Annotated in this window: 47 protein-coding genes and 2 pseudogenes; 28 read left to right on the top strand and 21 right to left on the bottom strand. The window is 36.6% G+C overall.

What is annotated here, in order from left to right; genetic code table 11:
- Positions 1–10: 10 nt before the first annotated feature.
- The 3 genes and pseudogenes from F6K40_RS10535 to F6K40_RS41345 all read right to left on the bottom strand — a co-directional run.
- The gene (locus F6K40_RS10535) at positions 11–1,045 is read right to left on the bottom strand and encodes a chlorophyll a/b binding light-harvesting protein (RefSeq protein WP_293135169.1); all 1,035 of its coding nucleotides are present in this window, start codon (positions 1,043–1,045) and stop codon (positions 11–13) included.
- Between the two features lie 1,684 nt (positions 1,046–2,729).
- Positions 2,730–2,927, bottom strand: coding sequence for a hypothetical protein (locus F6K40_RS10525; protein ID WP_293135184.1), 198 nt, complete (start codon positions 2,925–2,927; stop codon positions 2,730–2,732).
- Positions 2,913–3,037 (bottom strand): annotated as a pseudogene (locus tag F6K40_RS41345) (transposase); the annotation flags it as partial. The gene F6K40_RS10525 and the pseudogene F6K40_RS41345, both read right to left, overlap by 15 nt.
- Between F6K40_RS41345 and F6K40_RS10520 the strand changes: the two are divergent.
- The 5 genes and pseudogenes from F6K40_RS10520 to F6K40_RS10500 all read left to right on the top strand — a co-directional run bounded on the left by F6K40_RS10520 (position 3,038) and on the right by F6K40_RS10500 (position 4,951).
- Complete coding sequence (locus F6K40_RS10520; protein WP_293135181.1) at positions 3,038–3,277, top strand: hypothetical protein; 240 nt, start codon at positions 3,038–3,040, stop codon at positions 3,275–3,277.
- Complete coding sequence (locus F6K40_RS10515; RefSeq protein WP_293135165.1) at positions 3,277–3,699, top strand: YkgJ family cysteine cluster protein; 423 nt, start codon at positions 3,277–3,279, stop codon at positions 3,697–3,699. Before F6K40_RS10520 ends, F6K40_RS10515 begins: the two co-directional genes overlap by 1 nt.
- Before the next feature lie 410 nt (positions 3,700–4,109).
- Positions 4,110–4,322 (top strand): annotated as a pseudogene (locus F6K40_RS10510) (MAPEG family protein); the annotation flags it as partial.
- Between the two features lie 192 nt (positions 4,323–4,514).
- Positions 4,515–4,682, top strand: coding sequence for a hypothetical protein (locus F6K40_RS10505; protein WP_293135163.1), 168 nt, complete (start codon positions 4,515–4,517; stop codon positions 4,680–4,682).
- Positions 4,683–4,768: 86 nt separating this feature from the next.
- On the top strand, positions 4,769–4,951 hold the full coding sequence (locus tag F6K40_RS10500; protein WP_293135160.1) for a hypothetical protein: 183 nt from the start codon (positions 4,769–4,771) through the stop codon (positions 4,949–4,951).
- An 848-nt stretch (positions 4,952–5,799) separates the two neighbouring features.
- Here the strand turns inward: F6K40_RS10500 and tsaB are convergent.
- Positions 5,800–6,426, bottom strand: a complete 627-nt coding sequence (gene tsaB / locus F6K40_RS10495; RefSeq protein ID WP_293135157.1) for a tRNA (adenosine(37)-N6)-threonylcarbamoyltransferase complex dimerization subunit type 1 TsaB — start codon at positions 6,424–6,426, stop codon at positions 5,800–5,802.
- 355 nt (positions 6,427–6,781) lie between these two features.
- On the opposite strand from tsaB, the gene F6K40_RS10490 reads away from it, so the two are divergent.
- A complete protein-coding gene (locus F6K40_RS10490) occupies positions 6,782–6,994 on the top strand; it encodes a hypothetical protein (RefSeq protein ID WP_293135154.1) in 213 nt (70 codons plus the stop codon).
- 221 nt (positions 6,995–7,215) lie between these two features.
- Here F6K40_RS10490 and smpB read toward each other — a convergent pair whose 3' ends face one another.
- On the bottom strand, positions 7,216–7,686 hold the full coding sequence (gene smpB, locus F6K40_RS10485; RefSeq protein WP_293135151.1) for an SsrA-binding protein SmpB: 471 nt from the start codon (positions 7,684–7,686) through the stop codon (positions 7,216–7,218).
- Between the two features lie 285 nt (positions 7,687–7,971).
- A complete protein-coding gene (locus tag F6K40_RS10480; protein WP_293135148.1) occupies positions 7,972–8,766 on the bottom strand; it encodes a hypothetical protein in 795 nt (264 codons plus the stop codon).
- A 215-nt stretch (positions 8,767–8,981) separates the two neighbouring features.
- Between F6K40_RS10480 and F6K40_RS10475 the strand changes: the two genes are divergently transcribed.
- Positions 8,982–9,125 carry a hypothetical protein gene (locus F6K40_RS10475; RefSeq protein WP_293135146.1) on the top strand — a complete coding sequence of 48 codons (144 nt, stop codon included), beginning with the start codon at positions 8,982–8,984 and terminating at the stop codon, positions 9,123–9,125.
- A gap of 250 nt (positions 9,126–9,375) precedes the next feature.
- On the opposite strand, the gene F6K40_RS10470 is transcribed toward F6K40_RS10475, so the two are convergent.
- The 6 genes from F6K40_RS10470 to F6K40_RS10445 form a co-directional block, all read right to left on the bottom strand.
- Positions 9,376–9,705, bottom strand: a complete 330-nt coding sequence (locus F6K40_RS10470) for a DUF3082 domain-containing protein (protein ID WP_293135143.1) — start codon at positions 9,703–9,705, stop codon at positions 9,376–9,378.
- 297 nt (positions 9,706–10,002) lie between these two features.
- Positions 10,003–10,695: a Uma2 family endonuclease gene (locus F6K40_RS10465; RefSeq protein WP_293135141.1), complete on the bottom strand. Its 693-nt coding sequence runs from the start codon at positions 10,693–10,695 to the stop codon at positions 10,003–10,005.
- Positions 10,696–11,431: 736 nt separating this feature from the next.
- A complete protein-coding gene (ispE, locus tag F6K40_RS10460) occupies positions 11,432–12,376 on the bottom strand; it encodes a 4-(cytidine 5'-diphospho)-2-C-methyl-D-erythritol kinase (RefSeq protein WP_293135138.1) in 945 nt (314 codons plus the stop codon).
- 455 nt (positions 12,377–12,831) lie between these two features.
- Complete coding sequence (locus F6K40_RS10455; RefSeq protein WP_293135135.1) at positions 12,832–13,626, bottom strand: DUF4058 family protein; 795 nt, start codon at positions 13,624–13,626, stop codon at positions 12,832–12,834.
- 65 nt (positions 13,627–13,691) lie between these two features.
- Entirely contained in the window at positions 13,692–18,083 is a 4,392-nt protein-coding gene (locus F6K40_RS10450; protein WP_293135132.1) for an nSTAND1 domain-containing NTPase, read from the bottom strand.
- The gene (locus F6K40_RS10445) at positions 18,083–18,403 is read right to left on the bottom strand and encodes a CU044_2847 family protein (protein ID WP_293135129.1); all 321 of its coding nucleotides are present in this window, start codon (positions 18,401–18,403) and stop codon (positions 18,083–18,085) included. The genes F6K40_RS10450 and F6K40_RS10445 overlap by 1 nt, the downstream gene beginning before the upstream one ends.
- 759 nt (positions 18,404–19,162) lie before the next feature.
- On the opposite strand from F6K40_RS10445, the gene F6K40_RS10440 reads away from it, so the two are divergent.
- Positions 19,163–20,005 (top strand): ADP-ribosylglycohydrolase family protein, encoded by an 843-nt coding sequence (locus F6K40_RS10440; protein WP_293135126.1) that lies wholly within the window; start codon positions 19,163–19,165, stop codon positions 20,003–20,005.
- 486 nt (positions 20,006–20,491) lie between these two features.
- On the opposite strand, the gene F6K40_RS10435 is transcribed toward F6K40_RS10440, so the two are convergent.
- The 5 genes from F6K40_RS10435 to F6K40_RS10415 form a co-directional block, all read right to left on the bottom strand.
- A complete protein-coding gene (locus tag F6K40_RS10435; RefSeq protein ID WP_293135123.1) occupies positions 20,492–20,794 on the bottom strand; it encodes an RNA recognition motif domain-containing protein in 303 nt (100 codons plus the stop codon).
- Positions 20,779–21,006, bottom strand: coding sequence for a hypothetical protein (locus tag F6K40_RS10430; RefSeq protein ID WP_293135120.1), 228 nt, complete (start codon positions 21,004–21,006; stop codon positions 20,779–20,781). The genes F6K40_RS10435 and F6K40_RS10430 overlap by 16 nt, the downstream gene beginning before the upstream one ends.
- A 924-nt stretch (positions 21,007–21,930) precedes the next feature.
- Positions 21,931–23,337: an NAD(P)(+) transhydrogenase (Re/Si-specific) subunit beta gene (locus F6K40_RS10425; RefSeq protein WP_293135117.1), complete on the bottom strand. Its 1,407-nt coding sequence runs from the start codon at positions 23,335–23,337 to the stop codon at positions 21,931–21,933.
- A 150-nt stretch (positions 23,338–23,487) separates the two neighbouring features.
- Positions 23,488–23,778 carry an NAD(P) transhydrogenase subunit alpha part 2 gene (locus tag F6K40_RS10420; protein ID WP_094678584.1) on the bottom strand — a complete coding sequence of 97 codons (291 nt, stop codon included), beginning with the start codon at positions 23,776–23,778 and terminating at the stop codon, positions 23,488–23,490.
- 240 nt (positions 23,779–24,018) lie between these two features.
- Positions 24,019–25,161 (bottom strand): Re/Si-specific NAD(P)(+) transhydrogenase subunit alpha, encoded by a 1,143-nt coding sequence (locus tag F6K40_RS10415; RefSeq protein ID WP_293135114.1) that lies wholly within the window; start codon positions 25,159–25,161, stop codon positions 24,019–24,021.
- Between the two features lie 760 nt (positions 25,162–25,921).
- Between F6K40_RS10415 and F6K40_RS10410 the strand changes: the two genes are divergently transcribed.
- The 10 genes from F6K40_RS10410 to F6K40_RS10365 all read left to right on the top strand — a co-directional run bounded on the left by F6K40_RS10410 (position 25,922) and on the right by F6K40_RS10365 (position 33,740).
- Positions 25,922–26,449, top strand: coding sequence for a DUF2808 domain-containing protein (locus F6K40_RS10410; protein WP_293135111.1), 528 nt, complete (start codon positions 25,922–25,924; stop codon positions 26,447–26,449).
- Positions 26,450–26,568: 119 nt separating this feature from the next.
- The gene (gene rpmH / locus F6K40_RS10405; protein WP_293135108.1) at positions 26,569–26,709 is read left to right on the top strand and encodes a 50S ribosomal protein L34; all 141 of its coding nucleotides are present in this window, start codon (positions 26,569–26,571) and stop codon (positions 26,707–26,709) included.
- Between the two features lie 577 nt (positions 26,710–27,286).
- Entirely contained in the window at positions 27,287–27,694 is a 408-nt protein-coding gene (rnpA, locus tag F6K40_RS10400; RefSeq protein WP_293135105.1) for a ribonuclease P protein component, read from the top strand.
- On the top strand, positions 27,666–28,052 hold the full coding sequence (locus F6K40_RS10395) for a PH domain-containing protein (RefSeq protein ID WP_293135102.1): 387 nt from the start codon (positions 27,666–27,668) through the stop codon (positions 28,050–28,052). The genes rnpA and F6K40_RS10395 overlap by 29 nt, the downstream gene beginning before the upstream one ends.
- 313 nt (positions 28,053–28,365) lie before the next feature.
- Positions 28,366–29,514 carry a membrane protein insertase YidC gene (yidC, locus tag F6K40_RS10390; protein WP_293135099.1) on the top strand — a complete coding sequence of 383 codons (1,149 nt, stop codon included), beginning with the start codon at positions 28,366–28,368 and terminating at the stop codon, positions 29,512–29,514.
- The gene (locus tag F6K40_RS10385; RefSeq protein ID WP_293135096.1) at positions 29,514–30,017 is read left to right on the top strand and encodes a Jag family protein; all 504 of its coding nucleotides are present in this window, start codon (positions 29,514–29,516) and stop codon (positions 30,015–30,017) included. Before yidC ends, F6K40_RS10385 begins: the two co-directional genes overlap by 1 nt.
- Positions 30,018–30,301: 284 nt before the next feature.
- A complete protein-coding gene (locus tag F6K40_RS10380) occupies positions 30,302–30,805 on the top strand; it encodes a YceD family protein (RefSeq protein ID WP_293135094.1) in 504 nt (167 codons plus the stop codon).
- A 237-nt stretch (positions 30,806–31,042) separates the two neighbouring features.
- On the top strand, positions 31,043–31,210 hold the full coding sequence (locus tag F6K40_RS10375; protein ID WP_293135093.1) for a hypothetical protein: 168 nt from the start codon (positions 31,043–31,045) through the stop codon (positions 31,208–31,210).
- Between the two features lie 145 nt (positions 31,211–31,355).
- Complete coding sequence (locus F6K40_RS10370) at positions 31,356–32,855, top strand: AAA family ATPase (protein ID WP_293135092.1); 1,500 nt, start codon at positions 31,356–31,358, stop codon at positions 32,853–32,855.
- Between the two features lie 465 nt (positions 32,856–33,320).
- The gene (locus F6K40_RS10365) at positions 33,321–33,740 is read left to right on the top strand and encodes an SH3 domain-containing protein (RefSeq protein WP_293135091.1); all 420 of its coding nucleotides are present in this window, start codon (positions 33,321–33,323) and stop codon (positions 33,738–33,740) included.
- Between the two features lie 1,539 nt (positions 33,741–35,279).
- Here F6K40_RS10365 and F6K40_RS10360 read toward each other — a convergent pair.
- Positions 35,280–35,615, bottom strand: coding sequence for a PqqD family protein (locus F6K40_RS10360; protein ID WP_293135090.1), 336 nt, complete (start codon positions 35,613–35,615; stop codon positions 35,280–35,282).
- Between the two features lie 111 nt (positions 35,616–35,726).
- Here F6K40_RS10360 and ispF point away from each other — a divergent pair, with 111 nt between their 5' ends.
- Positions 35,727–36,215, top strand: a complete 489-nt coding sequence (gene ispF / locus F6K40_RS10355; RefSeq protein ID WP_293135088.1) for a 2-C-methyl-D-erythritol 2,4-cyclodiphosphate synthase — start codon at positions 35,727–35,729, stop codon at positions 36,213–36,215.
- 151 nt (positions 36,216–36,366) lie between these two features.
- On the opposite strand, the gene F6K40_RS10350 is transcribed toward ispF, so the two are convergent.
- Positions 36,367–38,943 (bottom strand): S1 domain-containing protein, encoded by a 2,577-nt coding sequence (locus F6K40_RS10350; RefSeq protein ID WP_293135086.1) that lies wholly within the window; start codon positions 38,941–38,943, stop codon positions 36,367–36,369.
- A 374-nt stretch (positions 38,944–39,317) separates the two neighbouring features.
- Positions 39,318–39,878, bottom strand: coding sequence for a hypothetical protein (locus F6K40_RS10345; protein WP_293135084.1), 561 nt, complete (start codon positions 39,876–39,878; stop codon positions 39,318–39,320).
- 462 nt (positions 39,879–40,340) lie between these two features.
- On the opposite strand from F6K40_RS10345, the gene F6K40_RS10340 reads away from it, so the two are divergent.
- From F6K40_RS10340 to F6K40_RS10305, 8 genes are all read left to right on the top strand, one after another.
- Positions 40,341–42,086 carry an ABC transporter ATP-binding protein/permease gene (locus F6K40_RS10340; protein ID WP_293135081.1) on the top strand — a complete coding sequence of 582 codons (1,746 nt, stop codon included), beginning with the start codon at positions 40,341–40,343 and terminating at the stop codon, positions 42,084–42,086.
- A gap of 875 nt (positions 42,087–42,961) precedes the next feature.
- Entirely contained in the window at positions 42,962–43,129 is a 168-nt protein-coding gene (locus F6K40_RS10335; protein ID WP_293135078.1) for a hypothetical protein, read from the top strand.
- Positions 43,130–43,735: 606 nt separating this feature from the next.
- Entirely contained in the window at positions 43,736–45,838 is a 2,103-nt protein-coding gene (locus F6K40_RS10330) for a CHASE domain-containing protein (RefSeq protein ID WP_293135075.1), read from the top strand.
- Positions 45,839–46,518: 680 nt separating this feature from the next.
- Entirely contained in the window at positions 46,519–47,148 is a 630-nt protein-coding gene (locus tag F6K40_RS10325; protein WP_293135072.1) for a precorrin-8X methylmutase, read from the top strand.
- Between the two features lie 1,080 nt (positions 47,149–48,228).
- Positions 48,229–48,921, top strand: a complete 693-nt coding sequence (locus F6K40_RS10320) for a precorrin-2 C(20)-methyltransferase (protein ID WP_293135070.1) — start codon at positions 48,229–48,231, stop codon at positions 48,919–48,921.
- A 320-nt stretch (positions 48,922–49,241) separates the two neighbouring features.
- Positions 49,242–50,486 carry a molybdopterin molybdotransferase MoeA gene (locus F6K40_RS10315; protein ID WP_293135068.1) on the top strand — a complete coding sequence of 415 codons (1,245 nt, stop codon included), beginning with the start codon at positions 49,242–49,244 and terminating at the stop codon, positions 50,484–50,486.
- A gap of 1,079 nt (positions 50,487–51,565) precedes the next feature.
- Positions 51,566–52,042: a hypothetical protein gene (locus tag F6K40_RS10310; protein ID WP_293135065.1), complete on the top strand. Its 477-nt coding sequence runs from the start codon at positions 51,566–51,568 to the stop codon at positions 52,040–52,042.
- Positions 52,043–52,147: 105 nt separating this feature from the next.
- Positions 52,148–54,457 (top strand): tetratricopeptide repeat protein, encoded by a 2,310-nt coding sequence (locus F6K40_RS10305; protein WP_293135063.1) that lies wholly within the window; start codon positions 52,148–52,150, stop codon positions 54,455–54,457.
- A 468-nt stretch (positions 54,458–54,925) separates the two neighbouring features.
- Here the strand turns inward: F6K40_RS10305 and F6K40_RS10300 are convergent, their stop codons facing one another.
- On the bottom strand, positions 54,926–55,144 hold the full coding sequence (locus tag F6K40_RS10300) for a hypothetical protein (RefSeq protein ID WP_293135060.1): 219 nt from the start codon (positions 55,142–55,144) through the stop codon (positions 54,926–54,928).
- A 375-nt stretch (positions 55,145–55,519) separates the two neighbouring features.
- On the opposite strand from F6K40_RS10300, the gene F6K40_RS10295 reads away from it, so the two are divergent.
- A complete protein-coding gene (locus F6K40_RS10295; RefSeq protein ID WP_293135057.1) occupies positions 55,520–56,794 on the top strand; it encodes a DNA/RNA non-specific endonuclease in 1,275 nt (424 codons plus the stop codon).
- Positions 56,795–57,671 lie beyond the last annotated feature (877 nt).

The following is a 57,671-nucleotide window of genomic DNA, read 5'->3' as shown; positions in this document are numbered from 1 at the left end:
TATCATCTGATTAAGATTCCTCTGCTATACCATTCAAAGCATTTTCCACACGCTTGAAGTCAAAACCCATAGATCGCAGAGCGTGCCAGAGATGACCTTGCAAGAAGAAGAAAGCTAAGAAAAAATGAGCATTTGCCAACCAACAACGAGCAGTATGAGCACCTAAAGGCAACTCTACACTGTCCGCAAAATAAGGAGTAATCCCCAACTTAACTTCCAAAACTGGACCGTAAAACTCTACAGGATAAGCTAAAGTATTAACGGCACAGAAGTAAGCTGCCACAAATCCTGCTAGAGCGATTCCACCTAGAGAATAAGAAAGAATTGCCTCACCAGAAAATATGAGAACTCGTTTTGCCCATCGAAGGGGTTCCTTAACAATGTGCCAAAGACCACCAAAAACTAGGATAAATCCTACATAAACGTGACCGCCAACTAAATCTTCTAAACTATTAACAGTCGCAAAATGAGTTTGATACCCATATATTACTAATGGATCGAGAGTGGGATTTGTTACTAAACGAACTGTTTGAGTTGTCGCATCATAAAGCCCACCAAAATACATAGCTTTGGCTACTAATAATAAAGCACCAAATCCTAAGAAAAGTAAGTGATGACCTAAAATAATACCAAGCTTTTTAGGGTCATCCCATTCAAAGTGAAAGTTCTTTGCTCCACCTGTTGCATCTTTTAAATTTTCTGGAGCTTTAAAGGTGTGAAAAAGCGCTCCTGCACCTAATACTGCTGATGAAATTAGATGTATAACACCAACTACAAAATATGGATAAGTATCTACAACTACTCCACCTGTTCCAATACCAAAACCTAAAGTTGCTAGGTGAGGGAGTAAGATTAAACCCTGTTCTCCCATGGGTAAATCGGGGGAATATTGAGATATTTCAAACAGAGTAAATGCTCCAGCCCAAAAAGTAATTAGAGCTGCTTGACCTACATGAGCAGATATGAATAAACCAGATAGTTTCGCGAAGCGGGCATTTCCAGCCCACCAATCGTATTTAACTTCTGGAGTACCATAAGTTTGCATGAAGTTTTGTCTCCTTGAATTATGGTCAATAGTTTTTCCAAACAGTTACTACTTAATTTTTAGCTGATAATTCGTAACTGTTTATATTCAATATATTTATTCAAGTAAATCAGAAAAACCGTATGCTTAACTACTTTTTTTTTAAAAAAAATATAGAAAAAAATTAATAAATTATCAACCAGATTCTAGTCAATAAAATTTACAATAATATCTCACTAATAATAATTATTATTAAGGTCTTATTTGCGGCTAAGTTACAGCTTTTGATTTGCCAAAATATCGGCTATCCAGTAGTAATAATTTACGGAAAATTATCTATTTTAAATCACACGAAATTAGATGGCGTTTCTATTAAAAAATACTGCCATATACAGGCAAAATTTTTTAAACAAAGCCAACGTTTATGGCAGTTTTCTCGCTGATACTGCCTGAATATAGATTCTAATTTTTTGTGATATAGCACTACGCATTTAGAGTGCAGACATTGGTAAGTCCTCTTTGTGTTAGCGCAGCTCCTCTGCAAGAGGCAGCATTCCGTTTGCGAAGCAAAGCAAAGCAAAGCAAAGCAAAACTCAGTCAGAGATTACTTTTAACTTTCAACTTTATGACTTTTGACTTGCACGTAGTGTTATATTTGCAATCCGATGCCATTGTCAAGTCAGCATCGACTTGATACTCAGTCCTATTCTGTATTGTTGAAATGAGTGGAAGATTTTTCTTTGGTCGCTAATTGTTGTATCATATCTTTAATCAAAATACATAGCTCTGGCCACTAATTTCTAGTGGTCATTTTTTTCTTCAGATTTAGATGTCCATTGCTATAGCAGCGAACAGAGAACACTTAACTGGGAATAGTTGGAAAAACATTTCCTAGTCTGAGGTTCATCATCAGTTTATGTCCCAACCAATTCTTTCTTAGCTATAGTCCACAAATCAAAAACTATTGATTTTGGAGCAAAAGATTGAAGATTAATGACAATTGTCATAATTTTAGGACTTTTAACCCGAAAGTATATTACATACTTATTGCAACTAATATTCAATAATTTTCTAATTTTGTCAAGTTTTTTTGAGATGTTTTTTCATTAATTTTTGCTATTTCTATAAAAGTGAAATCTTAAAAAATCCCTAAATTTACCTTAAACAAGATTTTTGTAGTTATTAGGTATTCTTAATACAAATATTTTTAAATTATATAGCTAAAAAGTATTGACAAAAGTTATCATTAGTTCCATAATAGGAAGTACATTGCTTATGGTGTTCTTCTCTCTGGTAGGACAACGTATACTAAATTAGTCGAGTCCCTCAGTCACAATGATCATATTTCGTTGATAGACTGGAAAGCAATTAGGGACTCTTTATTATTTTGATCCTCAACATTAAGTAAATCTAAATTTATACATACACTGGTTTTTGAATAGCGCTCTCTTGCCTACTCCAGTGAGATGAAGCACAAAGGGTAGATTTTTACAGAGGAAGCACAGAGGGTATATCTCTAGAAATTTCATCTTTTGAGTGATAACTGATAACTAAAATGACAGCTTTGGCATCAGCCATTGCAGTTTCACGCTTGTGCGATCGCTTCAATCTGCCGATCAAAATATGATCAAAATATTTAGTACAGGACTTACGCAAATTCTTAAACAATACGCTATCTGTAGAGGGCGAATGCCATTCGCCCCTACTAGATATGGTGGTTCTGCATAAGTCCTGTAGTAATAGCCTGAACTGTCCCGAAACTTCCATCACTAGAATATTTAGTCAGCAACTCATCGTACCTAGCACCCAACTCTCTTCCAACGGGAGTAGCAGGACGAAACTTTTGGTTAACTATCCGTTGCCGACACCACAGTAAAAGTTGACTCCTACCGCTAACATCCAAATCTTCACTTGAGCAACAATGCTGTGGTTTTTAGCTAGGTAAGTTGTCAATTTATGAAGCACGTCATGACGGATATTAGCTACCTTTGTGTGTAGCTTGGCAATTTTAAGTTGCATATAGTAGGGGGAAATCCTGATACTAAGGTGCAAGAATCTCGTCGTCTGTTGCTCAATAAAATTAACTTAGAAATATTTCCTAAGTTAACAAATAATTATCAATTAATTATTGATGTTCCTTATTGGTTCAGTAATTATAATGTGACAATTTGGAAATACATAGGGATTGAGGAAGATTCATCAGAACAACTAATAGAAAATAACGAATTAAACGAAATAGAATCGAGAATTTAATGCGGACAAATTTACAACAAGAAAAATTTCCTGTTATTGGAAGAAAAACAATAATCAAGGAAGTGCCGTCAGGAGAAATTAGGATGGAGGATGGAGCTGATGGTGCTTGGATATTGTTTGACTGCGACTGCTTGGATGCGTTGTTTTATTGCAGGGCACAATGTTGTGCGTTGCGTGGAACTTTGGTAATGCCTGAAGAAGAAGCTCATGTAAATTATGATGCTTATTTTGATCAGAATTTGGGTTTAAAAGTTTTAAGACGTGATGCTGATGGATTTTGTTATGCCTTGAATAGACAGACAAAAACCTGTAGTATCTACGACATCCGCTCACAAACTTGTAGAGACTTTCATTGTACAAGGGGGGTGAATATGAGAGGGTTTAAGTTATCTAATAAAGTTCACAGACAATCAAATTATTAAGTATTAACAAGATGTTTACTAAACTACCTTTAATTATTGAGATATTAACAATTGTAGGAACTATAATTGGTTATTTTTGGGAGATTTTTTAATATATTAAAAAGATCGAAAATTGCACTACTACAAATAAAAAAAATCTTGACAAATTAAGAGTAAAACTACTAAAAGTAGATGCAATAATTATCAAACACGTTGATGATAATTCCATTTACATAAATGATGTTGAAAAATTTCTGCAATAAAATTTTGATTATAAACCACACACTAAAATTTCTCTTTTAAAAGAAAATAGTTGAACGTATTCTTTTGCTATTTTGCCCTAAGTGTAAAATTTGAAATATGGACTAAGATTAGATTAATTACTACTGCAATAATTTTGGTCAATAGTGGTTAAAATAATTTGTGGGGATTCTTTATGGCTTTTTTCTCTGTTTGTTAATCCACTTTGGGGTGCTGGTATTGGTGTGATTTGGGTATTAGGACGTATCTTATTTGCTTGGGGTTATTATCAAGCGGCAGAGAAACGAACTCTAGGGTTTGGTATTAGTTATTTAAGCACTATAGTTTTACTTATAGGTGCTTTGGTAGGAATAATACTACCTCTGTGGAAAACTATTTCATAGCTATAATAAATTTAGATAGAGGTTATTTCAGTTATCAGTTATCAGTTATCAGTAACTTCGGTTCATCCAGTGGCAATAAAATCCAAAATTTCCTTTTTTATTCTCATAGAAATGGGAAGATTGAGAGCTGATTTATTGGTGAGTTAAAATAGCTTATATCTAATTTTGATTTTTGTTCAAGAGGAAAAAATAATGTCTGAAAAACCTGTATTTAAGATTAATCAAAAACTTTTTAAACAACTGAATGATTGGCAAGAAAAAATGGATGCGAAAGAAAGAAATGAAGCAGCAGCAGAAGTAGAAGTAGATGCAAATAATCAAGATAAAAAATTGAGTGATTCTCAAAAGGAAAAAGATTAGGAGAGCTTAGAGAATTTGGAAAAAAGATTGTTATGGTAGGGGTTTATTTACTAAATCCTTAAATAGGGTTTGCTGAAAAAAGCAAAGTGTGGGGAGGGTGGGAAGTGTGGGAAGACTGGGATTGTAGGAGAAATAATTTTTCCTTGATTTTTCTGCCTCGCTCTGCCCCAAAGTCCTCACTTTATGCAGCTCTTTTAAGCAAAAAACTGATACTTTTTGACGACTTAAAATGGCTAAAACCTTATATATGTAAATGCTTTGATATTTAATCAGCAAACCCTAAATATCCTAGGTAGTAGTTCAATAATTAATAATTAATAATTAACAATTAACAATTAACAATTAACAATTAGAGACTGTTTGTAAAATAAATATTAATAGAGCATCACTTGTGGCTAAAATCTAAAAGCGGTAATACTTCAAGGGATTGAAGTTTGGTAGATAGAGAAGTATTCAATACTTATTTTCTTATATTTTTCAGACAAATATTTGTCTTGATTGTTTTCTCCTTATTCCCTATTCCCTATTCCCTGTTAAGTGTTCCCTGTTCCCTATCTCCTTTTTATATTTCCTGATACATTCAATCTCTTACCTCTTTTGTAATAGAAGGATTGAGTTAAAAGAAATTTTTTTCTTCTCAAGGGAAGATTTAGATATGACGTACTTCGGAGGAGCTAATCGGAAGTATGGCAATTAATCTACTCAAGTTTTTACCGAAAAATTTTGTTTTAAAGTCTCCCCTTGGATAGGGGATAATAAATAAAAAATTTCATGATTAGTCAATCCTATCAGTTTCAAGGAAAGGTAATTATTAATTATTCATTATTAATTAGGTAATTAGGGTTTGCTGAAAAAATCTTATGGGTGAGAGTAGGAGTCAGGAGACTCAAGACAACCCACCCCTAACCCCTCCCAGGAGGGGGAGACAGGAAGAGTAAGGAATGAGCGAGAAGGCAGGAGGAAGAATTATCCCTTGGTTTTTCTGCCTCGCGTCAACCCTTTCATTCTAACTTTTTGCAGCTCTTTAGAGCAAAAATCTTGTACTTTTTGACGACTTAAAATGCCTAAAACATTATATATGTAAATGCTTTTATATTTAATCACCAAACCCTAATTATTAATTGTTGAAAGGATTTTTTCCATAAAAAGGTAATGCTTCTGACCAATGAGTTCTATTTCCTTTTTGCCATTCTAAATGAGCTAATTCTAAGAGACTTACAACAGATTTTCCTAAACCATTTTCAACCTCAATTAACTGATAAGAATTTTCCCGATTTTCTAATATTTTTTTCCATGTTGTGGGATTCATTAGTGTATCTTCTAAAAGAGGATTAATACCCATTTCTTCTACCTGATAAATAGCTGTAAATAACTGGTTTCTTTGAGCAGGCATTTGTAGGGATAAATTATGACTTTTCTGTTTATATGACCAAGCTACAGTTGCTAAAGTTGAAATTGCAAATAGTGGAATATTTAACTGTTGAGCTAAAGTTCTAGCGGTGACTACACCAATACGAGTACCTGTGAAACTTCCGGGACCTTTAGCAACAGCAATAAAGTTTAAATCTTGCCAAGTTTGAGGTGGCAGAAACTCTTGTAATTTTTGATGTAGATGAGTCGATAGATCTCGCCCTAAGTTCCAAGTTTTAAAGCGAGTATTTTCAGCAAAATTACTAATAGCTAAACCTAATTCCGGACTGGTGGTATGAATTGCTAAACCAGATTTTTTTTCTGTATTTTTCATTTGGTTGAAGGAAGAAGAAAAAAGGAAAGTAGATGAGTCTATAACTCTAGTCTGAAATTCCAAGTTTTAGAGCGAATATTTTCAGGAAAATTACTAATAGCTAAACCTAACTCCGGACTATTGCTAAATCAGATTTTTTTGGTGTATTTGTCATTTGTTTGAGGTAAGAAGGAAAAAGGAAAGTAGATGAGTCTATAACTCTGATCTGAAATTCCAACTTTGCCAGGGAATATTTTCGGGAAAATTACTCATAGCTCAATCTAACTACGGACTGGTAGTATGAATTGCTATTGGGGTTTGTTTGTCATTTGTTTAAAGTAACAAATTAAGAGGAAATAAGGAAGGAACAAGGAAAATGGGGTTTGCAGACCAAAACCCTACAGTTTTTTGCACAACAAGAAATGGCATCGAAGCTATTCCCTATGGCATAGTTTATAAGCTTTCAGAAACTGGGATTTTGGTAGTAGCAGTTATGCACCTTCAAAGAAAACCTAACTATTGGATAAATAGAAGTTTATATAGCATTTCCCAAGCTAATAAGTACAGAGAATTATTCTTCTTTAAATAGAGCAATTAAGCGTAAATATTTTACCGAAAATTTTGGCTTTAAAGCCTCCCCTTTTAAAGGGATAATAAATAAAAATTTTCCTTCGAGTCAATCCTATCCTTGAAAAGAAGAGGTAATTATTCATTATTCATTATTAATTGTTGAAATATTTTCTGGTAAATAAAGTAAGTAATTAGAGAAATATTATGATTTGGCTTTTTTTAAACGAAATTGCCATTAATCTAATATTGTTTAATTACTCTTTGCATAGCTCGTTTATCATCTCGACGCTTAATAGTTTCACGCTTATCATAAAGTTTTTTACCTTGCGCCAAAGCAATATCAACTTTTACCCAACCGCGTTTAAAATACATTCTCAAAGGTACTAAAGTTAATCCCTGTTGTTCTACTTTTCCTATTAATTTCCGAATCTCTTGTTTATGTAATAATAATCTTCTACTACGCCGAGGTTCGTGATTAAAAAAATCTCCTGCTTTTTGATATGGGGAAATATGAACGTTAAGTAACCATGCTTCATTATTACGAATTAAAGCATAACCATCCCGTAAGTTGACTTTACCTTCTCGGATTGATTTTACTTCTGTTCCTTGTAATGCTACCCCAGCTTCATAAGTCTCTATAATATGATAATTAAATCTTGCCTGGCGATTATCAGCAATTATTTTTTGTCCTTCACCGCTTTTTTTACTCATTATCTATTTTTACTCACTTTTTTATCCTAAGTTTTTTATTGTACTATAAAATTATTGAAGATGACAACAGATTAATATAAGCATTCAGCTGTCAGCTTTTGCTAATGAATTAATAACTCATAGCTAATAGCTGACAGCTAATATCTAAATGCTTAAAATCTCCAAATAAATCAGGTCTCAAACCTCCTGCTTTTTAAGGGGATAAAAAAATAAAATTCCACATTTTAAACCTCTTGTTTAAGCAAGAGATACTGATAACTGATAACTGATAACTGATAACTGAAATTACCCTGGTAATTTGAAGAGCGATCGCTCTAAAACAACCATCTTAAAATCAGTCACTGAAGTCCGAGCTACTATTTTGCTTTGAGAGTTGATTAATGTCAATTTCTTAAAGTCTAAATCTTGGATTTCCCCAAACATTTTATCTACTAATTCGTCTTGTTCTTCTTGAGTCAAATCATACCAATCATTACTCAGTTCAGCAATTAATAAATTACTGGGAAAATCAAATTTTAAAGACTCAACAATTCCACCACCATATTGATTAGCTAAATCATCAATCTGATTTTGAATTGACACTAGAAAAATTTGCTCTGGTGTTAACTTTGGAGGTGGAGGTGTAACGGGTTCTATAGATTCAGGAGCTTCGGGTAATGCTGAATCAGAAATTTCTATATTTTCTGAATCTATTGTAGAAGCTAGAGACTCTTCCGGAGCGATCGCCTCTGTTAATTCAGACTCTTCCACCACAGAAATATCTGCCACTTCAGTAGTAGGTTGACTAGAAGGAAAAGAAACAAAAATAATTACCAAAATTAAGGCAAAAATACCAGCGATCGCCCCAGTCAACAACTCATCAGAAAGGTTCTGACTTAGGGACTCTGGTAGTAAAGAACGAACCAACCGCAAAACTTGCTGCTTAAGTCCAGGTTTGGCCATAACTGATTCATTCTCAGTCATGGGTTCTTCTTGAGGTTGGGTTGCGGATGCCACATCAGGAGTTTCTGTTGTTTCCTGGGAAAGTGCTGTTGTTTCAGGTTGTTCTGAATTTGGTTGTTGTAATTGGTCTTCTGACATTTTTTCTATACCTTTTGGACTCAACAAATCGACTAATAAAGCGATCAAATAAAAGACAAATTTGTACTATGGACTATAGTCTTTTTTCTACTTAATTAAGACTGACACAGAAACCGGGTTTATCAACGGAATTTCCTGAGAAATAATAATCAGGGCAATACACCCGGTTTCTTATTTGGGTGCGTAAGTCCTGTTAATTTATTTTCTCATTAATTATGAGTATAAAACGCCGTCAATTTTTATTTTTAACTGGTCTAATTAGCGTCACTCTTGCTGGTATTTTAACAAAAATGTTTAACAGTCATGCTAATGCTCTAGAATTAAGTAATACCAATTTAAAAAGAGAATGTTATAAATAGTTTCAAACTTTAGATGTGAAATAATTTCCATAAATTACTGTAACGTCAAAATTTTGATCCTATTTCAAGGGGAGGTTTAAAACCTTATTTTATGGTCAATTATCCTAATGCTGCTATATAGAAATCCTAAATAGGATGTAATATTTTATAGTAGGGGTTTGGTTTCCAAACCCCTAAGAAAATGGGATTTGGAGACCAAACCCCTACAGTTTTTTTCACCAATCATTTAGGATTGCTATAATTTCACTATTCAACCTTCATTCGGAGGCATTTCTTTCTTGTTAAATCCCTGAATTATAGTTTGTATAGCTAAGGCAATTAAACCGATAGTAACCATGGCACACATACAGGCAGCAAAAGCAATAACTCCCACTACTAAAGTCCGAACAGCAGTAGACATATTCACCACAAAAACATTATCTGAAATAATAGGTTTACGAGCAAATGTCTCAGCAATTGATTTCATCAATAAATAGGCAAGTGTTGCTAATCCACCAGAAATTACAGAACTCGCTAAACATTGTAAAGGGTTCACTTTAGGAGTAGATGTTTTGTTAGATTTGGAAGTAGAATTTGTCATTTCAGTTATCAGTTATCATTTATTAGTACCTCCTGTAATAGGGAGGCTTTAAATACGGAATTTTCTTGTTTATTCGCTGAAAATGGGAGATTTGATTCAAATATTGATAATTAATTATTGTAGTTCATTGTGACTGGAACGGAGTGGAAGGAAGCAATCTCGCGCCATATTTGAGATTGCTTCCTATCCTCGCTGCAGACGACTTTTCTAGCAAATGCAAATTATTATATATAATACCTGTTTTTTTCTCATGATTTCTGAATAGTTTAATTAGACATCTAAAGTCGATAAAATTAATTATGAATCAGATTTTGTTGTCAATTTTTTGACAAAATTTTTATGTTCTGAAGAATTTAATCCCTCCTGTAAAATAGCTGATACTTGAGCTAAATCTCCTGTAAGTAAAGCTGCTATATCTAACCATAATCCAGGAAAAGACTCACTACAAATAATACCTTTTTCATTTGGTTGAAGTTGAATATATTTGCCTTCTCTTAACCGAAACCAATCAAATTCTCCATCATAAATTCGCCAAACTAAATATTCTTGAACTTGATTACGTCGATAAACTTTTAATTTATCATGTAAATCAATAGAAGCGGTACTAGCTGATATTTCTACTATTAATTCTGGCGCACCTTCTACATAGTCATCTTTACTAATTATAGATTTTCCATTGTCAGTAATTCTGAGTAAAGCATCGGGTTGAGGTTCATTGTCAGCATCAAGACGTACTGTGCAATTATCTCCTACTGTTACCCCTGGTGTAGCTGACCAATATATTCCTAACCAAGTCATAATCAGAGCATGGGGTTTTCCATGTTGGTTAAATCTTACGGGTGATCCTATATAAACAATTCCTTCAATTAATTCTGCTTTTTTAATATGAGGCATTTGTTCATAACGCTCTTCAAATTCAAAGCGCGTTAGTCGGTCTCCATTTTCTAAGATTGGAATTGTTTTTTGAGGTTTTAATATTGTTTGAGACATAGTAATTTCAGTTAAGGGAAGGTAATAGGAAATAGGGAATGGTTGCAAGTGTTAATTATTTAAAACATGATATTTGATATTACTTCTAAATTCGGTTTTGCATAAATGCGGGATGATTTTAATAGTTTTGTGGAATAGGCATCTTGCCTGTTCCTGAATATTTGTGGAATAGGCATCTTGCCTGTTCCGACTTAATATTCATTCCCAAATTTCAGCAACGCCCTGAATTCTGATTTTTGTTGGGTTTCCTAACGTCAACCCAATCTACAATCTTAATTATTTAAAACATGATATTTGATATTAATTCTGACTCCTGACTCCTGACTCCTTTTGATAATTTTTGCTGGGTTTCCTAACGTCAACCCAACCTACAATATTAATTATTTAAAACATGATATTTGATATTAATTCTGACTCCTGATTTTTGTTGGGTTTCCTAACGTCAACCCAACCTACAATGTTAATTATTTAAAACATGATATTTGATATTAATTCTGACTCCTGACTCCTGACTCCTTTTGATAATTTTTGCTGGGTTTCCTAACGTCAACCCAACCTAAAATGTTAATTATTTAAAACATGATATTTGATATTAATTCTGACTCCTGACTCCTGACTCCTTTTGATAATTTTTGCTGGGTTTCCTAACGTCAACCCAACCTACAATGTTAATTATTTAAAACATGATATTTGATATTAATTCTGATTCCTGACTCCTGACTCCTGACTCCTAATATCAATGTGCAACACTAATACCATTAGAATTAAACTGTGCTATCCAGAATTCTATATCGGGGTCTGCCATTTTCGCTTTTACTGCTGCCTCAACTTCCTCTGCTTGAGATTGAGATTCTGTTAAAGCAAACATAGTCGGTCCTGACCCTGACATCATAGCACCTAATACATTCTCGGAGGCAAAAGCTTCTCTTAATTTTAATAATTGGGGATATTCTGGTAAAGCAACCTTTTCTAGATCGTTATGTAATAGCTTGCCAATTTCTGTGTGGTTGTGGTGAGCGATCGCTGATACCATTGGTCCAGAATGTACTTTTTGCCTACTATTTTCCTGACTTTCTGTATCGGTAATATAAGTATCACCGAATTCTTGACGGTAAGTTTTGTACGCCCAAGGTGTAGAAATAGAGAGATTTTTGTATTTAGCTAAAACCACATAAAGGCGGTCTAAATTTGGCAGTGGGGAAAGCACTTCACCTCGCCCAGTTGCTAATGCAGTTGCTCCACTGATACAAAAAGGAACGTCTGAACCTAACTGCGCTCCCAACTCTTGTAACTCGCTGTGAGTTAAACCAAGTTCCCACATTAAATCTAAACCAACTAATACTGCTGCTGCATTTGTGGAACCTCCTGCTAACCCTGCTGCCACAGGAATATGTTTATGGATAGTAATGTCAATGCCACCGTATCGAGCAAATACATCTGGAAATTGTTTGCTCATCAAAGAAGCGGCGCGGTAAGCAATATTACCTGCATCTGGAGGAACTAAAGGATGGTCGCATCGTACCACAATAGTCTCAATTCCGATGGAGCGAATATCTATTTTGTCTGCCAGACTAATGCTTTGCAAGACCATTGCTAATTCGTGATAACCATCTGGGCGATCGCCGATAATTTCCAGATAGAGATTGATTTTGGCAGGAGCAGTTAATGAGTAAGAGCGCATTTTAGGTAGTATTAGATAGTTTGATTATTTTAGTTTATCTCAGTATGGTCTAAAAATGTGGGTAAAACCTAACCCCCCAACCCCCTTCCCTGGGAGGGAAGGGGGAGAAATACTCCCCTCTCCTTGCAGGAGAGGGGTTGGGGGAGAGGTCTTAATTTATGAAACTTATCGACAAAATCAATCTAGACACGCTAGTAGGTTGGGTTGAGCGGTAGTGAAACCCAACAAAACCTTTCTGGTGTTATATCATGTCTAGATAATTAGTGATAAAAAAGTTTTTGTTTGTAGTTGGACTAGAGCAAAACTACAAGCTTTAATTATAACTATTCAACCGAACATGATATTACAGCAAATTCCAAGTATATGAAATACAAACCTTAACAATTAAATCTTTGCAGTGCGGGCATCTTGCCCGCGATGGGTGTATCTCAGAAAGATGGAATCTGCTGTATATATTATCTGAGTTTTTGTTGTCGCAACCAAGTATCTACCCAACTTGCATCATTTTCTGATAATTTCGGTACTGGTTGTTGCTCGTAATCTATTTTTAAATCGTAACCACCAACATCATAAATAGTAGTTAATAACGTTTGTAAATCTATCATTATTTCTGTATCTTCTGGACGTAATGGTAAAGGAAATTCAGGAATTTTATCTGGGATATTGAAGGTATATAAATCTGCTTTTGGTCGTTGCTTTTTCCGACTAACTAAAATTCGATAATGACTTTTAACTTTTTTATTTAAAATAGGCATTCGTTTACCATTACGGAGTAAATCTATTTCGATAAAATTAGTCGAACTGGCTAAAACTGTTTCTCGTTTTTTCAGATAAATTTCCCTACCTTTTCGAGTTTTTTTATTGCTAGGAGATAATATTTCTATGGCAGTTACAATTTCCTTGGTTGCTACTTCTTGAATTTCCAAATATCCTTCACGAATCGTTATAGGTATTGGCAGAGTTACTGTTTTTGGTTGTGTGGAAGGTGCTGCGACTGCAACTTGAGATTCTGTAGAATTTGAGTTGTTGATTTGGCTTTTTTTTGACAGCACTGAAACATCAGGAAGACCTACAAGTAGAGATTTTGGATGGTTAATTTCATACATTCTGACTTCTACAGAAACAAAATATTTAGGGCGCAGTTGGGGAGATAAGAATTGGGCAATATTGCTGATTAAAAATAAATGTACTCCCGGCCATAAATCGGGATGTTCTAAATATGGGTCCATACCAGGAAATGCAGATGGCATTAATTTTACTCCTTTTTTATTGTTAGTTTTGACGGCTCAAGCACTATGGAAAGTATAGTTCATTTTTAGTCGATGTCGTCACAAATATCACGGTCTTCTTCTGTTACGTTGGGGTTATTTTTCAAATAGTCACGCACCCAGTCACAACTATGCTGGAGTAAGTCATCAATGTTAAAATTCCAGAGTTTGACTGTGCCATCATCACTTAATGTTACCATCAAGTTGCTGCGAGGACTAAAAGCCACATATTCTACCTGATGATTATGTTCTCGGAGGATATGTAGTGGAGTGCCATCGGGTTTCCAGAGTCTAACTGTTTTGTCTTGACTAGCAGTTGCAATTAAGCTCCCATTATAGTTGAAGGCAACACCAAGGACTGTGCCACTATGACCAAAAAGAGTATTTAATGGAAAACCATCACTGCCCCAGAGTTGAACTTTCTTGTCAATACTTCCTGAAGCAATTAAATTTCCGTTGGGACTAACAGCAAGGTCATAAACCCATTTTCCATGCTTCTCATTATTATTGATAAGTGTGCCATCAGTTTTCCAAATTTTAAGTTTTCTGTCTGCACCTGTAGTAGCAATGAAGTCTCTATCTTCTCTAGGGATAAAAGCGATTGCAAGAACTTGAAGCCCATGTCCGGGTAAAATCTGTACCAGTTCACCATTAGGTCTCCAAAGATCAACTTTATTGTTATGACTTGCTGCAATTAAGTCGCTATTCGCATTAAAGGCAACACTATAGACTGGATGTTGATAATTTGCCAATACGCGAATTAGATTGCCGTTTGGTTCCCAGAGTTTTACTTTACCATCATTACTTCCAGTAACAATCATGTCTCCATTAATACTAAAAGCAATACTCAGGATATTATCATCCTGCTTGATCGTAGTTCTAGAAAAGTCTTCAGTTGTCAGAATTTTAAATGTTTGGTCATAACATCCTAAAGCAATTAATTTCTCATTAGGACTGAATGCAGCACGTCTACAATTTCCAGGAATAGTATCTCGGAGAGTATTGCGTTTCCAGAATTTGACAGTCCCGTCATCGCTAGCTGAGGCAATTAACTCTCCCTTCGGACTAAAGGTAAAGCTATTTATTGGAGAAGTATGTCCTTCTAATGTATCTACAAAAGTACCATCTAGTTTCGACAGTCTAATTGTGTTATCACGACTAGCAGTAGCGATCATTTCTCCATCGGGACTAAAGATTATACTGCTAATCTCGTCACTATGTCCTCTGAAAGTCGTCACCAAAGTACCATCTAATTTCCAAATTTGAACAGTGTTATTATCCGTTACTGTGGCCATTAAGGGTTGTTTGTGATTAAAAGTAACATGATCAACTTTTTTTAGCACCTGTGATATTGTTTGTGCAGGACTACCATTTATATCCCAGAGTTTGGCTATTTTGTTATCACCAATAGTAGCAATTAAGTCTCCTTTGGGACTAAATATGACTGTATTAACTCTGTCATTATGCTCGGATAAAGTATTGAGTAACTTGCCCTCAGTTGTCCAGAGTTTCACTGTATTATCATCACTAGCAGTAGCAATCATCTCTCCCTTTGGATTAAATACAATTGTATTAACTTTGTCACTATGCTCGAATAAAGTATTGAGCAGCTTGCCCTCAGTTGTCCAGAGTTTCACTGTGTTGTCATCACTAGCAGTAGCGATCATATCTCCCTTCGGACTAAATACAACTGTATTAACTTTGTCACTATCCCCAGATAAAGCATTGAGAAACTTACCCTTAGTTGTCCAGAGTTTTGCTGTTTTGTTATCACTAATAGTAGCAATCACATTTCCCGTGGGACTGAATGAGAAATCATTAATCGGAATCCGATTATCAGAGATGATGGTTACTAACTGACCATCGCGTCCCCAAAGCTTAACAACTTTCTCTTCACTTATTGTAGCAATTAAGTCTTCTTTAGGACTAAACGCTACATTTTTAACTGCACCCAAATGTTCTAAGGTATTGTGTTCTTTGAACCCTTGCCAATACACCATCTGTCGCAGCATATCTATACCTTGAATTCGAGTATCAAGTTTTAGTAATTTTACCCGGTCACTTTTTAATTCTTTTACTATTTGTATTCCCTCAAGCATTATATCCAGACTTTGAGTTGAAGCAAACCTAGCTCTCAAATTAGCAATCTCAACTCTCATCTCTGCATTTTTCTCACCTATCTCTGCTCGTCGCCACTGCCATCCAGCTACTCCAACGGCTATCACAGCCATTGTCAAACCACCAGAAAGCCATTGAATAGCACGTCGCTGGAGCTTAACTTTCTCTTTTTGTTGTCTTTCCTTTTCTTCCTCTTCCCGATCGCGCAACTCCAAACTCAACCGAATAAAAACCCGCTCCTCCCGACTCAACTCCGACAACCGCTCCTGCTGCCATTTCTCCGCCTCCGCCAAAACCAACCCCCGCAACAACGCCCCATTATCCTTATCCTTATCCTCCCATTCTGCCAACCTACCCTTCAACTTTTCCTGCCAAACCCGAAACTCCCGACTCACCGCCATCCATCCCCGCAACATTCCCCATTCTCTTATCAACGCCTCATGGATAACCTCCACCGTTTCCTCACCAGTTTCATCCCTACCTGTCACCACCAACCGAGCATCAGCTAACCGCCTCACCAGATCCCAATTATCTGCCCCCACATCAGCACGAGTCGCCACCTTGCGAGTATCTTCAGTTCCCATCCCTGGTTGCACCAACTGAATAAACACCCGTTCCGCCATTTCCCTATCTGCCTCACTCAACTTTTCATAAATATCATCCGCATAACTCGCCAACGCCTTCTCAACCCCTCCCACTTCCTCATAACCTTCGTGAGTAAGCTGACTATTACTTTGCTTACCCCACAAACGCTCTAGAGCAAACTCCAACAAAGGCAAATTACCAGGCGATCGCTCCACATCCTTTAATATCCGTTCAGTCAACCCCGCCTCCAACCGCACCCCCAACTTTTGCGCAGGCATTTCAATAACCGATCGCAACTCCTGACTATTCATCGGTCCCAAAAAATAAGTCACATTCCTATTACTCTTACTCCCTCCTTCCCTCTTACCCACCCCTTTCAAAGGGGGGTTGGGGGGGATCGTTTTCTTGCTCCCCCCTTTCAAAGGGGGGTTGGGGGGGATCGTTTTCTTACTCCCCCCCTCCCAAGTCACACTCTTCTTACCCCCCCCTTTCAAAGGGGGGTTGGGGGGGATTCCCTGCAAAGCATCCGCCAACGAACGATCGGACAAAGCAGACCCCAAAAAATCAGCCCGCAGAGTAATAACCAAAGTCAAGTCTGGAATATTTGCCACTGCATTAAGCAACCTTTCCAAAAATAATACACGCTTTTCCTTGTCAGTACAAAGAGTGTAAATTTCTTCAAATTGATCCGCCACCAACAACAAACGACTACCTGGATGTTTCTCCAAAATAGAAGATAACCAAGTTGATAGGGTTGACTCTTTTGACTCCAAAATGCTAGAAAGTTGCAACGCTTCAATATCTTGTCCGGTTTCCTGCTTTCCTGGTTGTTTTAAACGAATCAAAACACGAGCCAATTCATCAAAAGGATGAGCTTTTGGGCGAAACTGTTCAATTTGCCAATTCCCCTGAGAGCGCAACTTAGGAACCAACCCCGCAAACACCACTGAAGACTTACCACTACCAGAAGGCCCAATAACCGCCACAAATTGTTGTCGTGCCACTGCTGCCACAAGCTGCTCGGCGATCGCTTCCCGTCCAAAAAAGTATTCTGCATCACCTTCCCCGAAAGCAAACAAACCTTTGTAGGGACAACCAGCAATTAACCGCTCCTCCAACTGAGGCCATGCTTTCATCAATATATTAGTCGGAATAATAAACGCCGCCTTAGCATCAGGTCGTTGTTTGTCCGCAGCAACGGCCATTCCTACGACACCCTCCAAAGATTCGTCCCAAACCGGAGTACCACTAAAACCTTCCTGCAAGGCATAACCAGTGTTGTCAATATCCTCTAATTGGACCCAACCATTAGCAGTACCACTCCTTAACACGCCATTGGCCCAGACACCATATTCTTTGTCCATAGGAAACCCAAAAGCACGAAAATTATGACCCCAATATTCCTCAGAAGTCATCAACCGCACTGGGGAAATATTATTAGGAATAGTCGTTAATTCCAAAACAGCAATATCTTCTAAAGCTACCTGTGGGTTAACAGGCAACCAGAAAATTATTTTAGCTGTCAGAAATTTCCCTGGTGCAACTTGGGGAAAATCTAATTTAACCTCTGTTGTTGGCATTTCAGCAGTATTACCATTGATTCCTAATGCCAAAGCTACCACATGAGCGCAAGTCATAACTTGATTTTCAGATACTAAAAAACCCGCTCCTTTGACTTGGTTTGACTGAAAATAAATTCTGACAATAGAGCGCTCAAAATCAAGTATTTTAGTCATTATTTATTATGCCATTTTAGAGTAATTTCATAGTTAACTTCTGCCTCTCCAGAAGCAATAATTGCACCCATTTCAGCACTTAATTTAATCCCAAATTTTACCTCTACTTCATCAGCAGGTTCATTCATACTTCTGACTTTTTTAATAATAGAATTAGCCACAGGTTTAATTTTTTCCATAGCCGAATCCAAGCTTTTATTAGCCTTGTGAATGACATTATCTGTTACGCCAATACGCTCATTAACTGGTTTAGGAGGTGCATCTACTTCTATAAGAATAGAGTCACCATCTTCTAGGGGAAATTCTACAATTTGCTTCATAATAATTGGTTGAAATTTTTTATTTACAGCAATGCATGAGGATGGTGAGGTATAATTTAAGATTAATCTCTATCTTTGTAACACAGGCTTCTAGCCTGTAACAACCTGGAAGGTTGTGTTACCAAAATTACTAAATGAAACTTTGTACCTCACGCGCCTCCGAAATTGCTGTAATTTTATCGTAACTTAAGGTAACATTGATACAGCGTATCCCAAATTAACGTAGTATTGTAAAGTTTTATTAATTTTATAGAAAAACATAGGAAAACAACTAAAAATATCTTAGACTGAGAAAGGATTGCAGAACAGCTCGTTAAATGTTTACAGGAGGGATAATACAGTTAGTAGAACGTACTATTATTAAAAAAAATCATCTGGTGTCAAATACAATCAGTCATGTCAATGTACGTTTAAATACCGATAAGAAAAGTAGTCCCAAACGCTTTTAGCAATGGGATAGAGGGTGTTGTAGTTCACCCCGTTAAGGTAACACTTAATTAAACTAAGTCAAGGAATATTTTTCTATAGATTTAGTAACTATAATTAGTAGTAATCAGGACTTACGCAGAACCACTATACATAGTAAGGGCGAATGCCATTCGCCCCTACAGGTGGTCTATAATTTCGTATTTTGCGTAAGTCCTAGTAATATAATCATCCGTATATCCGTGGCAAAATCCTTGTAGTGCTATCCGTGGCAAAAATCTTTGTCGTGCCATCCCTGCCAAAAATCCTGGTCATACTTTTACTGAATTAATTATGTTACTAGAACTTGCGATTGGTGATGCTTACGGCGCCGGTTTTGAATATGCAGATATTGAGTTAATTAAACAACACAATAATCTATTTAATTATGTGAAGCACCCCCGCCATAAACTTATTCCAGGTTCCTATACAGACGACACTCAAATGAGTATTGCTATTGCCGAAATGATAATTTCTAAGGAACCTTGGACGCGAGAAAATTTAGCCGATAAATTTGTCGAAGCTTTTAAAAGAGACGAACGAGAAGGATATTCTCGTAGATTTTATGACTTTTTAAAACAAGTGAAAAGTGGGAAACAATTTTTAGCAGAAATAACCTGGACAAGTGACAAAAGTGGTGCTGCAATGCGAGCTGCTCCCATTGGTATTTTTCCTACTATTAAAGAAGTCAAAGAAAAAGCAACTATTCAAGCAGCTATTACTCATAATACTTCCGACGGAATTGATGCAGCGATCGCCTCAGCATTAATGAGTCATTATTGTATTTACAACTTAGGAAAAAAAAGCCAATTAGGAAAATTTATTGAAACTCATGTACCAGGAAAATCTTGGTCAGAACCCTGGGAGCAAAAAGTAGGTTCTAAAGGTTGGATGAGCGTTAGAGCTGCTATTACTGCGGTGCAAAGAAATGACAAAATGAGCAGCTTATTGATAGATTGTATTAATTTTACAGGAGACGTAGATACAGTGGCAACTATAGCTTTAGCTGCCGGTTCCTGTAGTCAAGAAATAGTTCAAGATTTACCAGAAAATCTCGAACTATTATTAGAAAATGGTAAGTATGGGCGAGATTATTTAATAGTTCTAGATCGACAACTTATGGCTATGAAAACTTGAAGGAAAGGTAAATTTTATTGTTCACATCCTGCTGATGTTTCACTTGAGCGACAACGTAGTATTCGCTATCACAACTTTTTTTAATCTAAAGAATAACTACAGTTAATACTAATTACCAGAAGTAATGCTATACATCAGCTATACTTCAACAGTCAAATAGACATTGGCGTGAAAATCAAAAATCAAATCAATTCCGATCCAGAAATTATCAATAATTCCCCTCCTGGGAGGGGTTAGGGGTGGGTTCCCTGTTCCCTGTTCCTTGTTCCCTCTTCCCTCTTTCAAGACAATTATTTAGTTGCTTAGTAATTATTATTCCTACTTTTAACCTCTCCCCCCACCTCCCACACTCCCTGGAGGGGAGAGGTTAGAGGTGGGTACGAACCCAATCAAATGTAGCAAGATTTCTGAGATTTTGTATGAGGGGAGTGTTGCCACTCCTTACCTCAACTTCAAAAATCCCTAAGAATTAGTTCTTTTTATGATTTAGTAGCGACCACCACCACCGCCTCTGCGGTTGTAACCTCCACCAGCGGGCTTTCTATCTTCACGAGGCTTTGCCTTGTTAACTTTTATATCACGACCCATCCATTCTGCACCATCAAGTGCTTCAATAGCAGCAGTTTCTTCGTCCTCTGTACTCATTTCTACAAAGCCAAAGCCACGGGGACGCCCAGTTTCACGGTCAGTTGGTAACTGAACCCGCTTGACAGTACCATAGTCCTTAAAAACTTCCGTAAGGTCTTCTTCTGTAACTTGGTAGGATAAGTTACCTACATATATCGACATAGATTTTCTCCCAAATTTAGAGATGTGTAGAGATTCAGACTTCGGAGAAAAGCTTGCCAATAACGACAGGCAAAGTAACCATCTATATGAACAAACATTACAACCGAACTTATTCTCATTGTCAGGTTATATGATAGCACAATACATACCAAATATTCAGAGACTTTTTGAAAAAAATCAAATATAAATTTCAAATATAATAATAATGGCACTATGGCAATAATTTAGGATATTTTATAGATGCTTAAACTTAGCTAGGGATTATATCATATCGGGTTGAATAATTATACTTTGGAGGAAGTAAAGTAGAAGGCAGAAGGAAAGAAAAGGTACTTACTGGAGAAAGTTTTTTTTATCACTGATTATCCAAACACGATCTGGACTTACGCAGAAACCAGGTTTATGAACTAAATTTTGTAATTTAAACAACAAATATCGGGGTAATAAACCCGGTTTTTTGGTTTGTTTGTGTAAGTCCTGACAATATTATTTGTGACTTCTAACTTCTAATAGTTACTAAATCTATAGAAAAATATTCCTTGACTTAGTTTTAATTAAGTGTTACCTTAACGGGGTGAACTACAACACCCTCTATCCCATTGCTAAAAGCGTTTGGGACTACTTTTCTTATCGGTATTTAAACGAACATTGACATGACTCTTTGTATTTGACACCAGATTATTTTTTTTAATGATAGTACGTTCTACTAACTGTATTATCCCTCCTGTAAACATTTAACGAGCTGTTCTGCAATCCTTTCTCAGTCTAAGATATTTTTAGTTGTTTTCCTATGTTTTTCTATAAAATTAATAAAACTTTACAATACCAATTCACTTTAAAAATGTCACAAATAGTTTCAAAATTTAGATGTGAAATAATTTCCTGAAACTACTGTAGCGTAAAAGTTATGAGTCTATAAAATCATAATGCATGACTTTTGAATTTTGAATTCCGTGAAACGGTATAATTTCCTGCCTTCTGACTTTTGACTTCATAAAAATTCCCGAACAATGAACAATGGTTAAATCTATAAAACTTATAGAAGCATTAACCATTGAACATTGATCGGGATTAACCACCTAGAGATAAGCTCCTCAAAAAACTGAGACTAAGCTTACCTAAGCTAGGTCTAAATCTTAAAGTTGCTTGACCTCAGAAACCAATTTAGCAACCATATCTTTAGCACTGCCAAACAGCATCATAGTTTTGTCCTTGTAAAACAAATCATTGTCCACACCAGCAAAACCAGTGCTGAGACCGCGCTTAATCACAATAGTATGCTTTGCTTTATCTACATCTAGAATGGGCATCCCATAAATTGGACTATTTTGGTCCGCACGAGCTGCCGGATTCACCACATCATTAGCCCCAATTACCAAGGCCACATCTGCTTGGTCAAATTGAGGATTAATGTCATCCATATCATATAACTGAGGATAAGGGACATTTGCTTCTGCTAATAATACGTTCATGTGTCCAGGCATCCGGCCAGCAACTGGGTGAATAGCATACTTAACTTCAACACCCAATCCTTCCAACTGATCTGTCAACTCCCGGACAGAATGTTGAGCTTGAGCAACGGCCATACCATAACCAGGCACAATTACCACAGAGCGGGCATAACCTAACATCATTGCACCCTCTTCAGGGTCAATACTACGAACGGCCTTATCAGTTTTGCCACCAGCAGCAGCACCAGCTCCGCCACCTTCACCAGTACCAAATGCAGCAAATAGTACATTAGTTAAGGAACGGTTCATACCCTTACACATGATAACTGTGAGGATAATACCAGAAGCACCAACCAATGCACCAGCGATGATTAACATATTGTTCATCACCACAAAACCAGCAGCACTAGCAGCTAATCCAGAGAATGAGTTCAATAAAGAAATCACCACTGGCATATCACCGCCACCAATGGGGATGACAAACATTACACCTAATACGAGAGACACACCTACCAATGCTAAAAACACTGGTAAGTTGAATGGTGTGACGCATAGATAAACACTGCCAACAATAAACCCACCAAATAAGAGAGCATTAACAGGTTGCTGTAATGGGAAAGTGATGGGGGAACCAGTCATAACTCCTTGCAATTTAGCAAAAGCAATTAAGGAACCTGTAAAAGTTATGCCACCAATTAATACGCCCAATAATGCTGTGATAGTAGTAGGTAATGGGGGAGACTGAGCAACAGCCAAAAAGCGCCAAAACTCACCTACTGCAACCATTGCGGAAGCAGCACCACCTAAACCGTTGAATAAACCAACCATTTGAGGCATGGCAGTCATTTCTACTTTGTAGGCACCGATCGCTCCAATAATTGAACCGATAACAATTCCGATGAGAATCATCTCATAGTTCAAAACTTCTTTCTCGAATAGGGTTGCCACAATAGCAATTAACATCCCTACTGATGCTAACAAATTACCATTCCGAGCTGTAGCTGGAGAACCCAACTTTTTCAGCCCCACGAAAAATAGAGATACTGCTACTAGGTAGCTTAACTGGATTCCGGTTGGTATAAAGTCAGTCATTTCATTTATCAGTTATCAGTTATCAGTTATCAGTACCTCATGGAATAGAGAGGCTTGAAATACTGAAGTTTATTTTCTCTTGTCAATTGAATATGGTTAGGGAAGCCATCCATCCCTCTTTTGGAAGCTTGAGACCTTATTTTTTGGTCATTATGCAGCTTCCTTCTTCTTGAACATTTGCAACATCCGGTCTGTTACTAAAAAGCCACCCACTACGTTAATGGTGGCAAAAACGACAGCAATTAAACCTAAAATTACTGTAACATTCCAATCTTTGTCACCAGCAATAATTAGTGCGCCCAAAACTGCAATTCCTGAGATGGCATTTGCTCCAGACATCAGGGGAGTGTGCAGAGTTGGTGGCACTTTATTAATAACTTCAAATCCGGCAAATGATGCCAAGACGAATACAAATAAAGCTGCAATTAATGTTTCGCTCATAGTCTTTTTACACTGAATTGTTGACTTTTATAGCGCTACGCGCTAGGGAACAGGGAACAGGGAACAGCAGACTTTTAAAAGCTTTTCCTGCGGAATGCTGCGCAAACAGGATTGAGAAATGTCCTCACCTTAATGCGTAGTGCTATACAGGGTACTAGCAAGGCTTAAAATTGCTTTCTCAACAATCAAAAAATGTTTTTGCTGACTGCTGACTGCTGACTGCTAACTGCTAACTGCTAATTAACCACCAACAGTAACACCTAAAGCATCTTTTACTCTTTGATTGCGAATTTCACCAGCATGGGCAACACAAGCACCAGCAATGATGTCATCCTCAAAATCGAGATTTAGCTCTCCATCTTTAATCATCAACTTGAGTAAAGCAGAAATATTTTTAGCATATAATTCACTTGCGTGAACTGGCATAGTTGCTGGTAAATTTACAGGACCAATAATAGTTACGCCATTCCACTGTACATCTTTGCCAGCTTCAGTACATTCACAGTTACCACCCTGTGCTGCTGCCATATCAACTATGACTGCTCCTGGTTTCATTTGGTCTACCATTTCCTTAGTTACTAGCAATGGTGCTTTTTTACCAGGAACTTGAGCAGTAGTAATTACAATATCTGAAGCAGCAACGTGCTGTGTGAGAACTTCACGAGTATGTTGTTTAGCTTGCTCGGAAAGTTCTTTCGCGTAACCACCCTCAGCAACAGTATCTTCTTGGAGAGTTACATCTACAAATTTTGCTCCCAAACTTTGCACTTGCTCTTTAACTTCTGGACGAATATCAAATGCTTCTACTATCGCACCGAGACGACGAGCAGTAGCGATCGCCTGTAAACCAGCAACTCCTGCTCCCATAACTAAGACTTTTGCAGGTTTAATAGTACCTGCTGCTGTAGTTAACATGGGGAAAAACTTAGGTAAAGCAGCAGATGCCAGCAAAACAGCTTTATATCCACCAATATTAGCTTGGGAAGATAAAGCATCCATAACTTGCGCCCTACTGGTACGAGGGATCAGTTCCATACTGAATGCTGTTACTTTCTTGTCAGCTAAACGCTTTACAAGAGCAGGGTTTCCTAGAGGATCGAGGAAACTAATAACAACACTACCCTCTCGTAATTTATCAATTTCTGATTCTTGTAGTACCCCAATTTTTAGAAGTACCTCAGTTTCACCCCACAAGGTGTCACTATCAGAAATTATCTTGGCTCCAGCTTGTTCGTAAGCTCCATCAAAGAAGAAAGATTTTTCTCCTGCACCTGTTTCTACGTGTATTTCTAGCCCCTGTTTTACTAATCGTGCTATGACATCAGGAACTAAAGCTACACGAGATTCATTGACCAAAGTTTCCTTAGCTACTGCTATTCTCATAAATTCTCCTTCCTTGTTTACTAAAGTTTGATTTCCTTACCAGGGAACCCTACCTAAAATTAATGGGCCTGAGTTAGCTAGCTATTTTATGATTGTTCTACTACTTAGTTCTTATCTAGAATTATCAGGGTGATCTCTTGATGCGGGTTACTATCTTTAACTTGTCTTATGAATTGAATGTAGCCATTAAGAAATTATGAAGAGAATAATAACTGGAAGCACAGAATAATTATAGAATCCGGGTCAAAAACCAGTCAAAATTCAAAATTAAAAAGTCAAAACTCAAAAGCCAGAAAAATTAAGAGTATAGTGATTCAAGTCTGTTTTGATGGCAAGTAGCAAATACGATACCTATATAACCGGATTTCATAATTTAAGAAATAGGGAATCTTCAGTAAAAAACTTGAATAATACTATTTTGAAAAAAGAATTTTACGAAAAATAAGGGCGATCGTACATATTTTTGAATTTTGAATTTTGAATTCTGCTATAACCGGATTTCATAATTAAGAAATAGGGAATCTTAAGTAAAAAACTTGAATAATACTATTTTGAAAAAAGAATTTTACGAAAAATAAGGGCGATTGTACATAGCTTTTAATTTTTAATTTCTAATTTCTAATTTTGAATTCTGCAAAGCCTTACTAATAATGCATAATGCATGAATTTTGAATTCCCCGTAGCGGCACTAGCGGTATATATAAAATCTTGATAAAGTTTTAATGATGAGATTTTCAAGTTAGACCCTAGAGGAAATTTTATGAAACGTATACTTTCTGCTGTGATGGTTAGTAGTTGCTTGTTAACAGGGTTCTCAATGGCAACTTTAGCTCAGGGAATGCCAGGATTTACATTATTTGGTGGGCCAGAACAGAAAAATCAGTTAAACTTCCGTTTAGATTCTGGCAAATCAGGAAATTGGGATCGTTATCGACTGCGAATACCAGCAAACAAATTAAATTTAGCAGTTGCCCAGTTATCAATTTTTTATCCTAACTACTATAGAGGTTCATTTGATACCAACGATATAGAAATTCGTGTAGGGGGAGGAAACTCTAAAAAAGGAGAATTAATACCCATAGATGAAGTAGTATGGGACAAAGAAAATAATTTTCTAGAAATTTACCCTCTTGAACCTATTCCTGCTGGCAATAAAATTGAGGTAGTTCTCAATAATGTAAGAAACCCTCGATTTGGAGGAATGTTCCACTTTAATGCTAATATCAGGACTCCTGGTGATGTACCTTTACTTCGTTATGTTGGCACATGGCTTTTGAGCATAGAGTAGAAGATGCGGTTGAGAATATGACGATAGGTCCACCCAAACTCAATTTATTATATCTATGCTACAATAGGAGATTGTGAATTTAAATTATTATTAGATTAGTGGTTAAGGAGTAGAGAAAAATGACTCAGCGGACTTTGCACGGTACCAGTCGTAAGAGAAAAAGAGTATCTGGTTTTAGAGTAAGGATGCGTACTAGAAATGGCCGAGCAGTAATTAAAGCACGTCGGCAAAAAGGCCGTGAACGTCTGGCAGTTTATTAGATATCCAGGGAATAGGGATTAAGGAAGTTAGAAGTTAGAAGTCAGAAGTCAGAAGTTATTTTTGTAACAGGGGTTTGATCCCCGCTCCAAAAATATTTCGCCGATCTTGGCGGGGTGGCGCAACCCAATTATTTTGATAAGGGAAAATAATTGATGATTTTTGTAAGATAATTACAATTGTGATTTTCTAGATGTAGACTAACCACAAATCTAATCAAAGCACTCAAGTCGCGAACATGGTTAGTCCAGCCCACTTTTTTTAAAGTAAACGTCCTGAAAGGTCATAACACCTTGGGATGCAAGGCCAGTTCTGAGCTTCTGTTGTTCGGCATTAAACAGGTAAAGAGATTTGAAAAACCAGTGTGTCGAGCGGAAAAAGCCAAAATAACTGGGCGAGGCCAACTTTACGCATTTTGTGCCAAACGGGAGCTACCGAGGTCCAATTTTTTGCATGACCAGATTTTTTGAGGTGTATTAATATACCTCAAAAACTTATTATCTTTAATGTAAGAAATAGAGACAATTACTCGTTTTAAGCACATTTTTTCTAAGAGGACAAATATCAAAAAATCTCATCATGTTGCCTAGAGAAAGCAGGCTTTGTCGTCATCAAGACTTTACTATTGTATATCAGAAAGGAATTCGTAAGAATACTTCTCATCTGGCCTTAAGGGCTTTGCGTCATCAGCAGAGCCAAGAATTGCCTCAAGATACAGATAGCTGGGAAACTCATAAACCTACTCGCATAGGCATTTCTATTAGCAAAAAAGTGAGCAAAGGAGCAGTAGTCCGAAATAGAATTAAACGCCAAATTAGAGCAGCTTTGCGCCAAATGTTGCCATGTATATCAAGAGGATGGGATCTAGTAATCGTGGTCAAACCAACAGCCAAACAGTGCAATTATGATGAATTTCTGCAACAATTAGAGAAGTTATTGGCACAAGCGGAGGTGCTGCATGGGTATTCGAGAGGAAGCCTACTATGAGGGTGGTCCCCATATAGGAGATTTGATTTTTAATTTATTAATTGGCCTAACAATAATTGGCCTGCCTTTAACTGTTGCGGCTGTGGTTCGGGCCTTATGGTTAAGATATCGGATAACTAATCGCCGAGTTTCAGTAACAGGCGGCTGGATGGGACAAGATCGTACAGATATTGTTTATTCAGAAATTGTCAAAGTTGCCAAAGTACCCAGAGGATTAGGTGCTTGGGGGGATATAGCAATTGTCCTGAGAAATGGTACTCGCTTAGAACTTAGGGCAATACCAAGATTTAGAGAAATTGAAGCTTACATAACTGAAAAGATGACGGCAAAAACTCCAAAAGCTGTTAATAATGAATAATGAATAATTAATAATTAATAATTGATAATTAATCCCTAGAGGTTTCAAGCCTCTCCTTTTAAGGAGAAAAAAGTGCTAGGAGATTCCCGTAGTTGATTCAATCCGATGGTTTTAACCAGGGGTAATTATTCATTATTCATTATTCATTATTCATTTACCTATTCCCTGCTATATAATATTAATCTAGATAAAAAAACGGATGGATTATTAGATTTATAATATGTAGTTAAGTAGATATTGAAATTAGTAGTAATAAATAATTTCAAATAGTCAAAATTAAAAGTATCACCAGCCCCAAGGTTGACAGAAAATAATGGATTTTGGTATCGGGTTTCTTTCCAACAATATAATGCTTCCGATCCTAGATTTTTTCTACGGGATCGTACCAAGCTATGGTTTAGCGATCGTAGCTTTAACTCTTGTAATTCGCGCAAGTCTCTACCCATTAAATGCTGGGCAAATTCGGAATATGCGTAAGATGAAAGTTACGCAACCTTTGATGAAAAAGAGACAAGAAGAGATTCAAAAACGTTATAAAGACGATCCACAAAAACAGCAGGAAGAAATGGCTAAACTTATGAAGGAGTTTAATCCATTGTCAGGATGTTTACCCCTGTTGTTTCAAATGCCTATACTTTTTGCTTTATTTGCAACTTTGCGTGGGTCGCCTTTTACTAATATTAATTATACTGTAGATTTACAAATATTTCCTCAAGAACAACTAGAGCGAATTCAACCTCAAGCTTATACAACTTCACCTCAAAATATATATGTTACTGATGGTGTTCACTTTCCAATTTTGGCTTTGAGTCCTAATGGTAATAAGTTAGTTGTTGGAGATAAAACTAAGGTTGAATTTCAAACGGGAGAAGGTAAATCTTTAAACAGTTTAATGGAGGAATATAATCAATCTGAAATTCAGCCTACATGGACTGTAACAAAAGGTTCTGAAAGAGTTCAAATAGATGGAGATGGTAATTTAGTAGCTTTACAATCAGGTGAAGCTACAATTCAAGGTACAATTCCCGGAATTGCAGCAAATAAAGGATTTTTATTTATTAAAGCTCTGGGACGTGTCGGTGCCTTTGATGACAATGGGGCGATTCACTGGGATATATTAATTATGGTGATTGGTTTTGGAGTGAGCATATATGCTAGTCAGACAATATCAGGTCAAGGACCTGGTGCTAACAATGCTAATCCAAATCAAGACTCTATAAACAAAATTACTCCAATTCTATTTTCAGGAATATTTCTGTTTACTCCCTTGCCGGCTGGCGTGCTACTTTATATGTTGATAGCTAACATATTTCAAACTTTTCAGGCATTTATCTTATCCAAAGAACCATTGCCTGATGATGTTCAGAAATTAGTAGAAGAGTCACAACCAAAAACAACAAAAACAGGAAAGGGAAGACAATCATTACCCTTTGAACCAGGACGTTCTAAGAAGAAAGCTTAATGGTAGTAATGAGTGATAGTTATACAGAAGATCGAGGATTAGATGAAGGACAGCAATGGCTAGAAAAATTGCTAAACTTAGCAAAAATTCCCGCAAAAGTCATAGCTCAACAACAAGAAGATTCTTGTTGGTTGATAATAGATGAAACTAACCTGACACCAGAACAAGTTTCTGTTCTAGAGGGGGTTGATGGTAAAGTTATCGATGCTATTCAATACCTCACCAATACAATTCTGAATATAAATAATAATGATTCAGAAGAACATTTGGCCTACACTGTGGAAATAGCAGGTTATCGAGCTCGTCGCCAACAAGAATTATTATTAATGGCTGAGTATGCAGCTAAAAGAGTACGTTTGACTGGTCAGGAGTATGAGTTAACATCTCTATCTTCTACGGAACGCCGTCAAATACATACTATGCTTGAGGAATGTGAAGACCTAGAAACTTACAGTCATGGACAGGAACCAGACCGCCGTTTAGTCGTAAAAATTAGAAACTAATACCGTTTCACGGAATTCAAAATTCAAAAGTCAAAATTCAACAGTCAAGACTTTTCGTTGCGCGACATGAAAGACGACATAATAGTTTCAGAAAATTATTTCACACTTAAAATTTGAAACTATTTATGACATCTTTAATGTGAATTGGTATAGCCAAAGATAGGAAAAATAGGGAGAAAATTATGATTTGTAGAGATTAAAAATATTAATTTGAGTACAGTAAATTCAGAATTCTTAGTGCAGAATTCTGAATTTCTGGTAAGGAATAAGAGAGGTAGAGTAAGATGGAATTAATATCTATTCCTAATCTGTTGAAAAAAACGGATAGGACTGAATCTATAAAGTTTGAAGAGTTTATATCAGACTTGGAAACACTAACTCCAGTTAGGGGTTATTTACAAGTAACTCATCATGGAAATTATCTGGAAGTTAAAGGAAAATCAGAAACGATTATTACCCTCACTTGTGATAGATGTTTAAAGCAGTATAACTATAAATTGGCGATCGCTCCAAAAGAATTAATTTGGTTAAATGAAGTGACAATTGAAAAAGAGTTTTTTCAGATAGAGGCAGAAAATTCTGTGGAACATTTAGTAGAAACTTTGCCTCCAGATGGAGATTTTAATCCTCAAGAATGGGTATATGAGCAGATTTGTTTAGCAGTTCCTCCCAGAAAGTTATGCGACAAAAATTGCCAAGGTATAAAATTGTCTGGTATGAATACTTCATCATCAATTTTAGACAGTCGATGGGCAGCTTTAGAAGCGATTAAAGGCCAGCTCAATTAAGAATTGATAGTTTGATGTTAAAGTTGCTTGTTAAGTATGAAATTGAAAGGAAGGCAGAGGGGAGAAGGCAGAAGGCAGAAGGAAAAAAAGTAAGAAGGGAAAAAGTTTTTTTAAGCTAATTATCGGGAAATGATATTAGTTATTCTTGTAGAAAACAGCCGATAAAAATGTTTTCTGAACTCCCAAAAAATTAAATATTAAATACATCTAAAACCTTCTGTAACTAAAAAAAATATTATGAATTTTCAAGCAGAATTTGAACTACTATTACGTTCGCGGTACTCAATAATTTATATCCAGACTAGGGAAGAAGAACGGGTAGAAAATGCAATTACTGAATCAGCAAAAAAACAAGGTAAAGGAAGGCAGAGGGGAGAAGGTAAAAGGCAGAAGGAAAAAAAGTAAGAAGGGAAAAAGTTTTTTTAAGCTAATTATCGGGAAATTATATTAGTTAGTATTAGAGAAAACAGCCGATAAAAATGTTTTCTGAATTCCTCAAAAAACTAAATATTAAATATACATACAACCTTCTGTAACTAAAAAAAATATTATGAATTTTCAAGCAGAATTTGAACTACTATTACGTTCGCGGTACTCAATAATTTATATCCAGACTAGGGAAGAAGAACGGGTAGAAAATGCAATTACTGAATCAGCAAAAAAACAAGGTAATAGAGCAGTTTATGTATGGGATTTTGTGGAAGGATATCAAAATAATCCTAATGATATAGGTTTTGGCAAAAGAAATCCTCTTCAAGGGTTAGAACTTGTAGAAAAGTTGCCGGAATCAGCACCTGCAATTTTTATCTTGCGAGATTTTCAGAGATTTTTGGAAGATATTTCTATTTCTAGAAAGCTAAGAAATTTGGTGAAAAAGTTAAAATCTCAACCAAAAAATTTAGTTATTTTAGCACCAGAAATATCTGTTCCTGAAGATTTAACTGAGGTTATTACAATAGTAGAATTTCCACTGCCAAATAGTCAAGAAATTTCCCAAGAAGTAGAACGCCTTTTAGTGGGAATGGGTAAATCTTTAGAAAAACGTTTATTAGATGAAGTTGTTAGGGCAGCTCAAGGATTATCTATTGAAAGAATTAGAAGAGTTTTGGCTAAGGCGATCGCTACCCACGGAGAGTTACAGCTTGATGATGTTGATCTAATTTTAGAAGAAAAACGTCAAACTATTCGTCAAACTCAAATATTGGACTTCTATCCTGCTCGTGAAAATATTTCCGATATTGGGGGTTTGGACAATTTGAAAGATTGGTTGTTACGACGAGGAGGGGCATTTTCTGAACGAGCAAGACAATATGGTTTACCTCATCCGAGAGGTTTACTTTTGGTAGGAATACAGGGTACGGGTAAATCTCTTACCGCTAAGGCGATCGCTCATCATTGGCATTTACCTTTATTACGTTTGGATGTGGGCCGTTTATTTGGTGGTTTGGTGGGAGAGTCGGAGTCTCGTACCCGACAGATGATTTCTATTGCCGAAGCGTTGGCCCCTTGTGTCCTGTGGATAGATGAAATTGATAAAGGTTTTGCAGGATTTAAGAGTCAAGGAGATGCTGGTACTACGAGTCGTGTTTTTGGTACTTTTATTACTTGGTTAGCTGAAAAAATATCTCCTGTGTTTGTGGTAGCTACTGCTAATAATATTCAAGCTTTGCCACCGGAAATCTTACGAAAAGGTAGGTTTGATGAAATATTTTTTGTTGGTTTACCTAACCAGGAAGAAAGAAAAGCTATTTTTGAGGTACATTTATCTCGGTTACGACCTCATAATATTAAAAGTTATGATATAAATAGACTGGCTTATGAAACTCCTGATTTTTCTGGTGCAGAAATAGAGCAATCTTTAGTAGAAGCTATGCACATTGGGTTTAGTCAAAATCGTGAGTTTACTACTGATGATATCTTGGAGTCTGCTAGTCAAATTATTCCTTTAGCAAGAACTGCTGAAGAACAAATTAAGTTTTTACAAGATTGGGCAGCAGCAGGTAAAGCACGTCTTGCTTCTAGGTATGATGGCTTAAAAGGTAAGTTTTAAATATAACTATTATAGTTCTATATGCAATTCAAAATTCAAAATTCAAAATTCAAAAGTAATTTATGACTAATAAAGTAAAAATTTTTAGGTGGCAGTTCAATAATTAATAATTAATAATTAATAGACATCTCCAAAAATCAAAAGTAAAATCAATTCTTATCCATAAATTATAAATTATTCTTCTCTGCTCCCTCTTTCCTGTTCCCTGTTTCCTCTTTTCTGGATATGTCTAATAATTACCTCTTATTAAAAAGAAGAGGATTGGTTAAAAGGAAATTTTTTTCTTTTTTCTCATTGAAATTGAAAGGAGAGAATTTTCACCTTAATTATTCGGTAACAGGGAATTTGATATAACATCAAGTCTCGTTCATCAGCTATAATAAAAATTATTTTCTCTGTTAAATTGCTCCTTATTCCCTGTTCCCTGTTCCCTATTCCCTGTTCCCTTGAAAAAACTGAAAAATTATGAATTTGTATGGATTCTTCAAATTTTTAGTAGGGTTTATTTTAGCAATACTATTACTTGCTGGAGCTAGTGCAGCAGCAGTTCTATATTTTGCAGCTAAACTAACAAGAACGCCAGAAAAACCAATATTTAAAAATGAAAAACCTGTAGTCCAAAAAGTTAGTACGTCTCCTCAACCAACGAACACTACAAATGAATTAGCTCCTGGAACTTATAGGGCGATCGTGGTTGAACGTATTGGTTTGATTCTTCGGGATACTCCTAGCAGAAATGCTAATCGGATCGGAGGTATTTCTTATCAAGAGGAAGTTATAGTTTTGGAAGAGACTTCTGATCAGAGATGGCAAAAAGTTCGGGTAGATGATGGGAGCGATCGTATAGGTTGGGTTTCCGGTGGTAATACTGAAAAGTTGGATTAGATTGTCAACTTTTTATTGAGCAGAGGAGTAGGGTTGCAGGTAGGGGCGTTGTATGCAACGTCTGTACAGAGAATTAAACACAAGAATAATTGACATTAACAAGTTAATAATTATCGAAAATGTTATTTTTCTGTTGTTATATCATGTCGGGTTGAACAGTTATAAATAACGATACGACTGAGGAGTCAGGAGTCGTAGGGGCGAGCAAGCGAATCGCCCCTACAGGAGTCAGGAGGAAAGAAACAAGAAAGAGGAAGAAGAGGAGAAGAAGGAGAAAGTTTTTTGATAGCTAATTATCCGGACATGATCTTATATTATGCCCAATAGCATTGGTATTTTCAGCAATTAACAATTAACAATTAACAATTAATAATGATTAGTTATTCGGTAACCGCGAAAGTAAGGAAGAAGCTTTAAGAGAAGGAAAAAGAAGAATGCTTTAGTTCTCTAGGAGAGAAGTTTTAAAAGAAGGAAAAACTTGAATTTTCTGTAGATATAGCATTTCTCATAAAGATGAGGTACAGTTACGATCCCCCTAAATCCCCCTTGAAAAGGGGGACTTTGAAGACTCCCCCCTTTTTAAGCTATCCCTTATAAGGAACTCTTGAAACCCTTGTGGGAGGGTGGGGAGGAGGGGGAGGAAGAATTCTGTCTACATTCATAAAAAAGTGTGTTTTTCAATACACTTTTCTCCTGAAAAAGCCGATTCAAGACTAAAACATAACTTGTCTATGTTGTCAAGTTTTATGTTAAGAAAAATGTTTATAAAGCATAGCTTTTTAAGGGGGGCAGGGGGGATCTAAAACTGTATCTCACCAATTTGAGAAACGCTATACTCAGACTTGGGTTTACGCAAAGGATACTAGCGGACATTATATTAATTACTTGCGGGTGAATCGAGCTATGAAATAATGACGAGCGTGTTATGAGAAACCGGGTTTGTTCGAGACAAATATCATTAAGTCATCAACATCTGATACAAACCCGGTTTCTACAATGCGAGAAAAATCATAGCCATGCATTACCAATGCTTAATTATATCATGTCCGGTAGCATCGTTTGTGTATAGAGTTAAGTCACAACTGGAAGAAACCCTCCTGACTCCTGTACGGGCGTTAACGATAGTTATGCGAAGCAAACGGCCGGAAAGCCCCTACTACTCCTGACTCCTCCATTTTTATTTATAACTATTCAACCGGACATGATATTACTTAATAACTGAAGTTTTACACAAGTATAGCATTATTTTTGGGAATTAGTATCATATCAAATCCGGTAGTGTAGGTATAAATAAAGCACAGGAAGCGGGTTTATATAAAATACCCTACCCTTACTAACATTTGTCTCCCATAAACCCGGTTTTTTAATGTACGGGCGATTCGCTTTTGCTCCGCATTCCGCAGGAAATCGCCCGTACATTGCCAGAGGATTTGATTCACTTATCAAGATTTAATTGTTCAGTATTAGGAGCATCTTACTCCTCTAAATAAGGGAGATGCTTTTTCCCTAAAACCTACAAATTTATTACCTAAATCAGACTTAAGAATTGATGTATATTTCATCTTCTTGAGCATGAGAAAAACTTTTTTCTTGGTCAATAATCTTCACAATTCCATCATTTGTTAAATCCTCAATATATTCTAACAAATCATTTTTCAACAGCTCTGGATCGACTTCTTCCAATTCCAAAATATCCTCATAAGCTTCTTGGATCGACTCAGCTCCGATTAAGGCAAATAACATTTTAGCTGCTACATCATCTAAGAGAAAATCTTCACCTTCTTGTTGAGCATTAACTACAAAAATTCCTCCCTCATCTTCTGCTAAGAAAAAATCATTAGTGAATGATACTTTTTGAGTGAATGAAATGTTCACAACTTACCTCTAATACCAATAAAATTAATTCCAAAAAATACTGCTTTTAGATAGCAAGATATACTATACAATAATTAAACAATTATTTTCTATTAAGTAATAATAAAGAATATGAACCTTCGTATAGGTAATGGCTACGACATTCATAAATTAGGGCCAGAAAGACCATTGATTTTGGGAGGAATCAAAATTGACCATGAAATGGGACTTATTGGCCATAGCGATGCGGATGTTCTGACTCATGCCATTATGGATGCAATGTTAGGCGCTCTAAGTTTGGGTGATATTGGCCATCATTTTCCTCCAAGTGATGAAAAATGGGCTGGTGCTGATAGTATAGAGTTATTGAACCGTGTCAATCATTTAGTTCATGCTGCCTGCTGGAAAATTAGTAACATTGACTCCGTAGTAGTGGCAGAGCGTCCTAAACTGAAACCACATATAGAGAAAATGCGATCGCGCCTTGCTACTGCTTTAGAACTAGAAGCAAGTCAAGTTAGTATTAAAGCTACTACAAATGAAAAATTAGGTCCTGTAGGTAGAGAGGAAGGTATTGCTGCTTATGCAGTGGTTTTGCTACAGAAATATGAGGGTTTGTAACTGTTAATAGCAATCCTAAATGATTCGTGAAAAAAAAATTGTAGGGGTTTGGAAACTAAACCCCATTTTCACTTCTTATTTATAAATTAGGGTTTAAAGACTTACGCGAAAATACTATAAATGGCATTCAAAAATCATAGATATATAGTTTTTAAAACTCAATCATCGGTAAGTTATTCTTAATATTAAGATCGACAATATTTTTTTCTTTCCTCGACAAATAAGATTGGCAATCTTTCTGGCAATACTGACAGTTTTCTTCAGGACAAATTAGGAGACCACAAGAACAACTTTCGTGCATTCCTAAAATAAGGGGAGAATAGCCACATTTGCCTTTCTTTTCTATCTTTCCACCACAGTAAGCAATAATAGTTTTCCAAGAATCATGGGAAGCTTTTTTCCCTTGCAAAATACCTTCATGTCTAAACTTAAACATCTTAAATTCGCTCAATTCTGTTTTTTCTCGATTTTCCCAAAGAGTTTGTAAAGTATTGCAGAAACTGTGTATTGTCTGCAAAGGATCATAAATTTTTAGTGGATGATTTTTATGGGAATTTTCATACAAAATATCTAAATACTCTTGGGGACTATACTCTGAATTATTCTCTTCAAGCATCTGTAAAAAATGCTTGAGTAGAGAAATAAATAGATGAGATAGAGAGATTATTTTATTTTGAGGATATAGGGATATGTTTATGAGATAATTTATAAACTGAATCTTCCATTTTGGTAAATGGTTTTGCCAGTTTTGAGGCAAATTTTCCCTAGCCAAAATAAACAATGGTAAAGGATTAATTCCTACAATAGAAATATCTTCCCAAGTAGGAACTTCTCCATCTGATAGATTTGCAATTAAATTCTTAAAATCCTGAATTATTCTAATTTGTTTTTCGTAAAATTTTTCTCCATAGTCAAACAACCAATGAGGTAAATAAGAATTAGAAATTTTGCCCCTAGGCGAATAAGAATTATAATTTTCTGTTGTAGATGAATCACTGTAAAAATTTTCTAATCTAGATAAATCTATTTTTAGTCTGTCTTTGTCATTAACAATATTTTTTAACTCTTCAAGTGATTTTTTATAAAAAATACCTAAAACTTTTGGTTTTTCTACAGTAAAATTTAGTGGTTCTTCTCCATCAATAAATCGCTTTTGTAAATAAGGAGATAAAACACCAACAATATAAACCTCTTTTTTTTCCCGATCCTGATTTGTTCGTTCCTGCTTAAATTTAGGAACACAAAACTCAGAGTAAACTTTTGAGTTAACAGTAAACCGAGAATTTTTTACATCAAGTAAAATCTTTTTATTCAGTCTAATATCTGCTAGCTTCCAGTCTGAGCTTTGTTTAGTAATCTGATGAATAGAAATATCTTCTACTTCATATCCTAATGCCTGACAAAATTTAATAACTAGCCTTTCTGCTCCTCTAGCAGAAACCATTTGAGCGTATTTGAATTCATTTGAATTTATAGCAGGTTCCCACTCTTTTATTAGCTGTTTATCATCCTTATTTTCTCTAACTTTTTTATATAATTCTTTCCAATCTTCTTGTAAGTATTGAGCATAGAGATAATCAGAATTATTAAAGTTAATGACTATTTGAAAAAATTCCTTGTAGAAGTTTTGTATAGCTCGTCTTTTATGCTCTATAGGTGCAATATTCCACAGAAAGCCTTGATATTCTACTAAATCGCCAAATTTTTCCCAGTATATAGAACGTTTTTCTTCAGTATCTCTAGGAATTTTTTCCCTAACTTCATTTGATAGCTGTTGCTTCAGAGATTCATTAGTATTAGTATCTTTGAGATATTTATTAATAAAATCAGCATAGTTAGTGAACTCATTTTTACCATAAAGACATAAATTATTTCTCAGTTCAGGAGATTCCACTAAAAAGTTTTCATAATTCTGAATAATTTTATTGGTTAATATCCTTTTAGTTTCAGTGTCAAAATGACGGAGCTTTTCTATAATTTTTTCTATTGCTTCTGCTGATGGTAAAGTATTTACATATTCCAAGAACAAAGATGTAGCAATTTTGTAATCATTGTTCTTAACACATATATTAATAATTTCGTTTCTTAACTCAGAAGATTCCACTAAAAATCTTTCATATTCCCGAATAATTTTATTGGTTAATATCCTTTTAGTTTCAGTGTCAAAATGACGGAGCTTTTCTATAATTTTTTGTATTGCTTCTGCTGATGGTAAAGTATTTACATATTCCAAGAACAAAGATCTAGCAATCTTGGAATCATTGCTATTCACACATATATTAATAATTTCGTTATATTCACTATCAGGAAGTATTTTTTTCACCTTTACAGCTTTCTTTTTCTCTGACTCAGAGGTATGGCGCAAACCACAAGAAACATAGTCTCCAGATGAAAATTCTTTAAAAGATTTAAAATGGAAAAAGCCATCATATTTTGTGGCAATTTCTCCTGTTCCCCCCGAAAAACTAATGACAACTCCAGTATATTTCTTTAATTCAACATTTATTGCCTCAAACTTTTGAGAGTTTTCTTCCAAATCAAAACAAACATAGACTCCTTCTCCATTATCTCCTTCTAAAAGTATTTGTAAATCTTGTGGAATTTCACGGCGGTTAACATAAATATCTCGATCGATATCTCCTTCTGCGAGATTAATAAAACCAAAATTATTTCGGGTTTGCCGTTGATTATTAAAACCACCAAACCATTTAATTTTACCAGTTACCATTTTTTTGCTACTTCCCTGATATTTCCTAGAAATAATTAACTATTTAGAACCTCAAATTAACTCTAACTCATATTGTTACCATCTTCCTTCCTTATTTAACAGCTTTCGATTATATAGTCATAAGAAATTATTCGTGAAAAAATTGGATATGGCGTTTCGCTCCGCAAACATGTCGGCGACAGGCGTTAATGTTTGCGGAGCATTCCGTCAGGAAAGTTGTGCGCTAGCAAAAACGACCGCTTTTTCATCCCCTTTATTGGGGAGTCTTGAGACCTTATTTTTGGGTCAAAGGGGCATCTCTTGTCAAGTATGCATGATCCCCCTTATTTTTGGCAACATTCTTTTTTCACCCTTGGTATAAATCAGTATTGAATCTACTGATTTTTGCTTTGATTAATATTCTCTAAAACATAATCATAAACAGGTTCAATTTCTCGAAAATATTCAGCTTCATCAGCATTATTTGACACAAAAAATAAAGTCAAGCATTTGATAACTTTTCCTTCCAATTCTAAATTATCATTACCCATAACAACTTTGACTGGATTATTAGAAAATCTCTCGTTTGTCAATTCAGCTATTTGATTAAAAGTATTAAATAAGCATTGATATTCCTCCTCATCGCGGGGCATAACTGCTACATATCTCTGTCTCATAACTGCATCTTTTGTAGAAAAATGACCTTCACAACTAGAATAAGTTATACAATTTAATTTCAGAATTAAAGCAATAGTTAAATCTCTAACTCCTGGTTCAATTGATCGTTTAAAATAACGATGATATTTAGTAAAAATTGGCGAGTCGCAACAAGCAGCAGTTCCATCAGTATTAATATTACCATTAGGACTTTGTTTAAATATGTCAAATTCCGTTACTTCAACAAATCTATCTTCCCAGGAATCAACAAAAGATTTTAGATCGCTAAATTCAGTCATAATTTTAAATATTTTTTATAGCGCGTAGCGCTAGGGAATAGGGAACAGGGAACAGAATGACAGGACTTAGGCAAAGAAACCGGGTTTTTAGGATAAATCGTTGTTTTTAACAATTAACATTGACGAAAAAAAACCGATTTCTGGGTTCCCCTGCGTAAGTTCTGATAGAAATAAAGATAGCTGCAACTCATTAGTCTGAGAAACACTATAGTTAACCAGATAATGATAATTATATAATATCTAAATTAAAATTCATCGCCAAAATCTCTAGTTAGATATTTGTTTTTAGTAACAAACATAAATCTTAAGAAAAACAGTTTTTTTTCTATGTATTAGAACATAAGCTATATCCTCAAAACTGATTTAATACATTCCAAAATTATAGCATTTCTCAGATTAATGAGGTACACCTATCTTTATTTCTATTCTATTCCCTATTCCCTATTCGCTCAAACATAGAAAATGAAAAATATCAAACTTTTTTTCCATGCTTTCCAGAGTTTTTGGTCAATTGGTAAAATATATTGGTGGGATTCTCCACAGAAATGGCGAGCAATTGGTTTACTTATCTTGCTACTTTGTTTTCTCAGTTTAGATTCAACTATAGGAGTTAATCAACTAAAACAACAAGGAGAATTAATTTCTGCTTTAGTTAAGTTGGATGCAGAGAGATTCTGGCAATCTGCATTTTTCTATATTGGTGCTTCTATTGTGTTAGCTGTGACTGTTGCTACTTGGCAATATTTAGAAGATAAAATTCGTCTGTATTCTAGAGAGTGGTTAACTAAATTTTATTTAGATAAATATTTGCAAAATAATTGTTTTTATAAAATCAATACTTTTGAGCGAGAAATTGACAATCCCGATCAGCGAATTGCAGAAGATATTGCAGCATTTTGTCATCGTTCTGTCAGTCTATTTAGGCAGTTTACCCTAGCAATTATTAATGTGTTTGCATTTGGCATTTTACTTTGGGAAAAATCAAAATTATTGGTTCTGATTTTAGTCATATATTCTCTCGGAGGTATGTTAATTACAACTATAGGTTTTGGGAAAATTTTGATTCCAATTAAAAAAGAACAACTGAAACGAGAAGCAAATTTTAGATTTGGTTTAGTGAGAATTCGAGAGAATGCTGAATCAATTGCTTTTTATAATGGAGCTAAGAGAGAATTTACCTACATCAAGCAAATATTTGCTCCCGTTTTAAGTATTTATAATAAAGTAATTACTTGGGAGAGAAACTTAGATATTTTTCAAAACATATATGGTTATATTACTTGGATGTTACCAGCTTTAGTTATTGGTCCGAGAATTTTAGCAGGAGAACCAGGGTTGGAAGTGGGAGCAATACAAGAAGCAAATGGAGCTTTTGGAAAAGTCTTTAGATCCTTGAATATCATAGTTAGGATGTTTGAATTCCTCACCAGTTTTATAGCAGGTATTGAACGTTTAGAGAGTTTTGTCAAAGTTTTACAAGAACCCAAACAATTGTCTGTAGAGGGGAGTAACATAATTGATACCGTTGAAGATTCCCGTTTAAGTTTACAGCATCTTACTTTGCAAACTCCTAATTATCAAAGAACTTTAGTTAAAGATGTATCTATACAATTACAACCTGGAGAAGGACTTTTAATTATGGGGATGAGTGGTGGCGGAAAAAGTTCTATTTTGCGAGCGATCGCTGGTTTATGGAATTCTGGAACGGGAACAATTTATCGACCGCCATTAGCAGAGATTCTTTTTTTACCACAACGTCCTTATCTGATTTTAGGTTCCCTGCGAGATCAACTGCTATATCCACGCACTGACTTAAATATTTCTGATGCAGAAATTTATCGAGTGCTAAAACAGGTTAACTTACCAGACTTAGCTGAAAGATTCGCTGGTTTAGATACCATAGAAGATTGGGATAATATGTTGTCAATGGGAGAACAACAGCGCCTAGCTTTTGCTCGTTTGTTGCTAACTAAACCGCGTTATGCAATTTTAGATGAGGCAACAAGCGCTCTGGATGTGGAAAATGAACAACGTCTTTACCAACATTTGCAAACTTTATCGACTACTTATATTAGTGTCGGACACAGACCAACTCTGTTACAATATCACCACCAAGTTTTGGAAGTCCTCGGCGATCAAACTTGGCGAGTGAGTTATCCAGAATCATTAGACATCTCCAGAAAAGAGGGAACAGGGAACAGGGAATAGGGGGAGTAATTGATAATTTACAGTGCTTTTCAGTTGAGTAGACCACAAAACTGTTGTAGGAGTAATGAGTAAGGAGTAATGAGTAAGGAGTAATGAGTAATGAGTAAGGAGTAATGAGTAAGGAGTCAGTATGATTCTGGTTTATTCATCCATTTTACCGCTGTATGGATAAGAATTAATTTAATTTTTCATTTCCAGAAAAGAGGGAACAGGGAACAGGGAACAGGGGGAGTAATTGATAATTTACAGTGCTTTTCAGTTGAGTAGACCACAAAACTGTTGTAGGAGTAATGAGTAAGGAGTAATGAGTAAGGAGTAATGAGTAATGAGTAAGGAGTAATGAGTAAGGAGTCAGTATGATTCTGGTTTATTCATCCATTTTACCGCTGTATGGATAAGAATTAATTTAATTTTTCATTTCCAGAAAAGAGGGAGCAGGGAACAGGGAATAGGGGGAGTAATTGATAATTTACAGTGCTTTTCAGTTGAGTAGACCACAAAACTGTTGTAGGAGTAATGAGTAAGGAGTAATGAATAATGAGTAAGGAGTAATGAGTAAGGAGTCAGTATGATTCTGGTTTATTCATCCATTTTACCGCTGTATGGATAAGAATTAATTTAATTTTTCATTTCCAGAAAAGAGGGAGCAGGGAACAGGGAACAGGGAACAGAGAACAGGGAATAGGGGGAGTAATTGATAATTTATGGATAAGAATTAATTTGATTTTTCATTTTTGCAGAAGTCTATTCTGATTTATGCCTAATATCAAATCCGCTTGCTTCGGAGTTACAAGAAACCGGGGAAAGTGGGAGGTCATTTCAGTTATCAGTTATCAGTTGACCCTATATCTATAGAACCCATTTGGGATCTATGATTGGGAAGTGTGGGAGGTGTGGAGAGTTTAGTCCGTACAGGACTCAAAAAATGTAGGGTTGTAAATATTCTAGCTCAGACAATGAATGAACAATGCCTACACAAGCGCTCCCCTACACAAGCGCTCCCCTACTCCCTCTTTTCTAGAGATATCAAATGGGTTCTATAATAACGCTCCTGCACATTATCTATAGCATTATAGCACTACGCATTAAGGGCGCGGACATTTCTAAATCCTGTTTGCGCAGCATGACCTAGGAAAAACCTTTTCACAATCTGCTATTCCCTCACAGGAGTGCGCGTTCCCTCACAGGAGTCAGCATTCCACAAGCGAGCTGTCGGCGACGCGGGGTCTGACCGCTTGCGCCTTGCCTCTTGCTACGGTAGCTCTCCTCTTTCTACGGTAGCTCTCGCTAACGCTAACGGCGACGCGGGGTCGCACCGCTATTCCCTATTTCCTAGCGCTATACTATTCAGTAAGAGTATTATTTCTTACTTACAACAATGTACCAACCACTTAATATACAAAATCTAAATTATTCATAATTATTCTTAATAATTTAAAAAAATATTAATTTTTTTTTCAAAAAAAAGTATTTTTCTACATAAATAAACTAAGTATTTTGTATTATTATTTCCCTATAATACTTAAAACAACTTACATTTTGACTTTAATAGTATCAAATAAATATATGTATAAATAACTTTAGACAAATTATTAAAAAAAATGTTACAATTATCATCGACCAAGTTTTATTGAAAATAAATTTTAATAATGCTGAGAAAACTTTTGTATTTATTCAAACAATACGGAGCGACAGGAGTAGTCGGATTAACGGGGATTACTCTTTCGATCATTGCTACACTCGTGGTTTATAACTGGGAACTGGCAAAAGATCGAGAGCGGTTTCAACAACAATCTACTGTCTTGGTGAATGAGCTACAAAGGCAATTGGATAGTTACACCCAACTGACTAGATCGGTAGGCACCTTCCTAAATACGTCTAAACAAGTTACTAGGCAAGAATTTCAAGAATTTACAAGTTCCCTATTACCATACTATGACGGTTTGTTAGGATTAGGTTGGAGTCCAAAAGTAGAGAATCAGGAACGTTCGCTTTATGAGCAAAAGTTACAAGCTCAAGGGGTAAGAGATTTTAAGATTCGCGAACAGAACCCGAAAGGAAATCAAGTAGTGGCAGGCGATCGCTCGGTATACTTCCCCACAACCTATATTGAACCATTAAATCAATGGCAAAACTATATTGGTTGGGATGCTGCTTCAGACATCAAACATTTACTGAGTATAGAAAAAGCAGAACGTCTAGGAGTGAGTGTGAGTACGCCTTTAGTACAGTTAAAAAATGGTAAACCAGGCTTTATGGTTTACTACCCAGTCTTTAGTTCCAATAAATTAAAGTTTCAATCCTTTTACTCCGAAAAAGTTGACGCCAATAGAAAATTTCAAGGAGTGGTATTTGGTTTTTATGAAATTCGGACTTGGGTTGAAAAAGCCATCAGGAATCTCAACCCTAAAGGATTTGATTTCTATCTCTATCGCTTACCGGAAGATCAGTTAGATTCGGCTTTAAACAAAACTGCTGTTAGTGCCACTGATCATTTCCTCATAGCATATAAAGCTGAATCCCAAACCTTAACAGAATCTCCTCAAGTTGCCAAATTAGAAATCATTGACAGCTCCACAGAGCAGTCAGAACATCTGTGTCGTTATAGCCCTGAGTGGCAATTTTGTATCCGTTCGCTTCATACAGCACAACAAGAACTTTCCTTGCTAGTCTTACCTGCTTCTCATCGTTCTACATTTAGTTGGGATTCTGGAAAAGTGTTGGCATTAGGCTTATTGATGACAGGTTCTTTAGTGATGTATTTATTAATTTCCCAGCAGGCAACTTTAAAAATTGAGAGCAAAAATAATGAGTTAGAAGAATTACTGCAAGAACTACAGCAGACTCAACTACAGTTAGTACAAACAGAAAAAATGTCAAGTTTAGGTCGGTTGGTAGCGGGTGTTGCCCATGAAATTAATAACCCGGTCAATTTTATTTCCGGAAATCTTGAATATGCGAACAATTATTTTCAAGATTTGTTGGATTTACTAGACCTCTATCAAACCGAATATCCTACTGCCACAGCAGAGATTGAAGTAGCTATTGAAGATATTGATTTAGATTATATTGTCGAAGATTTACCCAAGATATTAAAATCTATGAAAGTTGGGAGTGAACGTCTGAGGGAAATAGTTTTGTCCCTGCGTAATTTTTCCCGGTTAGATGAATCAGCAGTCAAGGAAGTCGATATTCATACAGGTATTGAAAGTACGTTAATGATTTTGGAACATCGACTCAAGACTAGGAGCGATCGCCCAGAAATTCAGGTAACTAAAGACTACGGTAATCTACCTTTGATTGAGTGTCATGCAGGTCAATTGAATCAGGTATTTATGAATATTTTGGCTAATGCCATCGATGCTTTAGAAGACGCAATTAGGGTAGGGCAGTTAAAGGAGCGATCGCCTATTATTTCAATTAAAACAGCTCAAGTCGATCCTAAATGGATTACAATCCACATTACCGATAACGGTCCTGGTATTAAGACAGATATTCAAACTCGCTTGTTTGACCCCTTTTTTACAACTAAACCAGTTGGCAAAGGAACGGGACTCGGACTTTCAATTAGTTATCAAATTATTTGTGAGAAGCATGGGGGCTATTTACTGTGTTGCTCTGAGGAAGGAAATGGTACAGAGTTTATCATTAAGTTGCCGATCGCTATCCAAGTTCAGAGGTCTTTTGAAAGGAAGAAGCAAGAAGGAAGAGAGAAGAAGGAAAAAGGTTTAAAAGATGAGGTTAAGTGCTAAACTTATCTGTTACTAAACTTTCCTCTTAATTTTACTAAATAGACGTCTCTAAAAATCAAAAATAAAATCAATTATTATCTATACTGGAGAGTACAAACTTATTCTAAAAAACGATTTATTTTCAAGGCTGAAAGTATTACTAATAAAGGATTTTATCGCCTACAGCTCCGAATAGAGAGTTTCTAACCTTGGGAACACTGAAAGCCTTGGCTAGCAATGCCTACTCCAAGAACTTTGCACTGTCTAGTATAATTAGATAATATAGATTTCGGTTATATATAGCAGGGAACAGGGAACAGTTAGAAAAAACATTTCCCAGTCTAAGGTTCATCATCAGTCCATGTCCTAAGCAACTCTTTCTCAGCTATAATATATGTTTATAATTCTATAATTACTTCCCTACTCTCTTACCGAAACAATTAAACACAGGACTTACGCACAGACGCCATATATAGTAGGGGCGAATGGTATTCGCCCTCTAGGGATAGCGTATTATCTAATAATTTGCGTAAGTCCTGAAACAATTAAATAATTAAATAGTTCAGGTTTAAAGCCTCCTCTTGGATAGGGGAAAAAATTTATTTTTTCCTTAATTAGTCAATCCTCTCCCTAAAAGGGAGAGGTAATTATCCATTATCCATTATCCATTATCCATTATTGAATCCCCTACTCCCTAACCTATGATTGATTACATCCGTAACGGCGAAGAAATTTATCGCAAATCTTTTGCGATGATTCGCTCTGAAGCAAACCTAGAGAGTTTGCCTATTGATTTAGCAAATGTGGCAGTTCGACTAATTCACGCCTGTGGAATGACAGATATCCTCGAAGACTTAGAAACTTCACCAGATGCAGTACAAATAGGTCGCGCTGCATTAATTAAAGGGGCAACTATTCTCTGTGATGCTCAAATGGTAGCGAATGGGATTATTCGTCATCGGTTGCCTGCTAATAACCAAGTTATTTGCACTCTCAATTATCCAGAAGTGCCAGAAATAGCGCAACGAATTAAGAATACTCGTTCGGCGACTGCTGTAGAATTATGGAAACCTCTGATTGATGGTTCTGTTGTAGCTATTGGCAATGCACCAACTGCACTGTTTCACTTATTAGAATTGTTAGATGAGGGGATGGCAAAACCTGCTCTGATTTTAGGCTTTCCTGTAGGGTTTGTGGGTGCAGCAGAGTCAAAAGCAGAATTGGCAACCAATAATCGGGGTGTTCCGTTTATTACACTGCATGGACGACGCGGAGGAAGTGCAATCGCTGCTGCTGCTGTTAATGCTTTGGCAAAAGAGAGTGAGGTATAGCTTATCAGTTATCAGTTATCAGTTATCAGTTATCAGCTTTCAGTTATCAGTTATCAGCTTTCAGTTCTTAGCTATCAGCTTTCAGCTCAAGTCACAACTATTAGTTGTAAAGGATTTCAATTTTATTACAGCAGTGCATGAGGATGGTGAGGTACAGTTGAAGATTAATCTCTATCTTTGCAGTTCAGGTTTCTTATCTTTAACAAGCAAGATGCTTGTGTTACCAAAATTACTAAATGAAATTTTGTACCTCACGTGCCTCCGAAATTGCTGTAACTTCCTAATATAGAATCCGGTTGCTAAACTGAACTATATCAGGACTAAAGCCATGCGAACCCAGAAACCCGGTTTCTCGTAGATGTTTATTGTCAAAAACAACAATTTATCGTAGAAACCGGGTTTCTTTGCGTAAGTCCTATATATAAAAGATGAAGGTTCGGTGTTCAAACCCCTACGGTAATGTTTTCTGATTTTTTCTATATGAGGGGTCTCACCCCAAACTGCAACGTTATAGTTTTTGAAATTTTTGGATGATAAAAATGAAGGTTTGGTCTTTAAACCCCTACGGTAATGTTTTCTAATTTTTTTCTAGATGATATAAAATCCCGTTGAACAGTCGTCCGCAGCGACGATAGGAAGCAATCTCCGTACACATAAGAGATTGCTTCCTTCCACTCGTGTAAGTCGCAATGACGCAAGCGATAGTAATTATCCGGATTCTATATGAGGGGTCTCACCCCAAACTGCAACGTTATAGTTTTTGAATGATATCGAATTCGGTATGAGGGGTCTCACCCCAAACTGCAACGTTATAGTTTTTGAATGATATCGAATTCGGTATGAGGGGTCTCACCCCAAACTGCAACGTTATAGTTTTTGAATGATATCGAATTCGGTTATAAAATTAAGTGTTCAACCTGATTTTATCGGGACTTACGCAAAAAATAGAATTGTATCTGTAGGGGATGAATGGCCATTCGCCTCCTACTAGATATGTTGGTTCTGCATAAGTCCTGTATATAAAATTTTTTGAACCTATAAAACCTGAATTTTAACTTTTAACTTTTAACTTCCGTGAAGATGACAGAACTAGGAAAACTATATGGATTAGGTATTGGACCAGGAGATCCAGAATTGCTGACTCTCAAAGCACACAGGATTTTAACTACTGTTCCAGTAATTGCTTACCCTACCTCAGAAAATGGCAAATCTTTGGCACGGGCGATCGCTGCTGAGTTTATTCGTTCTAACCAGATTGAAATTCCTATATATTTACCTTTTAATGTTAAGGAATCATCTCAACCCTATTATGATCGAGCTGCCCAACAGATTGCTGAATATCTAAAATTTGGGCAAGATGTGGCGGTTTTGTGTGAGGGGGAACCGATGTTGTATGGTTCATTTATGTATCTTTTTCAGCGACTTTCAGGACAATTTCCCACCGAAGTTGTACCAGGAATTTCCTCAATATTGGCAAGTGCAGCTATGTTGGGAGTGCCCATTACTTACCGCAATGATGTTTTGAGTATTATACCTGCTACTTTGGATGAGATTAACTTGCGCGATCGCCTTGCTGTTGCAGATGCAGCGGTAATTATTAAATTAGGCAGACATTTTGCGAAAGTCCGCAAGATTCTGGATGAGTTAGGGTTGTTGCACCGGGCGCTTTATATTGAAAGGGCAACCCAAACTGAGCAAAGAATTATTGATATTACTGACGTTGAACCGACAGAGGTTCCCTACTGGTCTTTGATTGTGATTCCGAGCAATTAAGGAAGGCAGAAGGCAGAAGGCAGAAGGCAGAAGGTAGAGGGGTTAGAAAGATTTGGAAAAACTAGCTTTTCATAACCGGATTTGGTATAATCAGGACTTACGCAAAGAAACCGGGTTTTTAGGATAAATCCTTGTTTTTAACAATAAATATTGAAGAAAAAACCCGGTTTCTGGGTTCGCCTGCGTATTACGCAAAGAAACCGGGTTTTTAGGATAAATCATTGTTTTTAACAATAAATATTGACGAAAAAACCCGGTTTCTGGGTTCGCCTGCGTAAGTCCTGATAATCAGAAAAAACCAAAATCCTAGTAGATTAAAAATGCTACAAGTCAACCAAGCAGAGTCAATCATTTTGAACCTAGTACAACCCTTAGACTCTGAGAGGGATGTCGAGACAATAGACTTATTAACCGCATCGGGGCGGATATTAGCAAACCCAGTCACCAGTAAACTTGATTTTCCTCACTGGGATAATTCAGCAATGGATGGCTATGCGGTAAAATTTGCAGATGTCAAAGACTGTAATCCAGAAAATCCTATATCTTTGGAAATTGTAGAAGAAATTCCTGCAGGGTATCAACCTCAAAAGCAAATTGAGTCGGGGCAAACAGCTCGTATTTTTACAGGCGCTTGTATGCCTCAGGGAGCAGATACTGTTGTTATGCAAGAAGTGACTAAACGGGAAGACGATCGCGTAGTTATCCTAGAAACTCCCCAACCCCAAGAATTTGTGCGATATCGTGGCTCCTTTTACCAAGCAGGTACTCCTGTACTCAACCCTGGAATTTACTTGGGCGCTCCTGAAATAGCTGTTTTAGCAGCACTCCAATGTCCTCAAATCAATGTATATCGGCGCCCGAAGGTGGGAATTATTTCTACGGGTAATGAGTTGGTGACGCCAGAGCAACCTCTACAAGTTGGTCAGTTAGTAGATTCAAATCAATATGCTTTAGCTGTGACACTGGAGGAAATGGGTGCGGAAGTAATACGATTTGGTATCTTGCCAGATGAACGGGAAATTTTGCAACAGACTATTGCTGAAGCTATTGTCAACACAGATTTTTTGCTTTCTACTGGTGGAGTCTCAGTGGGAGATTATGATTATATTGAGGAAATTCTGACAGCATTAGGAGCAGAAATTCATATTCATTTTGTGGCGGTTAAACCAGGAAAACCTTTAACGGTGGCACAATTTTCTGATGCTCAATGTTTATATTTTGGTTTACCGGGAAATCCTGTTTCAGCTTTAGTCAGTTTTTGGCGGTTTGTGCAACCTGCTCTGAAAAAGTTAGCTGGAGTTAACGAAGCAGAATGGGGACCGGAATTTTTGATGGCGCGATCGCTTCAAGATTTACATTCTAATGGTAAACGAGAAACCTATCTCTGGGGTAAGTTAAATTTAGGGAATGATGGTTATGAATTTAAACTTGCGGGTGGTAGTCACAGTTCGGGGAATTTAATTAACTTGGCAGGAACGACAGGTTTAGCTGTTGTACCTATTAATGAAACTTTGATTCCTGCGGGTGAGTTAGTGCAAGTCTTGAAAATCAGTTTTACAAGTTAAAATTCCAAATTCAAAATTCAAAAGTAATCGTAAATGTAGTGGACCGTTTCACCTAAAATAGCGCATGATTATTTGTCATTGCGAACGACAGTGAAGCAATCTCTAGAGAGTTTCCTATTGCACCATTTTAGCTGTGTCTGTCCATTAGTCGACTGTTTCACCTAAAATAGTGCATGATTATTTGTCATTGCGAACGACAGTGAAGCAATCTCTAGAGAGTTTCCTATTGCACCATTTAAGATGAAACAATCTATTAGGGTGCGTTACATTTCATTAACGCACCATTTATAAGAAGTTGTTTGTAAACTCATAAAAACCAGGTTTCTTTGCGCAAGTAAATCAGGACTTACGCATTAGAAACGAGTTTTGGGCGGAGATTGCTTCGCTTCGCTCGCAATGACAGAATTACATTATTTTGCGTAAGTCCTGATGTTAATTTTCAATGTGTTATACTAAGTAGTGGATTGAAATCTCTAAAATGGTACATTTCGACAGATTGCTAGATACTTTTAACATTCTAAATTTTAGCCATCTAACGTACCCTAATAAACTTATTTATTTAACCAGAATCAAAAATGAAATATCACGCATTTATGTCTTTTTTAGAAATTTGTTGGGTAGGCGCTACCCTTTGTATTTTTAGTAGACAAATAGGTATTTGGCGGAGAAAAACTATAAGAAAGCAAAATAGAAATGCTTAATTTATTTCGGGCGATCGAAATAGTCAAAATTGCCCGGCTAAAAAATCATCCTAACCAAGCTAGAAATCTTAAAAAGGTAACAGGATTAAATGATTTGTGACAAAAACTGTAGGGGTTTGGTCTCCAAACCCAAAATCATCCCAACCAAGCTAGAAACCTTAAAAATGTAGCAGGATTAAATGATTTGTGACAAAAACTGTAGGGGTTTGGTCTCCAAACCCAAAATCATCCCAACCAAGCTAGAAACCTTAAAAATGTAGCAGAATTAAATGATTTGTGAAAAATAACTGTAGGGGTTTGGTCTCCAAACCCAAACGATAAAATATTACAACCTAATTTACGATTACCATAAAAACTAATAATTAATAACCGATTAAAATGGAACCTATAGAATTAACTTTTGCAGCGATCGCCTACCATTTTTTAACTAAATATATGGAAAAGACAGGGGAAGGTTTAGGTGAAAAGACTACGGAACAATTGGGTAAACTATGGCAACGAATCAAAGGAATGCCTGCGGATACTTTCGGTGCTTTGAAACCGGCACTTGAAAATCCTTTTCCTGAAGATTTTGAGCAAGCGATACGGGAAATGGAGGCAGTTGCTAATCAAAATCCGGAACTTAACCAAGATATTATTGATGTGGTTGAGGTTGCTAGGGAGGAACATTCAGAATATGTGAAAAATCTTCAGGCGAAGTTGCAAGAAATGAAGTCTCAAGGAGGGGTAACTGCTGAGAATATTAATGCTTTGTTTCAGGGAAGCACTATTACCGAGAGTTCTATAAATAGGGATCTTAAAGAAAATAATGTAGTTATTCAGAATCCTACATTTGAGGGTGACGTTACTTTTTGACTGGAGTCGTCGGGAGGGGCACCGACAAAGAAAAGTACCCAATCTCAACATCCTAAGCAAAAATACAATATTCCTGGGGAGGAATGGTTAGACAATAAAATTTTTGTGGGTAGGGAAAGGGAACTTGCCGAACTCGACGACTTGCTGAAAAATAATCAACGGGTTGCTGTTGCTTCTGTTTCGGGAATGGGGGGTGTGGGTAAAACGGAACTTTCCCGTCGATACGCTCATGCTCATAAGTCTGCTTACCCTGGTGGTATCTGTTGGTTGGAAGTACCTGCCGAGAATGTGGGTATTCAGATTCTCAGGTTTGCTCAGAATAATCTCGGACTTATTCTACCGGAGGAGGAAGATTTAGAGGGGAGGTTGCGCTACTGTTGGCAAAATTGGTCTGAGGGGGAGGCGTTACTTATTTATAATGATGTGACTGACTACGAAAATCAGGTTAAGCCTTTTTTGCCTCCAGACTCCAGGTTTCGGGTATTGCTAACGACTCGTAAAAGTTTTGGGAAGGCATTTCGGGAGTTGCGTCTGGATGTGTTGAAACCTTTGACAGCGATGGAGTTGTTAAGGTCAATTATTGGTAGAGATAGACTTTTGCAGGAACCTTGGAAAGTAAGGGAACTTTTGAAATGCTTGGGTTATTTGCCTCTAGCGATCGAATTGGTAGGGCGGTATTTGGATGAGTATTGGGAATCTTTGAATAGGGATAATTTGGCTTTGACAAAAATGCTCCAGCGTTTACAGGGAAAAAGTCTGGAACATCGGGCGATGTCAGCTAATGAGTTGATTAATTATCCTCATGGTGTGGCAGAGGCGATCGCTTTGAGTTGGGATAAGTTGGATGAAAAGACTCAAGAAATAGGTTTGCGGTTGGGTTTGTTTGCTTTAGCTCCTTTTCGTTTGTCATTGGATGGGATGGAAGATGATGAGGAGTTGGAGGTTTGGGAAATTGCTATTGGGGATTTGGAAAATCTGCATTTGTTGAAGGGTGTTGAGTCTGGGATTTATAGTTTGCATCCTTTGGTGCGGGAATTTTTGCAGATGAAGTTGAGAGAATATTCGGGAGCGGATGAGTTGAAACGTGGTTTTGTTGTGGCGATGGTGAAGGCGGCGAGAAAAATTCCCCATGACATTACACAGGAGCAGGTTCGGGAAGTTGAGGTTGATATTCTCCATATTGAGGAAGTGGCAGAAAATTTGACTGAGTATTTGAGTGATGATGATTTGATTGTTCCTTTTATTGGGTTAGGTTCGTTCTGTAGAGAGCAAGGATTTTATCCACAGGCACAACCTTGGTTAGAGAAGGGTAAAGAAATAGCAGAAAGACGGCTGGATAAAGATAACTCTGATGTTGCAGAAGTCTACAACAACCTAGCAAATTTATATCGTTCTCAAGGGAAATACGAAGCAGCAGAACCTTTGTACCTGCAAGCTATTGAAATTGACAAAATCGCCCTACCGGAAAATCATCCCTCCCTTGCCACCCACCTCAATAACCTAGCAGGATTATATGAATCTCTTGGGAAATACGAAGCAGCAGAACCTTTGTACCTGCAAGCTATTGAAATCGTCAAAATCGCCCTACCGGAAAATCATCCACAGCTTGCCACCCACCTCAACAACTTAGCAGGATTATATGAATATCTTGGGAAATACGAAGCAGAAGAATCTTTGTTCCTGCAAGCTATTGAAATCGACAAAATCGCCCTACCGGAAAATCATCCCTCCCTTGCCACCCACCTCAACAACCTAGCAAATTTATATCGTTCTCAAGGGAAATACGAAGCAGCAGAACCTTTGTTCCTGCAAGCTATTGAAATCGACAAAATCGCCCTACCGGAAAATCATCCCTCCCTTGCTACGAGTCTCAACAACCTAGCAAATTTATATGATTCTCAAGGGAAATACGAAGCAGCAGAACCTTTGTTGCTGCAAGCTATTGAAATCAAGAAAATTGCCCTACCGGAAAATCATCCCTCCCTTGCTACGAGTCTCAACAACCTAGCAAATTTATATTATTCTCAAGGGAAATACGAAGCAGCAGAACCTTTGTTCCTGCAAGCTATTGAAATCGACAAAATCGCCCTACCGGAAAATCATCCACAGCTTGCCACCCACCTCAACAACCTAGCAAATTTATATGATTCTCAAGGGAAATACGAAGCAGCAGAACCTTTGTTGCTGCAAGCTATTGAAATCGACAAAATCGCCCTACCGGAAAATCATCCCTCTCTTGCTACGAGTCTCAACAACCTAGCAAATTTATATGATTCTCAAGGGAAATACGAAGCAGCAGAACCTTTGTACAAAAAAGCACTGGATATTTATGAACAAAAATTAGGTCAGGAACATCCTAACACTATTAAGGTGCGAGAAAATCTCGAACGTTGTCGGCAACAACAACAGAGCTAGACAGGAGCTAGACACGGATTTTGCCACGGATACACGGATGATGGAAACTGATAACTGAAAAGTCGCTCCTTAAAAAAGCACTCGATATTTTTGAACAAAAATTATCTGGGGAACATCCTCAGCTAGACACTGATTTGGTCGCGAATACACCGATGATGACAAAAGCTAGACAGGGATTTTGCCACGGATACACCGATGATGGAAACTGATAACTGAAAAGTCGCTCCTTAAAAAAGCACTCGATATTCTCGATATTTTTGAGCAAAAATTATCTGGGGAACATCCTCAGCTAGACTAGGATTTGGTCGCGGATACACCGATGATGACAAAAGCTAGACAGGGATTTTGCCACGGATACACGGATGATGGAAACTGATAACTGATAACTGATAACTGATAACTGAAAAGTCGCTCCTTAAAAAAGCACTCGATATTTTTGAACAAAAATTATCTGGGGAACATCCTCAGCTAGACACGGATTTGGCCACGGATAAACGGATGTACGAGTGTAGCAAACTCTAAATCAAATTTGAGGGTTGTCGCTAGTATCACATTCGGTAGAGCGATCGCTATGAGACTAGCAACTAACACTAATCTTATACCAGACATAAAAAAAGCTGAATCTCTAAAAAGCTCGTAATCGCCATAAGCGAAATCTTGTAGGGGCGATTCGCGTTTGCGGAGCATGACCTTAGGAAATCGCCCCTACAGTGCTTCAACCAAATGAAAACCACTGTAGATAAATTTCCACAAAATTTCACCTACGAAAGCGAGCGCTATTCTCAGTAAATTCTTAGATAAATCTCCACAAAGTTTCACCTACGAAAGCGATCGCTTTTTCTCAGTAAATTCTTAGATAAATCTCCACAAAATTTCACCTACGAAAGCGAGCGCTATTCTCAGTAAATTCTTAGATAAACCTCCACAAAATTTCACCTAGTTAGCGATCGCTTTTTCAGTAAATACTTAGATAAATCTCCAGAAACTCTAATCTACTCCGTAGAACTTCAGGTGTAAGATACACATGAACAATTAACTTCTCAGAATAACTCTTAAAAAACAATGAGTGTGCATCTAACTTTTGGTAATCCTTCCGGCGCAATTACAAATTCTAATGTGTCCGATAATTATCTCCTTGTCCGCGATCAGTACGCCATGTCCTACAATGACAATACCAGGATTGCGAACTGGGTAGGTTGGCAATTAAACGATTCCTGGAGAGGAAGTGCATCCCGTCAAAATGATTTTCGTCCTGATAATCAGTTACCAACTTCTTTCTCCCCAGTAACCCAAAATGATTATCGTGGCTCCGGGTTTGATCGAGGACACATTACACCTTCCGCTGACAGAACAGCAACAGTTGCTGATAACTCCAGCACCTTTTTTATGAGCAACATGATGCCTCAAGCACCCAATAATAACCGTGGTGTTTGGGGTGATTTTGAGCAGTTCCTCCGCACTCAAATGGATGGCAAAGATATATACATATATGCTGGTGGTCGTGGCCAAGGTGGTACTGGTTCCAATGGATTCGAGACATTCATCGGTCCCAATAACGATATCCTCGTTCCTAGCAGTACCTGGAAGACAGCACTAATTGTTGACGAAGGAGAAAGCCCTTCTCAAGTAGGTTTAGATGATACCATTATCAGTATTGATATTCCTAACTCTCAGTCCGTATCTGGTACAGACTGGGAAGATTGGGTAGTATCCGTAAATGATATTGAATTTGCTACTGGATACGATTTCTTCTCTGCGCTGCCAAATACTATCGAAAATGCCCTAGAAGCTGAAGTCAATACTACCGTTGGTGCTTCTAATGGAGGTTCTAGTGGTGGTTCTGGCTCCAATACTAATATCTTTATCAACGAGATTCATTATGACAACTCTGGTAGCGATACTGGTGAAGGAATTGAAATCGCTGGAACTGCGGGTACTAACCTCAATGGTTGGAGTCTAGAGTTTTACAACGGTAATGGTAGCGGACTCTACGGAACTGTTAACCTATCAGGAACTTTGCCTAATCAAGATAATGGTTTCGGTACAGACTTTTTTGGTATTTCTGGTATTCAAAACGGCGCACCTGATGGTGTTGCGCTAATTGATAATAATGATAATGTGGTTCAGTTCCTCAGTTATGAAGGTACACTGACTGCTGCCAATGGTACTGCTGCTGGTTTAACTAGCACTAATATTGGTGTATCGGAAACTTCTTCTACTCCTGTAGGTTATTCCTTACAGTTAGTTGGTACTGGTGACTCCTACAATGACTTTACTTGGCAGAGTGCTTCCTTTAACAGTTATGACTCAGTAAACTCTGGACAGAATTTTGTTTAAGGATTAATTTTTGTCAGTTTTTCCTTGATCAGGAATTAGATAAAATCTGTTACTATCGGTACAATTCAAGCTGCGTAGGGGTTTGGTCTCTAAACCCCTTCCCGACGAATGTTTCTAAATCTTGTTTAAGGATTAATTTTTGTCAGTTTTTCCTTGATCAGGAATTAGATAAAATCTGTTGCTATCGGTACAATTTAAGCTGCGTAAGGGTTTGGTCTCCAAACCCCTTCCCGACGAATGTTTCTAAATCTTGTTTAAGGATTAATTTTTGTCAGTTTTTCCTTGATCAGGAATTAGATAAAATCTGTTACTATCGGTACAATTTAAGCTGCGTAGGGGTTTGGCCTCTAAACCCCTTCCCGACGAATGTTTCTAAATCTTGTTTAAGGATTAATTTTTGTCAGTTTTTCCTTGATTAGGAATTAGAGCAAATCTAGTACAATAGTTACAATTCAAGCTGCGTAGGGGTTTGGTCTCCAAACCCCTTCCCTACGAATGAGTTTTTACCTTTGAATATGAAAACTTTTCTAACTAATACCAATTCACTTTAAAGATTTCACAAATATAGCAATCAGGAATGAGATGTGAGAAAAAACTGTAGGGTTTTGGTCTTATAACCCCATCTTAGCTTGGGTTTGGAGACCAAACCCCTACGATAAAATATTACAAATTCTCACAAATCACAACTGATTGCTATAGTTTCAAACTTATAATGTGAAATAATTGCTTGAAATTACTGAGCGCATCAAAGTTTTCAGTTCATCAAATCTGACTTTTAAATTTTGAACTTTGAATTTTGAATTCCGTGTTTTCAGTTCATCAAATCTGACTTTTAAATTTTGAACTTTGAATTTTGAATTCCGTGTTTTCAGTTCAT

This window comes from Okeania sp. SIO3I5 (genome assembly GCF_010672085.1).
Taxonomy (GTDB): domain Bacteria; phylum Cyanobacteriota; class Cyanobacteriia; order Cyanobacteriales; family Microcoleaceae; genus Trichodesmium.
This window is presented reverse-complemented; position numbering and strand designations above follow the sequence as displayed.

Excerpts from the sequence above, each read along its gene's own strand:
- F6K40_RS10535 (WP_293135169.1), bottom strand. The coding sequence starts at position 1,045 with ATGCAAACTTATGGTACTCCAGAAGTTAAATACGATTGGTGGGCTGGA.
- F6K40_RS10515 (WP_293135165.1), top strand. The coding sequence starts at position 3,277 with ATGCGGACAAATTTACAACAAGAAAAATTTCCTGTTATTGGAAGAAAA.
- F6K40_RS10505 (WP_293135163.1), top strand. The coding sequence starts at position 4,515 with ATGTCTGAAAAACCTGTATTTAAGATTAATCAAAAACTTTTTAAACAA.
- tsaB (WP_293135157.1), bottom strand. The coding sequence starts at position 6,426 with ATGAAAAATACAGAAAAAAAATCTGGTTTAGCAATTCATACCACCAGT.
- F6K40_RS10490 (WP_293135154.1), top strand. The coding sequence starts at position 6,782 with ATGGGGTTTGCAGACCAAAACCCTACAGTTTTTTGCACAACAAGAAAT.
- smpB (WP_293135151.1), bottom strand. The coding sequence starts at position 7,686 with ATGAGTAAAAAAAGCGGTGAAGGACAAAAAATAATTGCTGATAATCGC.
- F6K40_RS10480 (WP_293135148.1), bottom strand. The coding sequence starts at position 8,766 with ATGTCAGAAGACCAATTACAACAACCAAATTCAGAACAACCTGAAACA.
- F6K40_RS10475 (WP_293135146.1), top strand. The coding sequence starts at position 8,982 with ATGAGTATAAAACGCCGTCAATTTTTATTTTTAACTGGTCTAATTAGC.
- F6K40_RS10470 (WP_293135143.1), bottom strand. The coding sequence starts at position 9,705 with ATGACAAATTCTACTTCCAAATCTAACAAAACATCTACTCCTAAAGTG.
- F6K40_RS10465 (WP_293135141.1), bottom strand. The coding sequence starts at position 10,695 with ATGTCTCAAACAATATTAAAACCTCAAAAAACAATTCCAATCTTAGAA.
- ispE (WP_293135138.1), bottom strand. The coding sequence starts at position 12,376 with ATGCGCTCTTACTCATTAACTGCTCCTGCCAAAATCAATCTCTATCTG.
- F6K40_RS10455 (WP_293135135.1), bottom strand. The coding sequence starts at position 13,626 with ATGCCATCTGCATTTCCTGGTATGGACCCATATTTAGAACATCCCGAT.
- F6K40_RS10450 (WP_293135132.1), bottom strand. The coding sequence starts at position 18,083 with ATGACTAAAATACTTGATTTTGAGCGCTCTATTGTCAGAATTTATTTT.
- F6K40_RS10445 (WP_293135129.1), bottom strand. The coding sequence starts at position 18,403 with ATGAAGCAAATTGTAGAATTTCCCCTAGAAGATGGTGACTCTATTCTT.
- F6K40_RS10440 (WP_293135126.1), top strand. The coding sequence starts at position 19,163 with ATGTTACTAGAACTTGCGATTGGTGATGCTTACGGCGCCGGTTTTGAA.
- F6K40_RS10435 (WP_293135123.1), bottom strand. The coding sequence starts at position 20,794 with ATGTCGATATATGTAGGTAACTTATCCTACCAAGTTACAGAAGAAGAC.
- F6K40_RS10425 (WP_293135117.1), bottom strand. The coding sequence starts at position 23,337 with ATGACTGACTTTATACCAACCGGAATCCAGTTAAGCTACCTAGTAGCA.
- F6K40_RS10420 (WP_094678584.1), bottom strand. The coding sequence starts at position 23,778 with ATGAGCGAAACATTAATTGCAGCTTTATTTGTATTCGTCTTGGCATCA.
- F6K40_RS10415 (WP_293135114.1), bottom strand. The coding sequence starts at position 25,161 with ATGAGAATAGCAGTAGCTAAGGAAACTTTGGTCAATGAATCTCGTGTA.
- F6K40_RS10410 (WP_293135111.1), top strand. The coding sequence starts at position 25,922 with ATGAAACGTATACTTTCTGCTGTGATGGTTAGTAGTTGCTTGTTAACA.
- rpmH (WP_293135108.1), top strand. The coding sequence starts at position 26,569 with ATGACTCAGCGGACTTTGCACGGTACCAGTCGTAAGAGAAAAAGAGTA.
- rnpA (WP_293135105.1), top strand. The coding sequence starts at position 27,287 with ATGTTGCCTAGAGAAAGCAGGCTTTGTCGTCATCAAGACTTTACTATT.
- F6K40_RS10395 (WP_293135102.1), top strand. The coding sequence starts at position 27,666 with ATGGGTATTCGAGAGGAAGCCTACTATGAGGGTGGTCCCCATATAGGA.
- yidC (WP_293135099.1), top strand. The coding sequence starts at position 28,366 with ATGGATTTTGGTATCGGGTTTCTTTCCAACAATATAATGCTTCCGATC.
- F6K40_RS10385 (WP_293135096.1), top strand. The coding sequence starts at position 29,514 with ATGGTAGTAATGAGTGATAGTTATACAGAAGATCGAGGATTAGATGAA.
- F6K40_RS10380 (WP_293135094.1), top strand. The coding sequence starts at position 30,302 with ATGGAATTAATATCTATTCCTAATCTGTTGAAAAAAACGGATAGGACT.
- F6K40_RS10375 (WP_293135093.1), top strand. The coding sequence starts at position 31,043 with ATGAATTTTCAAGCAGAATTTGAACTACTATTACGTTCGCGGTACTCA.
- F6K40_RS10370 (WP_293135092.1), top strand. The coding sequence starts at position 31,356 with ATGAATTTTCAAGCAGAATTTGAACTACTATTACGTTCGCGGTACTCA.
- F6K40_RS10365 (WP_293135091.1), top strand. The coding sequence starts at position 33,321 with ATGAATTTGTATGGATTCTTCAAATTTTTAGTAGGGTTTATTTTAGCA.
- ispF (WP_293135088.1), top strand. The coding sequence starts at position 35,727 with ATGAACCTTCGTATAGGTAATGGCTACGACATTCATAAATTAGGGCCA.
- F6K40_RS10350 (WP_293135086.1), bottom strand. The coding sequence starts at position 38,943 with ATGGTAACTGGTAAAATTAAATGGTTTGGTGGTTTTAATAATCAACGG.
- F6K40_RS10345 (WP_293135084.1), bottom strand. The coding sequence starts at position 39,878 with ATGACTGAATTTAGCGATCTAAAATCTTTTGTTGATTCCTGGGAAGAT.
- F6K40_RS10340 (WP_293135081.1), top strand. The coding sequence starts at position 40,341 with ATGAAAAATATCAAACTTTTTTTCCATGCTTTCCAGAGTTTTTGGTCA.
- F6K40_RS10330 (WP_293135075.1), top strand. The coding sequence starts at position 43,736 with ATGCTGAGAAAACTTTTGTATTTATTCAAACAATACGGAGCGACAGGA.
- F6K40_RS10325 (WP_293135072.1), top strand. The coding sequence starts at position 46,519 with ATGATTGATTACATCCGTAACGGCGAAGAAATTTATCGCAAATCTTTT.
- F6K40_RS10320 (WP_293135070.1), top strand. The coding sequence starts at position 48,229 with ATGACAGAACTAGGAAAACTATATGGATTAGGTATTGGACCAGGAGAT.
- F6K40_RS10315 (WP_293135068.1), top strand. The coding sequence starts at position 49,242 with ATGCTACAAGTCAACCAAGCAGAGTCAATCATTTTGAACCTAGTACAA.
- F6K40_RS10310 (WP_293135065.1), top strand. The coding sequence starts at position 51,566 with ATGGAACCTATAGAATTAACTTTTGCAGCGATCGCCTACCATTTTTTA.
- F6K40_RS10300 (WP_293135060.1), bottom strand. The coding sequence starts at position 55,144 with ATGCTCCGCAAACGCGAATCGCCCCTACAAGATTTCGCTTATGGCGAT.
- F6K40_RS10295 (WP_293135057.1), top strand. The coding sequence starts at position 55,520 with ATGAGTGTGCATCTAACTTTTGGTAATCCTTCCGGCGCAATTACAAAT.